Source organism: Pseudomonas sp. BNK-7 (assembly GCF_048072025.1).
Lineage (GTDB): Bacteria > Pseudomonadota > Gammaproteobacteria > Pseudomonadales > Pseudomonadaceae > Aquipseudomonas > Aquipseudomonas danubii.
This window is the reverse complement of record NZ_CP182252.1, coordinates 5,179,614-5,237,284: the sequence shown is the minus strand read 5'-3', so window position 1 is coordinate 5,237,284 and position 57,671 is coordinate 5,179,614. Positions and strand designations below refer to the sequence as shown.

Annotated in this window: 46 protein-coding genes and 1 tRNA gene (2 of these 47 cut by a window edge); 34 read left to right on the top strand and 13 right to left on the bottom strand. The window is 61.5% G+C overall.

Features of this window, described 5'->3' with window-relative positions; all coding sequences use genetic code 11:
• The 11 genes from ACMGF8_RS23680 to ACMGF8_RS23630 form a co-directional block, all read right to left on the bottom strand.
• A protein-coding gene (locus ACMGF8_RS23680; protein WP_102864934.1) for a hybrid sensor histidine kinase/response regulator crosses the window boundary here: on the bottom strand, positions 1 to 1,225 show its beginning. 1,316 nt of this gene lie to the left of the window's left edge; only the first 1,225 of its 2,541 coding nucleotides appear in the window; it begins with the start codon at positions 1,223 to 1,225; the stop codon falls past the left edge of the window.
• Positions 1,226 to 1,567: 342 nt separating this feature from the next.
• Positions 1,568 to 3,523 (bottom strand): acetoacetate--CoA ligase, encoded by a 1,956-nt coding sequence (locus tag ACMGF8_RS23675; RefSeq protein ID WP_416757355.1) that lies wholly within the window; start codon positions 3,521 to 3,523, stop codon positions 1,568 to 1,570.
• A gap of 169 nt (positions 3,524 to 3,692) precedes the next feature.
• Positions 3,693 to 4,466, bottom strand: coding sequence for a 3-hydroxybutyrate dehydrogenase (gene hbdH / locus ACMGF8_RS23670; RefSeq protein WP_102864936.1), 774 nt, complete (start codon positions 4,464 to 4,466; stop codon positions 3,693 to 3,695).
• 7 nt (positions 4,467 to 4,473) lie between these two features.
• Positions 4,474 to 5,865: a GntP family permease gene (locus tag ACMGF8_RS23665; protein ID WP_102864937.1), complete on the bottom strand. Its 1,392-nt coding sequence runs from the start codon at positions 5,863 to 5,865 to the stop codon at positions 4,474 to 4,476.
• Positions 5,866 to 6,185: 320 nt separating this feature from the next.
• Positions 6,186 to 7,604 (bottom strand): sigma-54 interaction domain-containing protein, encoded by a 1,419-nt coding sequence (locus ACMGF8_RS23660; RefSeq protein ID WP_102864938.1) that lies wholly within the window; start codon positions 7,602 to 7,604, stop codon positions 6,186 to 6,188.
• A gap of 233 nt (positions 7,605 to 7,837) precedes the next feature.
• Entirely contained in the window at positions 7,838 to 9,412 is a 1,575-nt protein-coding gene (locus ACMGF8_RS23655) for an ABC transporter ATP-binding protein (protein WP_416757352.1), read from the bottom strand.
• 14 nt (positions 9,413 to 9,426) lie between these two features.
• On the bottom strand, positions 9,427 to 10,449 hold the full coding sequence (locus ACMGF8_RS23650; protein ID WP_102881500.1) for an ABC transporter permease: 1,023 nt from the start codon (positions 10,447 to 10,449) through the stop codon (positions 9,427 to 9,429).
• Positions 10,449 to 11,513 carry a microcin C ABC transporter permease YejB gene (locus ACMGF8_RS23645; RefSeq protein WP_102864941.1) on the bottom strand — a complete coding sequence of 355 codons (1,065 nt, stop codon included), beginning with the start codon at positions 11,511 to 11,513 and terminating at the stop codon, positions 10,449 to 10,451. The genes ACMGF8_RS23650 and ACMGF8_RS23645 overlap by 1 nt, the downstream gene beginning before the upstream one ends.
• A complete protein-coding gene (locus tag ACMGF8_RS23640) occupies positions 11,513 to 13,375 on the bottom strand; it encodes an extracellular solute-binding protein (RefSeq protein WP_102864942.1) in 1,863 nt (620 codons plus the stop codon). Before ACMGF8_RS23640 ends, ACMGF8_RS23645 begins: the two co-directional genes overlap by 1 nt.
• Before the next feature lie 131 nt (positions 13,376 to 13,506).
• Positions 13,507 to 13,788 carry a peptidylprolyl isomerase gene (locus ACMGF8_RS23635; protein ID WP_007924449.1) on the bottom strand — a complete coding sequence of 94 codons (282 nt, stop codon included), beginning with the start codon at positions 13,786 to 13,788 and terminating at the stop codon, positions 13,507 to 13,509.
• Between the two features lie 212 nt (positions 13,789 to 14,000).
• Entirely contained in the window at positions 14,001 to 15,092 is a 1,092-nt protein-coding gene (locus ACMGF8_RS23630; protein ID WP_416757346.1) for a 3-deoxy-7-phosphoheptulonate synthase, read from the bottom strand.
• Positions 15,093 to 15,731: 639 nt separating this feature from the next.
• Between ACMGF8_RS23630 and ACMGF8_RS23625 the strand changes: the two genes are divergently transcribed.
• The 6 genes from ACMGF8_RS23625 (at position 15,732) to ACMGF8_RS23600 (ending at position 20,592) form a co-directional block, all read left to right on the top strand.
• Entirely contained in the window at positions 15,732 to 16,487 is a 756-nt protein-coding gene (locus tag ACMGF8_RS23625; RefSeq protein ID WP_416757344.1) for a carbon-nitrogen hydrolase family protein, read from the top strand.
• Entirely contained in the window at positions 16,487 to 16,921 is a 435-nt protein-coding gene (locus ACMGF8_RS23620) for a GNAT family N-acetyltransferase (protein WP_305949913.1), read from the top strand. The genes ACMGF8_RS23625 and ACMGF8_RS23620 overlap by 1 nt, the downstream gene beginning before the upstream one ends.
• A gap of 470 nt (positions 16,922 to 17,391) precedes the next feature.
• Positions 17,392 to 18,033, top strand: coding sequence for a UvrY/SirA/GacA family response regulator transcription factor (uvrY, locus tag ACMGF8_RS23615; protein WP_011061841.1), 642 nt, complete (start codon positions 17,392 to 17,394; stop codon positions 18,031 to 18,033).
• A 1-nt stretch (position 18,034) separates the two neighbouring features.
• Positions 18,035 to 19,858 (top strand): excinuclease ABC subunit UvrC, encoded by a 1,824-nt coding sequence (gene uvrC, locus ACMGF8_RS23610; protein WP_416760361.1) that lies wholly within the window; start codon positions 18,035 to 18,037, stop codon positions 19,856 to 19,858.
• A gap of 32 nt (positions 19,859 to 19,890) precedes the next feature.
• Entirely contained in the window at positions 19,891 to 20,451 is a 561-nt protein-coding gene (gene pgsA, locus ACMGF8_RS23605; protein WP_060839891.1) for a CDP-diacylglycerol--glycerol-3-phosphate 3-phosphatidyltransferase, read from the top strand.
• A gap of 65 nt (positions 20,452 to 20,516) precedes the next feature.
• A tRNA-Gly gene (locus ACMGF8_RS23600) sits at positions 20,517 to 20,592 on the top strand.
• A gap of 783 nt (positions 20,593 to 21,375) precedes the next feature.
• On the opposite strand, the gene ACMGF8_RS23595 is transcribed toward ACMGF8_RS23600, so the two are convergent.
• Entirely contained in the window at positions 21,376 to 21,549 is a 174-nt protein-coding gene (locus ACMGF8_RS23595; RefSeq protein WP_207166105.1) for a hypothetical protein, read from the bottom strand.
• 745 nt (positions 21,550 to 22,294) lie between these two features.
• On the opposite strand from ACMGF8_RS23595, the gene tssA reads away from it, so the two are divergent.
• The 23 genes from tssA (at position 22,295) to ACMGF8_RS23480 (ending at position 52,554) form a co-directional block, all read left to right on the top strand.
• Positions 22,295 to 23,851 carry a type VI secretion system protein TssA gene (tssA, locus tag ACMGF8_RS23590; protein WP_250330857.1) on the top strand — a complete coding sequence of 519 codons (1,557 nt, stop codon included), beginning with the start codon at positions 22,295 to 22,297 and terminating at the stop codon, positions 23,849 to 23,851.
• Between the two features lie 32 nt (positions 23,852 to 23,883).
• Positions 23,884 to 24,387, top strand: a complete 504-nt coding sequence (gene tssB, locus ACMGF8_RS23585) for a type VI secretion system contractile sheath small subunit (protein WP_102864948.1) — start codon at positions 23,884 to 23,886, stop codon at positions 24,385 to 24,387.
• A gap of 26 nt (positions 24,388 to 24,413) precedes the next feature.
• The gene (gene tssC, locus ACMGF8_RS23580) at positions 24,414 to 25,889 is read left to right on the top strand and encodes a type VI secretion system contractile sheath large subunit (protein WP_102864949.1); all 1,476 of its coding nucleotides are present in this window, start codon (positions 24,414 to 24,416) and stop codon (positions 25,887 to 25,889) included.
• A 14-nt stretch (positions 25,890 to 25,903) separates the two neighbouring features.
• On the top strand, positions 25,904 to 26,311 hold the full coding sequence (gene tssE, locus ACMGF8_RS23575; protein ID WP_102864950.1) for a type VI secretion system baseplate subunit TssE: 408 nt from the start codon (positions 25,904 to 25,906) through the stop codon (positions 26,309 to 26,311).
• Between the two features lie 196 nt (positions 26,312 to 26,507).
• Positions 26,508 to 28,295, top strand: a complete 1,788-nt coding sequence (gene tssF / locus ACMGF8_RS23570) for a type VI secretion system baseplate subunit TssF (protein ID WP_305949915.1) — start codon at positions 26,508 to 26,510, stop codon at positions 28,293 to 28,295.
• Entirely contained in the window at positions 28,259 to 29,266 is a 1,008-nt protein-coding gene (gene tssG / locus ACMGF8_RS23565) for a type VI secretion system baseplate subunit TssG (RefSeq protein WP_102864952.1), read from the top strand. The genes tssF and tssG overlap by 37 nt, the downstream gene beginning before the upstream one ends.
• A gap of 13 nt (positions 29,267 to 29,279) precedes the next feature.
• Positions 29,280 to 31,922: a type VI secretion system ATPase TssH gene (gene tssH, locus ACMGF8_RS23560; protein ID WP_416757337.1), complete on the top strand. Its 2,643-nt coding sequence runs from the start codon at positions 29,280 to 29,282 to the stop codon at positions 31,920 to 31,922.
• A gap of 10 nt (positions 31,923 to 31,932) precedes the next feature.
• A complete protein-coding gene (locus ACMGF8_RS23555) occupies positions 31,933 to 33,450 on the top strand; it encodes a sigma-54 interaction domain-containing protein (protein WP_416757335.1) in 1,518 nt (505 codons plus the stop codon).
• 92 nt (positions 33,451 to 33,542) lie between these two features.
• A complete protein-coding gene (locus tag ACMGF8_RS23550) occupies positions 33,543 to 33,683 on the top strand; it encodes a type VI secretion protein (RefSeq protein ID WP_102864953.1) in 141 nt (46 codons plus the stop codon).
• Positions 33,684 to 33,700: 17 nt separating this feature from the next.
• The gene (tagH, locus tag ACMGF8_RS23545; RefSeq protein WP_416757332.1) at positions 33,701 to 34,897 is read left to right on the top strand and encodes a type VI secretion system-associated FHA domain protein TagH; all 1,197 of its coding nucleotides are present in this window, start codon (positions 33,701 to 33,703) and stop codon (positions 34,895 to 34,897) included.
• A 5-nt stretch (positions 34,898 to 34,902) separates the two neighbouring features.
• Positions 34,903 to 35,406: a type VI secretion system lipoprotein TssJ gene (gene tssJ, locus ACMGF8_RS23540; RefSeq protein WP_102864955.1), complete on the top strand. Its 504-nt coding sequence runs from the start codon at positions 34,903 to 34,905 to the stop codon at positions 35,404 to 35,406.
• On the top strand, positions 35,406 to 36,737 hold the full coding sequence (gene tssK / locus ACMGF8_RS23535; protein ID WP_416757329.1) for a type VI secretion system baseplate subunit TssK: 1,332 nt from the start codon (positions 35,406 to 35,408) through the stop codon (positions 36,735 to 36,737). Before tssJ ends, tssK begins: the two co-directional genes overlap by 1 nt.
• A 5-nt stretch (positions 36,738 to 36,742) precedes the next feature.
• On the top strand, positions 36,743 to 37,612 hold the full coding sequence (icmH, locus tag ACMGF8_RS23530; protein ID WP_207166100.1) for a type IVB secretion system protein IcmH/DotU: 870 nt from the start codon (positions 36,743 to 36,745) through the stop codon (positions 37,610 to 37,612).
• Positions 37,613 to 37,626: 14 nt separating this feature from the next.
• On the top strand, positions 37,627 to 41,154 hold the full coding sequence (gene tssM / locus ACMGF8_RS23525; RefSeq protein WP_416757327.1) for a type VI secretion system membrane subunit TssM: 3,528 nt from the start codon (positions 37,627 to 37,629) through the stop codon (positions 41,152 to 41,154).
• On the top strand, positions 41,154 to 41,882 hold the full coding sequence (locus tag ACMGF8_RS23520; protein ID WP_102864959.1) for a PP2C family protein-serine/threonine phosphatase: 729 nt from the start codon (positions 41,154 to 41,156) through the stop codon (positions 41,880 to 41,882). Before tssM ends, ACMGF8_RS23520 begins: the two co-directional genes overlap by 1 nt.
• Positions 41,879 to 42,940 (top strand): serine/threonine-protein kinase, encoded by a 1,062-nt coding sequence (locus ACMGF8_RS23515; protein ID WP_207166098.1) that lies wholly within the window; start codon positions 41,879 to 41,881, stop codon positions 42,938 to 42,940. Before ACMGF8_RS23520 ends, ACMGF8_RS23515 begins: the two co-directional genes overlap by 4 nt.
• 76 nt (positions 42,941 to 43,016) lie before the next feature.
• Positions 43,017 to 45,530: a type VI secretion system Vgr family protein gene (locus ACMGF8_RS23510; protein ID WP_416757324.1), complete on the top strand. Its 2,514-nt coding sequence runs from the start codon at positions 43,017 to 43,019 to the stop codon at positions 45,528 to 45,530.
• 173 nt (positions 45,531 to 45,703) lie between these two features.
• The gene (locus tag ACMGF8_RS23505) at positions 45,704 to 46,198 is read left to right on the top strand and encodes a hypothetical protein (protein WP_207166096.1); all 495 of its coding nucleotides are present in this window, start codon (positions 45,704 to 45,706) and stop codon (positions 46,196 to 46,198) included.
• 171 nt (positions 46,199 to 46,369) lie between these two features.
• A complete protein-coding gene (locus ACMGF8_RS23500) occupies positions 46,370 to 46,870 on the top strand; it encodes a hypothetical protein (protein ID WP_207166095.1) in 501 nt (166 codons plus the stop codon).
• A complete protein-coding gene (locus ACMGF8_RS23495) occupies positions 46,867 to 49,035 on the top strand; it encodes an effector protein Tle3 domain-containing protein (protein WP_416757321.1) in 2,169 nt (722 codons plus the stop codon). The genes ACMGF8_RS23500 and ACMGF8_RS23495 overlap by 4 nt, the downstream gene beginning before the upstream one ends.
• Positions 49,035 to 50,630, top strand: coding sequence for a type VI lipase adapter Tla3 domain-containing protein (locus tag ACMGF8_RS23490; protein WP_416757319.1), 1,596 nt, complete (start codon positions 49,035 to 49,037; stop codon positions 50,628 to 50,630). The genes ACMGF8_RS23495 and ACMGF8_RS23490 overlap by 1 nt, the downstream gene beginning before the upstream one ends.
• A gap of 55 nt (positions 50,631 to 50,685) precedes the next feature.
• Positions 50,686 to 52,275 (top strand): type VI lipase adapter Tla3 domain-containing protein, encoded by a 1,590-nt coding sequence (locus tag ACMGF8_RS23485; RefSeq protein ID WP_416757317.1) that lies wholly within the window; start codon positions 50,686 to 50,688, stop codon positions 52,273 to 52,275.
• Between the two features lie 18 nt (positions 52,276 to 52,293).
• Positions 52,294 to 52,554: a PAAR domain-containing protein gene (locus ACMGF8_RS23480; protein WP_416757315.1), complete on the top strand. Its 261-nt coding sequence runs from the start codon at positions 52,294 to 52,296 to the stop codon at positions 52,552 to 52,554.
• A gap of 125 nt (positions 52,555 to 52,679) precedes the next feature.
• Here ACMGF8_RS23480 and ACMGF8_RS23475 read toward each other — a convergent pair whose 3' ends face one another.
• The gene (locus ACMGF8_RS23475) at positions 52,680 to 53,198 is read right to left on the bottom strand and encodes a DUF4265 domain-containing protein (RefSeq protein WP_102863561.1); all 519 of its coding nucleotides are present in this window, start codon (positions 53,196 to 53,198) and stop codon (positions 52,680 to 52,682) included.
• 301 nt (positions 53,199 to 53,499) lie between these two features.
• Here ACMGF8_RS23475 and ACMGF8_RS23470 point away from each other — a divergent pair, with 301 nt between their 5' ends.
• The 5 genes in view from ACMGF8_RS23470 to ACMGF8_RS23450 are tightly spaced (at most 53 nt apart) and all read left to right on the top strand, a layout consistent with a single transcriptional unit that may run on beyond the window.
• Complete coding sequence (locus tag ACMGF8_RS23470; RefSeq protein WP_416757313.1) at positions 53,500 to 54,573, top strand: glycosyltransferase; 1,074 nt, start codon at positions 53,500 to 53,502, stop codon at positions 54,571 to 54,573.
• Positions 54,574 to 54,626: 53 nt separating this feature from the next.
• A complete protein-coding gene (locus ACMGF8_RS23465) occupies positions 54,627 to 55,649 on the top strand; it encodes a hypothetical protein (RefSeq protein ID WP_416757311.1) in 1,023 nt (340 codons plus the stop codon).
• Complete coding sequence (locus ACMGF8_RS23460; RefSeq protein WP_207166090.1) at positions 55,646 to 56,380, top strand: hypothetical protein; 735 nt, start codon at positions 55,646 to 55,648, stop codon at positions 56,378 to 56,380. The genes ACMGF8_RS23465 and ACMGF8_RS23460 overlap by 4 nt, the downstream gene beginning before the upstream one ends.
• A complete protein-coding gene (locus tag ACMGF8_RS23455) occupies positions 56,377 to 57,471 on the top strand; it encodes a hypothetical protein (protein ID WP_416757309.1) in 1,095 nt (364 codons plus the stop codon). Before ACMGF8_RS23460 ends, ACMGF8_RS23455 begins: the two co-directional genes overlap by 4 nt.
• Before the next feature lie 51 nt (positions 57,472 to 57,522).
• Positions 57,523 to 57,671 carry the 5' end (the start) of a phosphatase PAP2 family protein gene (locus ACMGF8_RS23450; RefSeq protein ID WP_416757307.1) on the top strand. 475 nt of this gene lie beyond the right edge of the window, so only the first 149 of its 624 coding nucleotides appear in the window; it begins with the start codon at positions 57,523 to 57,525; its stop codon lies beyond the right edge, outside the window.

Genomic DNA, 57,671 nt, shown 5'->3' with positions numbered 1-57,671 from the left:
AGAAACCGTTGATGGCACCGTCGGCGCCATGGCGGGGCAGGTACTTCATCAGGGCATGGCGCGGGCGGCCGTCGCGGTGGGGCGAGTTGGCTTCGAAGCTGCAAGGCTTGCCCGCCAATGCGGCGGCAATGTTCTCGGCGCGGGTGGCGTAGATCTCGTCGCCCACCACTTCGCGGATGGTCTTGCCGTACAGCTCCTGCGGGGTCAGGCCGTACCAGTCCAGGTAAGCGCTGTTGTTCAGGCGAAAGCGCTCTTCGCGGTCGACGTAACCGATCAGCACTGGCATGGCGTTAATGATCAGTTGCAGTTCGGTCTGGCTCTGGCGCAGTGCTTGCTCCATCTGTTTGCGCTCGGTCAGGTCCAGGGCGGCGCCGAGAAAGCGCGTCGGCCGGCCGTGGTGATCCTTGTAGCAGCGACCCCGGGCGAACACCCAGCGCACCTGGCCGTCGGCCAGTTGCAGGCGGTATTCCTCGGCGTATTCGCTGCCCTGGGTGATGCAGTGCTTGATGCTCCGGGCCACCATGGCCCGGTCTTCCGGGTGCACGCCTTTGAGGTACTCACTGATGGGCAATTGTCGGGATAGCTGCGGGTTGACGCTGTGCAGCTGGGCAAAATGGGTATCGGCGATAAAGCGATCTTCGCCAATGTCCCAATCCCAGGTGCCCACCGCATCGGTGGCCGCCAGGGCCAGTTGCAGGCGCTCCTCGGTCTCGTGCTGGGCCCGCAGGCTGTCGTCGGAGCGCTGCTGCAGTTCGAGGGCGATGCGCCGGCGCTCGTTGGTCTCGATGGCGGTCACCAGGATTCCGGCAACGTCGCCGCGTTCATCGCGGATCGGGCTGTAGGTCAGGTCCAGCCACAGGTCGTGTGCAGTACCGTCGCTGCGTTGCAGGCTGAAGCGCTGCTCGCTGAAGCTGCGCACCTGGCCGTTGAGCACCGCGCGGTAGACCGGGTCGGTGAAGTCCATCAGCTCTGGCCAGATCAGGTGCGCCGGCTGGCCGAAGGCCTGGGGGTGCTTGTTGCCTGCCAGCAGGGCGAAGCCGTCGTTGTAGATCTGGGTCAGCTCGGAGCCCCACAGCAGCAACATCGGCATCGGCGAATGGATCACGATGTCCACGGCGGTGCGCAGGCTCTGGGGCCAGTGGCCGGATTCACCGAGGGCCGTGGCGGACCAGTCCAGACGGGCTATCAGGTGGGCGGCTTGGCTGCCGGAGTGGGGGGCATTCATGTCGGGTGTGTCCTGGGCGCAGCGGTGTTACGCGGCAAGGTCATGGCTCGCGTACTGGAAAAGTCGCATGGACATGCCGTGCATATTCAAACGGATGGAGTGTAGGTGTTTCTGGCGGGGTTATTTTCACCTGCTTTTGCGGCAGATGACCAGTCTAGAGGGGCTGAACGGTCCCTGTAGCCGCTGCCGCAGGCTGCGAACGCTCTGGGCGGCACTGCGTCGCAGGAAGCGCTGCTCTTGAGATCGCTGAAGGTCCTGCGGCCCTTTGCGCAGCCTCGCAGGCTCGGCAGCGGCTACAGGTCCTGCGTCGCGAAGGGCTGCGCCGACGGTGGTTGGCCGTCGTCAGTGGCGCAATTCCTCGCGGTCGCGGAACTGCTCCAGGGCTTCGGGGTTGGCCAGGGCGTCGGTATTCTTCACCGCCAGGCCATGCACCACATTGCGCACCGCCAACTCCACGATCTTGCCGCTGATGGTCCGGGGAATGTCGGTCACTGCGAGGATCTTCGCCGGCACATGGCGCGGCGTGGTGTTGCTGCGGATCACCTGGCGAATCCGCTCCTGCAACGGCTCATCGAGCACCACGCCATCCTGCAGGCGTACGAACAGCACCACCCGTACGTCATGCTCCCAGCTCTGGCCGATGGCCAGGCTTTCCAGCACCTGTTCCAGCTTCTCCACCTGGCGGTAGATTTCCGCGGTGCCAATCCGCACTCCACCCGGGTTGAGCACCGCATCCGAGCGTCCGTGAATCAGCCAGCCGCCATGGGGCAGCTGTTCGGCGTAGTCGCCCTGGGCCCAGACCCCGGGAAACAGGCTGAAATACGAGGCCTTGAGCTTGCTCTGGTCCGGGTCGTGCCACAGGCCTACGGGAATACTCGGAAAGTGCCGGGTGCACACCAGTTCGCCTTTTTCGCCGGTCACCGGCTGGCCCTGGTCGTTCCACACTTCGATGGCCATGCCCAGGCTCTTGCCCTGCATCTCGCCACGGCGCACCGGCTGGATCGGGTTGCCGGCGACGAAACAGGCGACGATGTCGGTGCCGCCGGACATCGAGGCCAGGCACAGGTCGTTTTTGATCTCGCGGTACACGTAGTCGTAGCTCTGTGGCGACAGCGGCGAGCCGGTGCAGAGCAGGGTCTTGAGGCTGTCCAGGCGGTGGCTGAGGCGCGGTCGGCTGCCGGCCTTTTCCAGGGCGGCCAGGTACTTGGGGCTGGTGCCGAAGACGCTGATGCCTTCGCTATCGATCAGGTCGATCAGGCGCTCGTTGGTGGGATGGAAGGGCGATCCGTCGTAGAGCACCAGGCTGGCGCCGGTGGCCAGGGCCGAGACCAGCCAGTTCCACATCATCCAGCCGCAGGTGGTGTAGTAGAACAGCCGCTCGCCGGGCCCCAGGTCGGTGTGCAGGCCGTGTTCCTTGAGGTGCTGCAGCAGCACCCCGCCAGTGCCGTGGACGATGCACTTGGGCACCCCGGTGGTGCCGCTGGAATAGAGGATGTACAGCGGATGGGCGAAGGGCACCGGGACGAATTCGGGTTCGCCGCCTGACTGATAGAAATCGTCCCAGAGGCTGATCCGGGCCTGGGTACGGTAGTCCTCGACCCGGGCTTGCTGACGGGCGTAGGGCACGATGAGCAATTGCTCCAGGGACGGCAGGCGCTCAAGGATCTCGTTGACCTTGGCGGTCTGGTCGATGTCCTTGCCGGCGTAGCGATAGCCGGCGCAGGTGATCAGCACCTTGGGTTCGATCTGGCCAAAACGGTCGATCACCCCCTGGGTGCCGAAATCCGGCGAACAGCTGGACCACACCGCGCCGAGGCTGGTGCTGGCCAGCATGCCCACCAGGGTCTGCCAGGTGTTGGGCAGGCAGGCGGCAACTCGGTCGCCGAGGCCGACCCCGGCAGCCCGCAGGCTGCGCTGCAGGCCGGCGACCTGGGCCGCCAGTTCGGCGTAGGTCAGTGGTTCGCGCTGGCCGTTCTCGTTGATCGCCACCACCGCCACGGTGTCGTCCCGGCGCTTGAGCAGGTGCTCGGCGAAGTTCAGCGTGGCCCCTGGAAACCATTGGGCGCTGGGCATTTGCGGGCCTTCGCGCAGCACGGATTCAGCGGGCTGGTGAAAGCTGACCTCGAAGAAGTCGACGATGGCCTGCCAGAAGCTTTCTCGCTGGTCGATGCTCCACTGGTGCAGGGCGGGAAAGTCGGACAGGTTGAGGTCGTGACGGTGATTGACCAGGCGCCGGAAGGCTTCCATGCGGGTCTTGCTGATGCGCTCGGCGCTGGGTTGCCAGAGTATTTCGGACATGGGATGCCTCTTGTTTTTCTTGCTTTGCACGCAAACCGATTCTAATGCCGGATGCTCTGTAGCCGCTGCCGCTGGCTGCGATCGGCTCTGCAGGAGACGTGCTCTTGAGGGCCTAGGAAGGCGCTGCGCGCCTTATCGCAGCCTATGGCAGCGGCTACAGGGCGCGGGGTTATTGCGCCAGCCAGCCGCCGTCGATGTTCCAGGCCGCACCGCGCACCTGGGCGCCGGCTTCGCTGCACAAAAATAGCACCAGCTCGCCCAGTTGCGACGGGGTGACGAACTCCAGGGACGGCTGCTTTTCCGCCAGCAGATCATGCTGGGCCTGTTGCGGGTCAGCCCCGGCCGCCACCCGGTCGTCGATCTGCTTCTGCACCAGCGGGGTCAGCACCCAGCCTGGGCAGATGGCATTGCAGGTGACGTTGCTGGTGGCGGTTTCCAGGCCCACCACCTTGGTCAGGCCGATCACCCCGTGTTTGGCCGCGACATAGGCGGCCTTGCCTACCGAACCCACCTGACCGTGCACCGAGGCAATGTTGACGATCCGTCCCCAGCCCTTGGCACGCATCCCCGGCAGCCCCAGGCGGGTGCTGTGGAACACTGAGGACAGGTTGATGGCGATGATCGAATCCCAGCGCTCCACGGGGAATTCCTCCACCGCCGCCACGTGCTGGATGCCGGCGTTGTTGACCAGGATGTCGACGCCGCCGAACTCCCGTTCGGCGTAGGCGAACAGCTCGGCGATCTGTGCCGGGTCGCTGACGTCCGCCGGGTGATGGCCGACCTGGCCGCCGAACTGTGCGACCTCGGCGATGGCCTTCGAGGCATCGCCGAAGCCGTTGAGAATCAGCTTGGCCCCGGCCTTGGCCAGGACCCGGGCGATGCCCAGGCCAATGCCGCTGGTGGAGCCGGTGACGAGGGCGGTCTTGCCAGAAAGAGTGGTCATGAATACCTCACACAATGCCGGTGGCGTAGAAAGTGGCGATGACGACGAAGACCGCCAGGGTCTTGATCAGGGTGATGCAGAAAATGTCCTTGTAGGCTTCGCGGTGGGTCAGCCCGGTGACCGCCAGCAGGGTGATCACCGCGCCGTTGTGGGGCAGGGTGTCCATGCCGCCGCTGGCCATGGAGGCCACCCGGTGCAGCACTTCCAGGGGAATGTTGGCGGCATGGGCGGCGCTGATGAAACTTTCGGACATGGCCGCCAGGGCGATGCTCATGCCCCCCGAAGCCGAGCCGGTGATGCCCGCCAGCAGGGTCACAGTAATGGCTTCGTTGACCAGTGGGTTGGGAATGTTTTTCAGCCAGTCCGCCAGCACCAGAAAGCCCGGCAGGGAGGCGATCACTGCACCGAAACCGTATTCCGAAGCGGTGTTCATGGCGGCCAGCAAGGCGCCGCTGACCGCGCTCTTGCTGCCCTCGGCGAGCTTGCTGCGAATCGCCGAGAAGCCGCACACCAGCACCATCAGGATGCCCACCAGCAAGGCCGCCTGCACCGCCCAGATGGCGGTGAGCTTGGCGATTTCGCTGGTCACCGGGGCGGCCATGCCCGGCAGGCTGAGGCTGTGGGTCTTGCCGTACCACTGGGGAATCCAGTGGGTGAACAGCAGGTTCATGATGCCCACCAGCAGCAGCGGCGACAGCGCCAGCCAGGGGTTGGGCAGTTTCAGGTCTTCGGCGGTTTCCGGCTCGTTGCGCAGCTCGGTGCCGTAGCCTTCACCGGCCTTCTGCGCCTTGTTGCGCTGGCGCTGCAGGAACAGCATGCCGGCGCAGAACACGAAAATGGTGCCGATCACGCCCAGCCAGGGCGCGGCCCAGGCGGTGGTGTTGAAGAAGGTGCTGGGGATGATGTTCTGGATCTGCGGGGTGCCGGGCAGGGCGTCCATGGTGAAGGAAAATGCACCCAGAGCGATGGTGGCCGGGATCAGGCGCTTGGGGATATTGCTCTGGCGGAACATCTCGGCGGCGAACGGGTAGACCGCGAACACCACCACGAACAGCGAAACCCCGCCGTAGGTCAGCAGGGCGCAGACCAAAACGATCACCAGTATCGCTTGGCGGGTGCCCAGTAGGCGGATCGCGGCGGCGACGATGGAGCGCGAGAAGCCCGACAGCTCGATCAGCTTGCCGAACACCGCGCCCAGCAGGAACACCGGGAAATACAGCTTGATGAAGCCGACCATCTTCTCCATGAACACCCCGGTAAAGGCGGGCGCCACGGCGGACGGATCGGTGAGCAGCACTGCGCCGAGGGCGGCAATGGGGGCAAAGAGGATGACGCTGTAGCCACGGTAGGCCGCCAGCATCAGCAGCGCCAGGGCTGCCAAGGCAATGATCACACTCATGGTGTGTCTCTCCAGGATTGTTATTGTTGTCGGGTGTTGCGTGTGGAGAGCGTTATAGCGAGAACTGTGCCAGTTAGTTAACTTATTGAAATATAAGAACTTTTTAAATATATCGACGGTGATTTATCCAGATATTCTCTGATTGGAGACAGTGAGGCGAGGGAGCTTGCTCCCGCTTTAGTGTGCAGCACTCCTCATGCCGGCCACCGGGTTGTGTCAGAAAGACCGCAATCACTGGGTTTGGCGCCGCTGCGCGGCCCAGCGGGAGCAAGCTCCCGCGCCACACAAGCGGTTGTCTCTGAATTGGGATTTTTGTCTCGTTATTGAGACTCGGCAATCCCCAGGGCCGCCATCTTCTTGTACAGCGTCGAGCGACCCAGCCCCAGGCGCCGGGCCGCTTCGTCCACCTTGCCGGCGCATTGCGCCAGGGTGGCGCTGATCAGTTGCCGCTCGAACCGTTCCCGGGCCGCGGCGAAGGTTTCCTGGCTCGGCGACTCGGCGGGCAGCGGGGCCGCATGGCGTTGCGCCGGGCTGAAGCTGCCGATTGCCGCGCGAATGTCCGCGGCAGTGAGTATCAGGTCGTCGCTGAGCAGCGCCGCGCGCTCCAGCACGTTGCGCAGTTCGCGGATGTTCCCCGGCCAGGCATGTTGCGCCAGCAGGGCCAGGGCTTCGCGATCCAGTTCATGCTGGCTGCGCAGTTCTTCGAGAATCCCTTCGCTCAGGGCCGGCAGGTCGTCCAGGCGTTCGCGCAGGGCCGGCACCTGGATCGGCAGCACGTTGAGCCGGTAGTACAGGTCGGCGCGGAACTCACCGCGCTTGATCGCCGCTTCCAGGTCGGTGGAAGTGGCGGCGATCACCCGCACATCGCTGTGGATCACTTCGTTGGAGCCCACTGGTTCGAACTCTTTTTCCTGCAGCACTCGCAGCAACTTGCTTTGCAGGGGCAGGGGCATGTCGCCGATTTCATCGAGGAACAGGGTGCCGCCCTGGGCGATCTGCAACTTGCCGGCGCGGCCCTTGCGGTCGGCGCCGGTGAAGGCGCCGGGGGCGGTGCCGAAGAACTCCGCCTCCAGCAGCGCCTCGGGAATCGCCGCGCTGTTGATGCTGACAAAGGGCTTGTGGGCCCGGGGCGAAGCAGCATGGATGGCCTGGGCCAGCAGCTCCTTGCCGGTGCCGGTTTCGCCTTGCAGCAGTACTGGGGATTCGGCGCTGGCGCTGCGTCGGGCCCGGCGTTTGACTTCCAGGCTGGCGGCGCTGGTGCCGATGAAATGGGCGAAGTTGTACTTGGTCTGCCGGGCCCGCAACAGAGAGCGGGTGGAGGCCAATTCTTCCTGCATGCTCAGGTAGCGCTTGAGCATCGGCGACAGGCTGCGCAGTTCGTCGAACAGGGCAAAGCCGATGGCGCCGATCACCGTGCCGGCAGCGTCGTGGATCGGCAGGCGCATCACCACCAGCGGTTCCTTGGGGGTGTCCTGCATGTCCAGCAGGATCGGGCGGCCGGTGCGTACCACCTCCCGCAGCAGGCTGCCGGGGATCACGCTTTCGCAGGGCTTGCCGATGGCGAAGGCCGCCGATTCCAGGCCGAAGCGCCGGGCGTAGCGCTCGTTCATCCAGACGATATTGGCGTCGCGGTCGACGATCACCGTGCCTTCGCTGGACTGCTCGATGATCTCGAACAGCGAGCGGATCGCCAGTTGGCGCACACGCTGGTAATCCTTGAGGCTTTCGCTGTCGTTCATGGCGGCATCCTGAATATGGGCGCGGCGATTATGCCGCAGTCTGCCCCGGTTGTTGCGCTGTAGCCGCTGCCGAGCCTGCGAGGCTGCGCAAAGGGCCGCAGGACCTTCGGCGGCCTTGAGGGCAGTGTCTGCTGCGCAGCCGTTCGCAGCCTGCGGCAGCGGCTACAGGATGCAGCATCTGTAGCCGCTGTCGAGCCTTGGCGAGGCTGCGAAAAAAGGACGTCGGCGGCGGGTCAGCCGGGGTGGGCGGCGGCCAGCAGTTCCTGGGTGTAGGGGTGTTGCGGGTTGGCGAATACTTCATGGCTGGCACCGCGCTCCACCACCTGGCCGTCCTTGATCACGATCATGTCGTGGGCCAGGGCCCGCACCACCGCCAAATCATGGCTGATGAACAGGTAGGTCAGGCCGTACTTTTCCTGCAACTGGCGCAGCAGGGCCACCACCTGTTTCTGCACGGTGCGGTCCAGGGCCGAGGTCGGTTCGTCCAGCAGGATCAGCGCCGGTTTGAGCACCAGGGCTCGGGCGATGGCGATGCGCTGGCGTTGGCCGCCGGAGAACTCGTGGGGGTAGCGGTGGCGGCTGTTGGGATCGAGGCCGACTTCCTCCAGGGCGCGGATCACCTGTTCGTCGCATTGGCGGGCGTCGTACTGGCTGTGCACTTCCAGGCCTTCGCTGATGATCTGCGCCACCGACATGCGCGGGCTGAGGCTGCCGAAGGGGTCCTGGAACACCACCTGCATCTGCTTGCGCCAGGGCCGCAGTTGCTTCTGGTCGAGGCCGTCCAGGGCCTGGCCCTGGAAGCGGATGCTGCCTTGGGAATCCAGCAGCCGCAGGATCGCCTGGCCCAGGGTGGACTTGCCCGAGCCGGACTCGCCGACGATGCCCAGGGTCTTGCCTTGCTCGACGCTGAGGCTGATGTCGTCCACTGCCCGCAGGTATTCCTTGCGCCGGAAGAGGCCGCCGCCTATCTGGAAGTCAACGCTGAGATTGTTCACCTCCAGCACGGTTTTGCGGCTGTCGCGGCACAACGGTCGCCCCTCGGGCTCGGCGTGCAGCAGTTCGCAGCTGTAGGGATGTTGCGGGGCGTTGAACAGGGTGTCGCAGGCGGCTTGTTCGACGATTTCCCCGGCCTTCATCACGCACACCCGCTGGGCGATGCGCCGCACCAGGTTGAGGTCGTGGCTGATCAGCAGAAGGGACATGCCCAGGCGCTGTTGCAGGGATTTGAGCAGCAGCAGGATCTTGCGCTGCACGGTCACGTCCAGGGCGGTGGTGGGTTCGTCGGCAATCAGCAGCTCCGGCTCGCAGGCCAGGGCCATGGCGATCATCACCCGCTGGCGCTGGCCGCCGGAAAGCTGGTGCGGGTAGGCCTTGAGTCGCTCCTTGGGTTTCTGGATGCCCACCAGTTCCAGCAGTTCGAGAATCCGCGCCTGGGCCTCCTTGCCCCCCAGTCCCCGGTGCAGGAGCAGGGTTTCGCCGATCTGCTTCTCTACGCTGTGCAGCGGGTTGAGGGAGGTCATGGGCTCTTGGAAGATCATGGCGATGCGGTTGCCCCGCAGTTTTTGCAGGGTTGCCGGATCGCAGCCCATCAGCTCCTGGCCGCGGTAACGCACGCTGCCGGAGCTGCTACAGCCGGTCTGCGGCAGCAGTTGCAGGATCGAGTGGGCGGTCACCGACTTGCCCGAGCCGGACTCGCCCACCAGGGCCAGGCATTCGCCGGGACGGATGTCCAGGCTCAGGTCGCGGACCACGGTCTGTTCGCCGAAGGTGACCTTGAGCTGGCGGATTTCGATAAGGTTGTCAGGCATTTCTACAGTCCGCTTCAAGATCGTGGATCAAAGGCATCGCGCAACGCTTCGCCGATAAACACCAGCAGCGAAAGGATCAGCGCCAGGGTGAAAAACGCCGTCAGCCCCAGCCATGGCGCCTGCAGGTTCTGCTTGCCCTGGCCGATCAACTCGCCCAGGGAAGCGCTGCCGGCGGGCATGCCGAAGCCGAGGAAGTCCAGGGCGGTGAGGGTCGAGATGGCGCCGGTGAGGATGAACGGCAGGTAGCTCAGGGTGGCGTTCATGGCATTGGGCAGGATGTGCCGCAGGATCACCTTGCGGTCGCTCAGGCCCAGGGCCCGAGCGGCCTTGACGTACTCCAGGTTGCGCCCACGGAGGAACTCGGCGCGTACCACGTCCACCAGGGCCAGCCAGGAGAACAGCGCCATGATTCCCAGCAGCCACCAGAAGTTCGGCTCGACGAAGCCCGAGAGGATGATCAGCAGGTAGAGCACCGGCAGCCCGGACCAGACTTCCAGCAGGCGCTGGCCCAAGAGGTCGACCCAGCCGCCGTAATAGCCTTGCAGGGCACCGGCGGCGATGCCGATCAGGGCGCTGATGGCGGTCAGCGCCAGGGCGAACAGGATCGACACTCGGGCGCCGTAGATCACCCGCGCGGCCACATCCCGGGCCTGGTCGTCGGTGCCCAGCCAGTTGACCTGGCTCGGCGGGCTGGGGGCCGGCTGGGTCAGGTCGTAGTTGGGCGTGTCTTCGCTGAAAGGGATCGGCGGGAACAGCAGCCAGCCACCGTCTTTGCGGATCAGTTGCTGCACGTAGTCGCTGCGATAGTCGGCCTGGAACGGCAGCTGGCCGCCGAATTCCTGCTCGGTGTAGCGCTTGAACACCGGGAAGTACAGCGAGCCCTGGTAACTGACCACCAGGGGTTTGTCGTTGGCGATCAGCTCGCCGCCCAGGGTCAGGATGAACAGGCCGATGAACAGCCACAGCGACCACCAGCCGCGGCGGTTTTTCTTGAACCGGTCCAAGCGTCGGCGGGCGACGGGAGAAAGCTTGAGCATCAGGCATTCCTCGCGGCGAAGTCGATACGCGGGTCGACCAGGGTGTAGCACAGGTCGCCGATGAGTTTTATCAGGAGGCCAAACAGGGTGAAGATGAACAGCGAACCGAACACCACCGGATAATCTCGCGACACCGCCGCTTCGTAGCTCATGCGCCCCAGGCCGTCGAGGGAGAAGATCACCTCGATCAGCAAGGAACCGGCGAAAAACACGCTGATAAAGGCCTGGGGAATCCCCGAGACCACCAGCAGCATGGCGTTGCGGAACACGTGGCCATAGAGCACGCGGCGCTCGCTCAGGCCCTTGGCCCGGGCGGTGACCACGTACTGGCGGGTGATCTCGTTGAGGAAGGAGTTCTTGGTGAGGATGGTCAGGGTGGCGAAGCCACCGATCACCAGGGAGCTGACCGGCAATACCAGGTGCCAGAAGTAGTCGGCGATCTTGCCCAGGGTGCTCAGTTGCTCGAAGTTGTCCGAGACCAGGCCGCGCACCGGGAACCAGTTCAGCGAAGTGCCGCCGGCGAACAGCACGATCAGGAACATGGCGAACAGAAAGGCCGGCATGGCGTAGCCGATGATGATCGCGGTGCTGCTCCAGATGTCGAAATGGCTGCCGTGGTGCACCGCCTTGCGAATCCCCAGGGGGATCGACACCAGGTAGGTGATCAGGGTCGCCCAGAGACCGAGGGAAATGGTCACCGGCATTTTCTCCAGGATCAGGTCGGTGACCGTGGCGCCGCGGAAGAAGCTCTTGCCGAAGTCCAGTTGGGCGTAGTTCTTGAGCATCAGCCACAGGCGTTCATGGGCCGGCTTGTCGAAGCCGTACTGTTTTTCGATGTCCTGGATCAGCTTGGGATCGAGCCCGCGGCTGGCCCGGGAGCCGCTGCTGCTCATGGCATCGGCGGAGCCGCCGACGCTGCCGCCACCACCAATGCCTTGCAGGCGGGCGATGGCTTGTTCCACCGGGCCGCCGGGGGCCGCCTGGACGATGACGAAGTTGACCAGGAGGATGATCAGCAGGGTCGGAATGATCAGCAGCAGGCGCCGCAGAATGTAGGCCAGCATCAGTGGCGTCCTCCGGGTTTGCCACGGCGGATCAGCTCGGCGGCCATCTGTTCATTGGTCAGCGCGGTGCTGCTGACTTCCCACCAGCTTTCGATGGCTTCGTCGTTGCTCGCCGGCACCTTGGGCCTGCCGAAGCGGTTCCACCACACCGTGGAGGTGCCTGGCGGGTAGTAGTTGGCGATCCAGTAGTAGTTCCACTGCAGCACCCGGTCCAGGGCGTGGGCGTAGCGCAGCATCTCCGGCTGGCTGGTGGCCTTCACCAGGCCGTTGAGCAGGCGGTCCACTGCCGGGTTCTTGAGCACCATGTAGTTGTTGGAACCCGGATCGTTGGCCGCCGCCGAACCGAAGTAGTTGTACAGCTCCATGCCCGGCGAAGTGGTCACCGGGTAGCCGGTGACGATCATGTCGTAATCCCGGGCCATCAGGCGGTTGACGTACTGCGAGGAGTCGATGCGACGGATGTTCAGGCTGATGCCGATCTGCGCCAGGTTGCGCTTGTAGGGCAGCAGCAGGCGCTCGATGGAACCTTGGGTGATGAGGAAGGTGAAACTCAGGGGCTCGCCTTCGGCGTTGACCAGTTTGTCGCCTTCGGCTTTCCAGCCGGCCTGTTCCAGCAGGGCCAGGGCTTGCAGTTGCTTGTCGCGGATCACGCCGCTGCCGTCGGTTTTTGGCGCTTGGAAAACCTGGGTGAAGACTTCGTCGGGGATCTGTCCGCGCAGGGGTTCGAGGATCTTCAGCTCCTCGGCGTCCGGCAGGCTGCGGGCGGCCAGGGGCGTGTTGGAGAAGAAGCTCTGCTGGCGGATGTAGAGGTTGCGCATCATCTGCCGGTTGCTCCATTCGAAGTCCCAGAGCAGGGCCAGGGCCTGACGCACCCGGCGGTCCTGGAACACCGGCCGGTCGAGGTTGAACACGTAGCCCTGGGCCGGTTGCGGCGCCGACTGGGCCAGGTGGGCCTTTTGCAGGCGACCGTCGTTCAGGGCTGGGCTGTCGTAGCCGATGGAATAGCCGGTGGCGGAGAACTCTCGGTTGTAGTCGTAGGCGCCGCCACGCAGCACCTGGCGGGCGACATCGATGTCGCCGAAGTACTCGACGCTGAAATGGTCGAAGTTGTACAAGCCGCGGCTCACCGGCAGGTCCTTGCCCCACCATTCGGGGTTGCGGGCGAAGGTGATGCTGTTGCCCGAATCCACTTTGGCCACGCGATAGGGGCCACTGCCCAGGGGGGCTTCGTAACCGCCGCCACCCGCGAAGTCGCGACTCTTCCACCAGTGTTCGGGGAACACCGGCAGGGTCGCGATATCCAGGGGCAGGGTGCGGTTTTCATTGCTTTTGAAGTCGAAGCGCACCACGCGTGGCGATTCCACGGTGACGCCTTTGACGTCCTCGAACTGGGTGCGGTAGCGCATGCTGCCCTGGGTCATCAGCAGGTCATAGCTGTAGCGCACGTCCTCGGCGGTGATCGCGGTGCCGTCGGCAAAGCGCGCCTTGGGGTTGAGGTAGAAGCGCAGCCACAGGCCGTCTTCCGCGCGTTCCATCTTTTCGGCCACTAGGCCGTAGACGGTGTAGGGCTCATCCAGGGAGCGTAGGGCCAGGGGCGAATAGACCAGGCCGTCGAGCTGGGAAACGCCGATACCTTTGTCTATATAAGGCAGCACGTGGTCGAAGCGCCCGATCTCGATGGCCGAGCGGCGCAGGGTTCCGCCCTTGGGGGCCTGGGGGTTGACGTAGTCGAAGTGGCTGAAGCCCTGGGGATACTTGGCCGGTTCGCCGTAGACGGTCATGGCGTGTTGCGGTGCCGCCTGGGCACCCGCGGCGCCCAGTAGCAGGACGGTGAAAAGCACAGTGGAGGAAAGCAGTCGCATTGTCAGCCTTAGGAGCCGGGTGATCGATGACCACGATTTGTACGCTAGCGGCGCGTGACTGGCCAGCCGCTTTCACAAACACAACGGCCCACCAGGAGGCGGGCCGTTGAGCAGACGCAGTCGCGAGGGGATCAGTCCTGGCGGCTGGTGACTTCCAGCAGGTGGTAACCGAACTGGGTTTTCACCGGACCTTGCACGACGTTCACGGGAGCGCTGAACACCACGGTGTCGAATTCCTTGACCATCTGGCCCGGGCCGAAGGAGCCCAGGTTGCCGCCGTCACGGCTGGACGGGCAGGTGGAGTTCTTTTTAGCGACTTCGGCGAAGTCGGCGCCGGCTTCGATCTCGGCTTTGAGTTCGTTGCACTTGGCTTCGCTGGCAACCAGGATGTGACGGGCAGTGGCTTTGGCCATGGATGTTGCTCCTTTCAAGAAAGTTGAGAGCCTACCGGATTCAGGTGGCTATTTCTTCTCAAAGTTCCTTCAAGGCGTTGCCGTCTGGCGCCTTCGCGGGCAGCCACGCTCTTGCGGGCGCGGCGGGTATTACAGAAGCCGGCTTGCTGGCGAAGAAGTCGCTGCTCTTGGGGACGTCTTCGCTGGCAAGCCAGTGCCTGCAGCAGGGGCGGTCAGGCGGGGACGGCAGCGACCTTGTGTGCGTGCTGCAGTTGCTGCGCGGCATTGCGCAGCAATTGCTCGGTCACGCTCCAGCCCAGGCAGCCGTCGGTCACGGAGACGCCGTAGCGCAGCTGGCCGCTCAGGGGCTGGCAGCCTTCGAACAGGTGGCTTTCCAGCATCACCCCCATCAGCGAAGTGTCGCCCTGCAGGCGTTGCTCCAGTACGTCGTTGAATACCGCCGGTTGGCGCAGTGGGTCCTTGCCGCTGTTGGCGTGGCTGCAGTCCACCATGATCCGCGCCGGTATCTTTAGCTTGTGCAGGTCGCGCTGGACCTGGGCCACGCTCTGGCGGTCGTAGTTCGGGCCGCTGTGGCCGCCCCGCAATACCAGATGAGTGTCGGGGTTGCCCGGAGTCTGGATGATCGCCGGATGGCCCTGGCTGTCGACGCCGAAATGGCGGTGGGGGTGGGCAGCCGAACGCATGGCATCACAGGCGATGGCGACGCCGCCGTCGGTGCCGTTCTTGAAGCCTACGGGCATCTCCAGGCCGCTGGCCATCTCGCGGTGGATCTGCGATTCGGTGGTGCGGGCGCCAATGGCGACCCAGCTCAACAGGTCGTCGAAGTAGCCGGCGGCCATGGGCTGCAGCAATTCGGTGGCAATCGGCAGGCCCAGGCGCAGCATTTCGCGCATCAGCTCCCGGGACAGGGTCAGGCCGCCGGCCATGTCGTCGCTGCCATCCAGGTCCGGGTCGTAGGCCAGGCCTTTCCACCCCACGGTGGTGCGGGGTTTTTCGACGTAGGCGCGCATCACCAAGAGCATCTGGTCGCTCACTTCTTCGGCCAGGCGGGCCAGGTTGGCGGCGTATTCCAGGGCTGATTGCGGGTCGTGGATGGAGCAGGGGCCGACTACCACCAGCAGGCGCTGGTCGCGGCCTTCGAGAATGGCGCGTACCGCCTGGCGGTGGGCGGCAACTTGCTGGCTCAGGGCCAGAGACAGCGGCAATTGCTGCTTGAGCTCCAGAGAGCTGGGCAGGCGCTGGGTCAGGGTTTCGTTGGCGCTGACGTGGGCGGACAGGGGCAGAGCGGATACGGACGAGTTCATGTTCGGTCTTCCTGGGCGGGCGGCGGGTGATGTCCCGCGCGCGGCCCTACTGGGGTGTTCGACAATTGGCCGTACTGGCCACAAGTGTGCAATTGCCACCGGTAGGTGACCGATCGGAGGCGGCAGGCTGTCCCGAGCGGAGGCTGCTAAATCGCCAGGTGGAGAACATGTCGTAGCGGTAATAGGTGGCGTAGTTCATGGGGAAAATCCTCGGTAAGTTCGGTATGTCGCTGAAAGTCGTGGTTGAAAACGTCGAGCCTGAAAAAACAAAACCCCCGGTCGGGAGGCCGACCGGGGGTTGAGAATTCTCTGGTAGGCGACCCGTTAAAGTGGGCGCCGGTTGGGTATCAGGCGCGCCAGTGGCTAAACCAATACCCAAAATAAAAGCTCGCCGGAGCACTGGTGCCGTTGACCCGAGCAGCCGCAACCGAACGCAGTGCGCTGGCGGTGTGGCGATGCAGGGAAAGGGTCTGGGACAACATGAGTTTCTCCGTGAAGTGGGGCGAGCTTACTCGAGGCCGGGGCCGCGATTCAATCAGTAATTTCTATGAGAGCTGATGCAATGAGCCATGGATTAAGCCGTGAAAGGATTTATGCCACACTCGCCGCTGCCTCTCGTTGTCTCGCCAAGGAATGTCCATGACCGTGCTGACCCTCGCTGCCGCCCAATCGGTGTCCATTGCTGGAGACTTGTCGGCGAATCTGGCCCGACATCAGCATTTGATGGGGTTGGCAGCGCAGCAGGGGGTGCAGTTGCTGGTGTTTCCTGAACTGTCCCTGACTGGCTATGAACCGCAGTTGGTCGCTGAACTGGCGCTGCCGCCCGACTCCCCGCGGCTGCAGCCACTGCGCAATCTGGCCCGCGAGTTGAAGCTGACGACGGTGGTGGGCATGCCGATTCGCTTGTCCGTCGATGGCCCGGTGCTGATTGGCGCACTGGTGCTGGGGGCGGACGGCTCGCTGGCGGTTTATAGCAAGCAGCATCTGCACCCTGGAGAGGAGCGATTTTTTGCTCCGGGTAGCGGTGGCGCGCCGTTGCAGTTGGGGAATGAGGTCCTGGCCTTGGCGGTATGCGCGGATTTCTGTCATGCCAGCCATGTGCAGGCTGCGGTGGACGCTGGCGCCGGCATCTACGCCGCCGGGGTGTTGATCAGTGAAGGCGGGTATGCCATCGACAGTGCTCTGTTGCAAGGATATGCCCGGGACCACGGGATACTGGTGCTGATGGCCAACCATGGCGGACCCAGCGGCGGCTGGTCCTGTGCCGGGCGCAGCGCAATCTGGAGCGCCCAGGGACAATTGCTGGGTGCTGTGGAAGGCGTCGGCGAAGCGCTGCTGATCGCCCGGCGCGATGGGGGGCAATGGCGGGTCGAAGCGCGGGCGGTTGCGGGTTGATGAGCGCCTTTCAATTGCGTCCGGCGGCTGAGGCGGATTTGGCCTTCGCCCGGGATCTGACTCGTTCCACGATGCTGCGCTATTACATTCGCAATGATCTGTTGTGGCTTGACGAGGCGTTTGATGTGGCGTGGAGCGGTCGCGAGAATCTTTTGATTTGCTCGGGGGCCGAGGTATTGGGGTTTGTCAGCTTGAGCAGGGACCTGCGCGCCGTCTACATCCGTGAGTTGCACGTACTGGAGGCGTGGCGGGGGCAGGGAGCCGGAGCCTGGACGCTGTTGCAGGTGATGGAAAAGGCCCGCTCGGAGCGGCGGGGCTTGTTGCGTCTGACTGTGTTCAAGGGCAACCCGGCACAGCGTCTATACGAGCGGGTGGGGTTGAAGGTGGTGGGTGAGGAGGAGTGCTTTTTGCGGATGGAATGCTCATGCGCCTAAGATTCTCTGGAAGGCTCCTGCGGCAATTGAGCGCAACCTTGTGGGTTCAATCCCGTTTGCTGTTCTTGCGGCCTGCCAGAGGTGGAAAGGTATGTGCGGGATCGAGCCTCTGCCAGTGGGAAAAGTGTTGAACCGATTTACCTTGAAGCTCGCGCCTGGCTTGGCTTGTGCGGCAATGCGAATACCGGGCATAGTTCAAAACCGTTCAAATTGCTTGAGGGTACTGTTCAAGGACGATCAGAGGGCAATCTTTCGTCTGACCAGGACCCTGGCGAGTTGTCGTAGATCCAGATTCTGCGCAAAAGCCCCTGATCGCCGAGCCCTGAAGCCAGAGCGTTTTCTTGCTTCAGGTTGGCGGCGTCTCTTATCGCTTGCCGATGTTTTTTATATAGCGCTTGTGATTAGGTTTGTACGTCGCTTTTTGCTAAGGTATCCGGCAACCTATAAAGACCAAATCGCGAGGTGTCTGCTTGATTAGGGTGCTAGTAGTCGATGACCATGATCTCGTTCGTACGGGCATTACACGAATGTTGGCTGACATCGATGGCCTGCAAGTAGTCGGGCAGGCGGAGTCAGGGGAAGAATCCCTGCTCAAGGCTCGGGAGTTGAAGCCCGATGTGGTCCTGATGGACGTAAAGATGCCCGGGATCGGCGGCCTTGAGGCCACGCGCAAATTGCTGCGCAGTCATCCGGATATCAAGGTCGTGGCGGTGACTGTCTGCGAGGAAGATCCTTTTCCGACGCGGTTGCTGCAGGCCGGTGCGGCGGGCTACCTGACCAAGGGTGCGGGCCTCAATGAAATGGTCCAGGCCATTCGCCTGGTTTTTGCCGGTCAGCGTTACATCAGCCCGCAGATTGCTCAGCAACTGGTGTTCAAATCGTTCCAGCCTTCCAGTGATTCCCCGTTCGATGCCTTGTCGGAGCGGGAAATTCAGATTGCGCTGATGATTGTCGGTTGCCAGAAGGTGCAGATCATCTCCGACAAGCTGTGTCTGTCGCCGAAAACCGTGAACACCTACCGCTATCGTATTTTCGAGAAGCTGTCGATCAGTAGTGATGTCGAGTTGACGCTACTGGCGGTTCGTCATGGCATGGTTGATGCCAGCCTCTGAAATGACTGACCTGTTTGATCCCAGTGCTTTTCTTTCTACCTGCAGTGGCCGTCCCGGCGTGTATCGCATGTTCGACAGCGATGCACGCCTGCTTTACGTGGGCAAAGCCAAGAATCTGAAAAACCGGCTGTCCAGCTATTTCCGCAAGACCGGCCAGGCACCGAAGACCGCAGCCCTGGTGGCGCGTATCGCGCAGATCGAAACCACCATTACCGCCAATGAGACCGAAGCGCTGCTGCTGGAGCAGACGCTGATCAAGGAGTGGCGGCCGCCCTACAACATTCTCTTGCGCGACGATAAGTCCTATCCCTATGTGTTTCTTTCGGATGGCGATTTTCCGCGTTTCAGCATTCATCGCGGGGCGAAGAAGCACAAGGGCAAATATTTCGGGCCATACCCCAGTGCCGGTGCCATTCGGGAAAGCCTCAGCCTGTTGCAGAAGACCTTCATGGTCCGCCAGTGCGAGGACAGCTATTACAAAAACCGCACGCGGCCCTGCCTGCAGTACCAGATCAAGCGCTGTAAGGCGCCTTGCGTCGGCCTAGTGGAGCCTGAGGTCTATGCCGACGACGTGCGCCACTCGGTCATGTTCCTGGAAGGTCGTAGTAACGCCTTGACCGACGAACTTTCCAGTGCCATGGAGGCGGCCGCCGGCACTCTGGATTTTGAAAAGGCCGCCGAGTTGCGGGACCAGATTTCCCTGCTGCGCCGAGTCCAGGACCAGCAAAGCATGGAAGGTGGCACCGGTGATGTGGATGTGGTCGCGGCCTTCGTTAACCCGGGTGGCGCCTGCGTGCACCTGATCAGCGTGCGTGGCGGTCGGGTGCTGGGTAGCAAGAACTTCTTTCCCCAGGTGGGCATCGAGGAAGATGTAGCGCAAGTCATGTCGGCCTTTCTGGGTCAGTATTTTGTCAGCAGTCCTGAGCGCGATCTGCCTGCGGAGTTGATCGTCAACGTGGTGCACGAAGACTTCCCGACGCTGGTCGCCGCCATTTACGAACTGCGGGGCCGCGAGCTGACCATCAGTCACCGGGTCCGTGGCACCCGTGCCCGCTGGCAGCAACTGGCGGTGACCAATGCCGAACAGGCTCTGAGTGCACGCTTGGCCAACCGCCAGCACGTAGCCGCGCGCTTTGAAGCCCTGGCTGAAGTTCTGAACCTGGACGAGCCACCGCAGCGCCTGGAGTGCTACGACATCAGCCACTCCAGCGGCGAGGCCACAGTGGCCTCCTGCGTGGTGTTCGGTCCGGAAGGGCCGCTGAAATCCGATTACCGCCGTTACAACATTGAGGGCGTCACCGCCGGAGACGACTATGCGGCCATGCATCAGGCTCTGACCCGGCGCTTCAGCAAGCTCAAGGAAGGCGAAGGCAAGCTGCCGGATATCCTTCTGGTGGATGGCGGCAAGGGGCAATTGTCCATGGCTCGCGACGTGCTCAATGAACTGGCGGTACCGGACCTGATCCTCCTCGGCGTAGCCAAGGGGGCGACCCGCAAGGCGGGTTTCGAGACCTTGTACCTGAATGACGCCGCCCACGAGTTCACCCTCAAAGGCGACTCACCGGCGTTACACCTGATTCAGCAAATCCGCGATGAGGCTCACCGCTTCGCGATCACCGGTCACCGTGCCCGACGAGGCAAAACCCGGCGTACCTCGACCCTGGAAGGGGTGGCGGGCGTTGGCCCGAAGCGTCGGCGGGACCTTCTTAAACATTTTGGTGGATTGCAAGAACTGTCTCGTGCCAGCATCGACGAGATAGCCAAAGCACCGGGAATCAGTAAAAAGCTCGCAGAGTTGATTTATGCAAACCTGCACAGCGAGTAGAATGCCCAATCACCTCGTAGCCAGTTGTGCCGATGAATATCCCTAATCTGATCACCGTTCTACGCGTCCTGCTCATCCCGATTTTCATATTGCTGTTCTATTTGCCCTATAGCTGGAGCTACATGGCGGCCAGTTCAGTCTTTGCCTTCGCGGCTGCCACTGACTGGTTGGATGGCTACCTGGCACGACGCCTGCAGCAGAGCACGCCGTTTGGCGCGTTCCTCGACCCTGTAGCCGACAAGCTGATGGTGGCGGTGGCCCTGGTGCTGCTGGTGCAAGAGCACGGCAACCTGTGGCTGACCTTGCCGGCAGCGGTGATCATCGGTCGCGAGATTGTTGTTTCGGCACTGCGCGAATGGATGGCCGAACTTGGCGCCCGGGCCCAGGTGGCAGTGTCCAATATGGGCAAATGGAAAACAGCAGCGCAGATGCTGGCGCTGGTGATCCTCCTGGCCAACCCTTCGGACTTCAGCTTCTGGGTCTTGGTGGGCTATGCCTTGCTGCTGGTAGCGGCGGGGCTAACCTTGTGGTCGATGCTGCAGTATCTGCGGGCCGCCTGGCCGCATCTTAAAATCGACAACGAGAAAAAATAAGTATTTTTGAATCAAGGGCTTGACGCGCATTCGGATTTCTATAGAATGCGCAACACCAAGACGATGCGGGAATAGCTCAGTTGGTAGAGCACGACCTTGCCAAGGTCGGGGTCGCGAGTTCGAGTCTCGTTTCCCGCTCCAAATATAGCGTTGTAGAATTCAGTCGATTTCTACTGCGATCGAAAAAAGGACCTCCGGGTCCTTTTTTCGTTTCTATGTTTTTCGCTCAAATCCAGCATCATCCAGTGCGTTTAAGTCCAGAATTGAGTACGTTTCAAACGCTCAAGTCTGGTCAAGTGCTGAACCGGTTTGTTGTCGGCGTATGTCGATGTAGGTTATCCCCGCCCATCAACTCAATCGGACCTTGCGTGGGAAATCGTCCCCCCCGCCGGATCGTCTTACCGAAGGTGCTGTAGTTCAGTCCTCTTTCCTAAACGTGATACCCCCTGAAAACACAGATTCTGCTCAATCCGATTCTGCGATAGCGTTCTCCTCATGCTTTGTAGTACGCGCGGCACCTCGAGTCCTCCGACATCGGTCATTTCCTACGGTGTGCCGATCTGGTCGGTATGTAAGTTGTAGCTTTGGCTGGAAAGGCCGAGGGCGTTTTCGATGCGCGGCTGATCAGATTGCCTCATGGCCAAGTTTTTCTCTGGCATAGCGGGTCATGCATTTACCGCAGTCGCCGATTTCGATAATCGTCGATCAGGCCGTGGATGCCTTCACCATCCAGGCCGAACTGCAAGGAAGCCGGTTGGTTGAGTAGGCTTTTCAGCTCGACATTAGGCTCTGTCCGAAAAGTTTCGAGACGAAGGTCAGGCAAGGCGAAAACGTTAGAGGAACGGCCGGGGTCGCGTTCGACTTTACGGGGTGTCAATGAGCATTCCGATCGGACTCGCGCACGAGACCGTTTTCAACGCAGCATCACCGAGTATCAAGGGTTTTCGTACAACGCATAGGGTTGTCCGAAATCAACTCGATACGGATCGCATACAGCTCGCAGATGGCTTCGCAACCCTTGAAGGCCAGCCCCTTGAAGTCGTGGCGAACGGCAGGGATGGACAGCACAAAATGTGCAGTGTCGACTGAAGCGAACATAGACTCATCCTTAAGCTTTAACCCGCACCTTGCCTGGCTCTGATGCAAGATGGCGCTCAAACTGGCAAAGCGTACGCAAACGCTAATATGAGACTGGTCTGTAAAGTCAGTTGAAACTTCTGAGTCTAAAAGCTGCCCTCAATTAAGAACGGTGATGTTTAGGCCTAGGGCTCCGCTCACCATTCAAACGCCATGACCAAACAACACATCAGGACCATCGAGGTTAAGCAATAACTGGCCCGTATCCGGTGCTACAACAACGCAAAGCCTGCACTCTCATAATGAATCGCCGAGCAGTTTCCATTTTTTTGGAAGCTGTTGTACCGCTATTTCAGGGAGTTACACCTTGAGCCGAGTGTTCCTCTTGTTGGACGCGACCTTGAAAGGAGGTTGTGTTTTAGTTTCTAAGTAAGTTTCTTATGTTGTTGATAAACATGAGCTAATTATATTTATCTCTCGGTGCGCCGTTAGCTGAATAAGGTTGTCTCGCCCCGTTTTTACTTTCTGATACAGCATGGTTAATGGAGGTATATATCTGTGGTAATGCATCGCGACGGCACTGCATGAGCGAAAAGGTCGGTAACAAAGGTCCTAGCGCGGAGTGCGCTTGTAGGAAAAATTGAAACGGTAAGGGAATTATTCTCGTAAGTTTAGGATTTTTCTTAAATTAATACTTATGGGTTAGGGGGTATATTTTTAAAGCACTAGCCATTTGTTCTGCGGCAAAGCTTTAAACAGGTCATGGATGAACTACTCAAATAAACTGTCTGCTCATTATCTTGAGATCGCCAAAGTCTCTATTTCCAAAGAGAGTTTTGCGGGCGCGGATGTTCGCTTTTCGAGTGAATACGAAGCCCTTGAAAACGAGTTGGCCAAAGCCCAGTCCATGCATGAAAGCGGTCAGATCGACTGGCTGAAAGTTCTTGAAAACAGTGAAAACCTGCTACGTGTGCAGTCCAAGGATCTGCGAGTGGCCGCCTGGCTCACTTGGGCGCTGTATCAGCGCGAGTCCTTCGCAGGATTGCTGGCGGGTTCCGGCCTCTTGCAGTACCTGTGTGAACAGCATTGGGTCGAGGTTCACCCCAATAAACTGCGTACCCGTGGTGCCGCCATCAGTTGGCTGGTGCCTCGACTGGAGCAGGCGTTAAGCGAAAACATCGCGATCAAGGAACAGTTACCGCTGTTTCGTCGACTGGTGCTGAATCTGGAAAAGCTTGATGCGGTACTGACCCAGCATCTTGGCGATGACGCTCCTTTGTTACTGCCCATCTGTCGGCGGCTGTCGAGCATGATCCAGCGTGCCGTCGAGCATCAGCCAGAGCTCGGCGCGGTCGGCACGGTGGTAGCACAGGTCAAGCAGGCAGCGACCCAGCTCTTCTCATCGGCCTCGTCGATCGATAACGAAAAGGATGCTCAGAGGGTCCTGCGTGCGCTGCAGGAGCATGCCCGACCTCTGTGCGCCTGGTGGCTCAAGCAGAAGGCTACCGACGTGCGCTCCCTGCGCCTGAACCGCACCATGCTGTGGTTGCCCATCGATACTGTCCCGGAGCGTAACGCTGAACAGGTCACGGCATTGCGAGGGCTGCCAGGGGACAAACTCAAGGCTTACCAGGAACGCTTTGCCGGTGGCCAGTTCGCTGATTTGTTGCTGGAACTTGAAGCCAGCCTGTCCAGGGCACCCTTTTGGTTCGACGGGCAGCGCATGGTCTGGGAGTGCTTGCAAGCGTTGAACGCCGACCAGGCCATGCGTGAAGTCGAATTTCACTTTGCGCTCTTGCTGCAGCGTCTGCCGGGAGTGGTTGAGTTGCGCTTTCACGACGGCACCCCCTTCGCCGATCCGGCCACTCGAAGCTGGATCAGCGCCCATGTCATGCCTCACCTATCCGCCACCAGCGCACCGCGTCAGGTCGACGCCAGCTCCAGCCAGCCGATTTGGGAGGAGGCCCTGGAAGAGGTCTTGCCGATCCTGCGCAAGGATGGCCTCAAGGCGGCGGTGCAAGTACTCAAGCCAGGCCTGCAGAGTGCGCGTGGCGGTCGCGTGAGGTTCTTCTGGCATTTCAGCCTGGCGCGGCTGTGTTTCATCGCCAAGAAGTACGAGCTGGCCAAGACCCAGCTGGAAACCCTTGATCAAGAATTGCAGAACTCAGGCTTGCACGCCTGGGAGCCGGATCTTGCGTTGGAAGTGCTGCACCTCCTGCATAGCTGCTGTGAGTTGTTGCCGCAGAACCACGCAGTGCGAGAACGCAAGGAAGAGATTTATCGCAGGCTGTGCCATCTCGACCTCGAGGTGGTACTCGAATAGGCCCACGGGCCGACAATCGCAAGGAAAGGACCATGGCCAAAGAAGGCTCTGTAGCCCCTAAGGAACGCATCAACGTCACCTTCAAACCCGCGACCGGCGGAGCTCAGGAGGAGATTGAGCTACCGCTGAAACTGCTGGCGATCGGCGATTACACCCAGCGTCCGGATGAACGCAAGGTGGAAGATCGCAAGCCGATCAGTATCGACAAAATGACTTTCGACGAAGTCTTGGCCAAGCAGGATCTGAGTCTGACGCTCAGCGTGCCTAACCGTCTTCAGGAGGACAGTGACGCTGATGAGCTGGCGGTCAGTCTGCGGGTCAGCTCGATGAAGGACTTCAACCCGGCCAGCTTGGTAGAGCAGGTGCCCGAGTTGAAAAAGCTGATGGAGCTGCGCGATGCCTTGGTGGCACTCAAGGGGCCTCTGGGTAATGCCCCTGCGTTTCGCAAAGCCATCGAAGGCGTTCTCGCCGACGACGAATCCCGCGTTCGCGTGCTCGGTGAGCTGGGCCTGAACGCCGCCGCCCCAGACGCCTGACCCATCAGACAAGGAAGCCACAACACATGACTACCCGTGCCGCGCAACACCAAAGCAACGAGAGCAGCGAGTACAGCATTCTCGACGGCATCATCGCCGAAACCCGTCTGACTCCGAACGACGAAGCCTACGATATCGCCAAGCGCGGAGTGTCAGCCTTCATCGAGGAGCTGCTCAAACCGCAGAACAGCGGCGAGCCGGTCAAGAAGGCCATGGTCGATCGCATGATCGCCGAGATCGATGCCAAGCTCAGCCAGCAGATGGATGAGATTCTCCACCACGAAGACTTTCAGTCGCTGGAGTCTGCCTGGCGGGGGCTGCAGTTACTGGTGGAGCGCACCAATTTCCGTGAAAACATCAAGATAGAAATCCTCAACGTCTCCAAGCAGGACCTGCTGGACGACTTCGAAGATTCGCCGGAAGTGATGCAGGCCGGCCTTTACAAACACATCTACACCGCGGAGTACGGCCAGTTTGGTGGCCAGCCAGTCGGCGCGATCATCGCCAACTACTTCATGTCGCCCAGTTCTCCCGACGTGAAGTTGATGCAGTACGTCTCCAGCGTTGCCTGCATGTCACATGCGCCGTTCATTGCCGCCGCAGGCCCGAACTTCTTTGGTCTGGAAAGCTTCACCGGCCTGCCGGACCTGAAGGATCTGAAGGATCATTTCGAAGGCCCGCAATTTGCCAAGTGGCAGAGCTTCCGGCAGTCGGAGGACTCTCGCTACATCGCCCTGACCTTGCCGCGGTTCCTGCTGCGCAATCCCTATGATCCGGAAGAAAACCCGGTCAAGTCCTTCGTCTACAAGGAAACCGTTGCCAACAACCACGAGCACTACCTGTGGGGCAATACCGCATATGCGTTCGGCACCAAGTTGACCGACAGCTTCGCCAAGTTCCGCTGGTGCCCGAACATCATCGGTCCGCAGAGCGGTGGCGCGGTGGAAGACTTGCCGCTGCACCATTTCGAAAGCATGGGTGAAATCGAAACCAAGATCCCGACTGAAGTGCTGGTTTCAGATCGTCGTGAGTACGAACTGGCGGAGGAGGGCTTCATCTCCCTGACCATGCGCAAGGGCAGTGACAACGCCGCGTTCTTCTCTGCCAACTCGGTACAGAAGCCGAAGTTCTTTGGCATCAGCGCTGAAGGCAAGACCGCGGAGCTGAACTACAAGCTTGGCACCCAACTGCCCTACATGATGATCGTCAACCGCCTGGCTCACTACCTGAAGGTGCTGCAGCGTGAACAGCTCGGCTCATGGAAGGAGCGTACCGATCTTGAGCTGGAGCTCAATAAATGGATCCGTCAGTACGTGGCTGACCAGGAAAACCCCAGTGCCGAAGTCCGTGGCCGTCGTCCGCTGCGCGCTGCGCAGATCATCGTCAGCGATGTGGAGGGCGAGCCGGGCTGGTATCGCGTGAGCCTGAACGTGCGCCCGCACTTCAAGTACATGGGGGCCGACTTCACGCTTTCTCTGGTTGGCAAACTGGATAAAGAGTAACCGGGAGCCAGGTCATGAGCGGATACGGCAGCCTGTTTGAACGCCTGAGCGCAGAGGCCGACCAGCGTGCCGGCTGGAGCCGCGAGGTAGGCGCGATGGCATCGGTGGCTGCCCATCTGGGCAAGATGCTCAGCACCCGTGCGGGGAGCGTGCAAACGCTTTCCGACTACGGGTTGCCCGATCTCAACGACATGCGCTTGAGCTTGCACGATGCCCTGAGCCAGGCCCGTTTGGCCATCGAACACTTCATCGAAGCCTACGAGCCGCGGCTCAGTCAGGTGCGTGTCGTTTCTCTGCCGCGTGATCATGACCCGCTCAAGCTGGCGTTCAGCATTGAAGGCTTGCTTGAGGTGGAAGGGATCAAGCGTCAGGTCAGTTTTTCCGCGTGCCTGGATGGCAGCGGGCAAGTCAAGGTCAGTTAAGGAGACGACGATGACAGCACACCACGCAGTCTGCGCCAGCCGGGTTGTTGGCTACCCAGGCCACGACCTTTGTTGGCTATCCGGTACGCGTCGCGAACACGGCAGGGATCTTTGGAGAGTGGGGTAACGCGGCGCGGCTACTGGCAACGCGTTCCACCGCAGTGATCCATGACTCTTACTACCAGGCACTGAGCCCATGTCCTTTAACCACTACTACCAAAGTGAGCTGACCGCGCTGCGCCAGCTGGGCCGTCGTTTCGCCGAGCGCAGTCCGGCCTTGGCACCTTTTCTGGGGGAGGCCGGACGAGACCCGGATGTAGAGCGCCTGCTCGAAGGGTTTGCGTTTCTGACGGGACGTCTGCGCCAGAAGCTCGACGACGAACTGCCCGAGCTGAGCCACTCGCTGATGCACCTGCTGTGGCCGAACTACATGCGGCCATTGCCAGCGTTCAGCATCTTGCAGTTCGACCCCCTACAGCAGTCCGGACCCGCCCAGCACATACCGCGAGATACGCCGGTAGAGAGCAAGCCCATTGATGATGTCTGCTGCCGATTTCGCACCTGCTATCCGACCGATGTGCTGCCTCTGGACCTGACGGCATTGAGTTACTCGGTCAAGGGTGACGGTGCACTGTTGAGCCTGCGTCTGGAAATGAGTTGCGACGGTCATATTGGTGAGCTGAACCTGGAGCGTCTGCGCTTGCACCTGGCCGGTGAGCGCTACATCAGTCAGATGCTTTACCTCAGCCTGCTGCGCAACCTTGAGGGCATCGAGCTGGTGCCGTTGGGGGTGGACGGCGAGCCGCTGGCCGGAGTCAACGGCGTTGGGATGTCCTTCAAGATACCGGGCAATCGTGTACAGCCTGTGGGCTTTGCCGAAGAAGAGGCCTTGATCCCGTACCCGCTGAATACCTTCCGCGGGTATCGCTATTTGCAGGAGTATTTTGCGCTCCAGGATAAGTTCCTGTTTGTCGATCTCAGTGGTCTGGATCTGCTGCAGAGGTTGGCGCAAGACATCCTTCAGCGCATGCACGGTTTGGAGTTGCGCTTCGATATTCGCAACAGTGGGGTGCAACGTCTGCGTCCGACACTGGACAACGTGAAGCTCTACTGCACGCCTATCGTCAACCTGTTCAAGCACGATGCCTTGCCGATTCGTCTCGACGGCAAGCAGGACGAGTACCTGCTGCTACCGGCCAAGTACGAACTGGAACATTGCGGCGTGTTTTCCATTGAAAGCGTCACCGGCTGGAAGCCGGGAGGCCTGGGTTATCAGGCGTATGTACCCTTCGAGTCGTTCGAGCATGATCCGAGTTTCGACGTGCCCCACAGCCGTCCGCACTACAGCATTCGCCAGCGCTCATCGTTGCTGCACGACGGCCTCGATACCTACCTGAGCTTCGGCATCCGTCACACCGAGGCTCAGGAAACCCTGTCGATCGAGCTGATGTGCACCAACCAGAACCTGCCGCGTCGGCTCAAGCTCGGCGACATCAACCAGTTGTGCGAGGAAACCCCGGAGTTTCTCAGCTTCCGCAACATCACACCGGTCACGTCGAGCTACGCACCACCGCTGAACCGCGATTTTCTGTGGAAGCTCATCAGCAACATGTCGCTCAACTATCTGTCGCTGGCCAACGTCGATGCGTTGAAGGTGATCCTCGAAACCTACGATTTGCCACGCTACTACGACCAGCACCTGGAGAAGGTCAGCAAGCGTTTGCTGGGCGGGCTCAAGTCGATACGTCACGAGCACGTCGACCGCCTGCACCGAGGTTTGCCGCTGCGTGGATTACGCACCGAGCTGAGTATCGATCCCCAAGGCTATATCGGTGAAGGCGACCTGTTCGTTTTCGCATCGGTTCTTAACGAGTTTTTTGCTCTTTACGCCAGTCTCAATTCCTACCATGAGCTGCGGGTAAAAAGTACACAGGGAGAGGTGTACAAATGGGCGCCACGCATGGGGCTGCAGCCCCTGCTTTAAGCAGACTGAGCACGGTAATACGAGAGTATTCGCTGTTTCAGGCCGTACTGTTGGTCGTCGATCGCTTGCGTGATGCCCATCCGTACCTGAGTGAAGAGGAACTCTACGATCAGCTGGAGTTCCAGGCCAATCCGAGCCTGGGTTTCCCTGGCAGCGATGTTGATCGCGTGGAGTTTTTTGAAGAGCGCGGCCAGATGCGTGCACGTTTGCGTTTCAACCTGATCGGGTTGTTCGGCGCGGGCTCGCCCTTGCCGGCCTTCTATGGCGAGCAGGCCCTGGGCGATGGCGAGGAGGGCAACCCGACACGCAACTTCCTCGATCTGTTCCATCACCGCCTGCAACGCCTGATGCTGCCGATCTGGAGTAAATACCGCTATCGCGCCAGCTTCAAGAGTGGTGCCCTGGACCCGTTTTCAGCGCATTTGTTTGCCTTGATCGGCCTGGGTGGCGAAGAGATCCGCAAGGCCAAGGAACTGAACTGGAAACGCTTGCTGCCATACCTGGGATTGCTCAGCTTGCGCGCCCATTCGGCGGCGCTGATCGAGGCGGTGCTGCGCTACTACTTCAAGCACGCAGACCTGGTGATCGAGCAGTGCATCGAGCGCCGGGTAGAGATTCTCGACGAGCAGCGCAATTGCCTGGGGCAGGCCAACAGCCTGCTCGCCGAGGACCTGGTACTGGGCGAGCGGGTGCGCGACCGCAGCGGCAAGTTCCGCATTCATATCAGCCAGCTCGACTGGCAACGCTTCCACGAGTTCCTGCCGATCGGATTCGGTTACCAGCCCTTGTGCGCGCTGGTGCGGTTCACCCTGCGCGATCCACTGGACTACGACATTCGCCTGGTGCTGCGCCAGGAGGAAATCCGCGAACTGTGCATCGGTGAACAGAACACCTGTCGTCTGGGGTGGACCAGTTGGCTCGGTCATGAAAAGGCCGACGGCGTGGTGACCCTGGGCAGCAAAATTCATTAAGGACAGATGACCCATGATCAACCTAGACCTGCAACAACTTATCCAGGCACTGGACGCTGAAACCCGCCGCGACCTGGAGCGTTCCGCTGAGCGCTGCGTCGCCCGTGGCGGCAACAAGGTGCTGGTCGAAGACCTGCTGCTGGGTTTGCTGGAGCGTCCCCAAGGTCTGCTTGCCCGGGCGTTGCAGGACGCGCAAGTCGAGGCCGGCGAGTTGATTGAGGCACTGCAATCGCAAGTCGGCGATAGCGGCTCGCGCAGCCCGGTGTTCGCTCCGGAACTGGTGCAGTGGCTGCAGGACGCATTACTGGTGGCCAATCTTGAACTGGGTCAAAGCCAGGTCGAGCAGGCGGCCTTGATTCTGGCCTTGCTGCGCAACCCGATGCGTTATGCCGGCAGTCGCTACCAGCCGTTGCTGGCGAAACTGGACATCGAACGCCTGAAGGATTTTGCTCTGTCACAGCAGCAACGAACCTCCGGCGGCGGGCCGGCGGCAGCGGGGGAGTCGCTGTTGCAGCGTTTCACTCATAACCTCACCCAACAGGCGCGAGACGGCCAACTCGACCCGGTGCTGTGCCGCGACGATGCGATCCGGCAGATGGTCGACATCCTCGCCCGTCGCCGCAAGAACAACCCGATTGTGGTCGGTGAGGCTGGTGTCGGTAAAACCGCGGTCGTTGAAGGTCTGGCCTCGCGTATCGCCGCCGGAGAAGTACCGCCCGTGCTCAAGGACATTGAGCTGCTCTCGCTGGACATGGGGCTGCTGCAAGCGGGCGCCAGCGTCAAAGGTGAATTCGAACGGCGCCTCAAAGGGGTGATTGACGAGGTCAAAGCCTCGCCCAAACCGATCATCCTGTTCATCGATGAGGCTCATACCCTGATCGGCGCGGGCGGCAATGCCGGAGGCTCCGATGCGGCCAACCTGCTCAAGCCGGCCCTGGCCCGCGGTGAGCTGCGTACCATTGCGGCCACCACCTGGAGCGAATACAAAAAATACTTCGAGAAAGATCCGGCCCTGGCCCGGCGTTTCCAACCCGTGCAATTGCACGAACCCACCGTTGCCGAGGCGGTGACCATTCTGCGAGGCCTGGCCCAGGTCTATGAGAAGAGCCACGGTATCTACCTGCGTGATGACGCCGTGGTGGCCGCCGCCGAGCTCTCGGCCCGCTACCTCGCCGGGCGCCAATTGCCGGACAAGGCTGTCGATGTCCTAGACACCGCCTGTGCCCGGGTTCGCATCAGCCTTGCAGCGGCGCCTGAGCGTCTGGAGCGTCTGCGTGGCGAGTGTGCTGAGGGACGGCGTCAGTGCCAGGCTCTGCGGCGCGACGCCGAAGCCGGACTGAAGATCGACCACGAGGTCCTGGACAGCCTGGAAGCGCGGCTGGCCGATGCCGCGGAGCAACAGCAGGCCCTGGAAACACTCTGGCATGAGCAACGCACATTGGCCGAGCGCCTGCTGCAGTTACGTGTGCAATTGGCCAGGGCCCGCGACGCCAGCCCTCTGCGCTCGACACAGGACAGCGAAGGCTCGCCGGATGCCGGCCGGGAGACTGATGGGCAAGCCGGGCCTGGCGTGGTGGAGCTGGAGTCGGCACTCAACGACACCCATCGCGCCCTGAGCGATGCGCAAACCCGGGAGCGGCTGGTGAGCTTCGAGGTGTGTCCACGCCTGGTGGCTGAAGTCATCAGCGCCTGGACCGGCGTACCGCTGGCGCAACTGGCCCGTGAGCACAACGCCAAGGTGGCGAGTTTCGCCACTGACCTGAGTACCCGTATTCGCGGTCAGGACCAGGCGGTACAGGTTCTGGATCGTTCGATGCGTGCCGTGGCCGCAGGCCTGAATAAACCAGACGCACCAGTCGGCGTATTTCTCCTGGTGGGCCCCAGCGGTGTGGGCAAGACCGAAACCGCCCTGGCCCTGGCAGACCTGCTGTATGGCGGTGAGCGTTTCATCACCACCATCAACATGTCCGAGTTCCAGGAGAAACACACCGTTTCACGCTTGATTGGCGCTCCGCCGGGTTATGTCGGCTATGGCGAAGGCGGCATGCTCACCGAAGCGGTGCGGCAAAAACCCTACTCCGTGGTGCTGCTCGATGAAGTCGAGAAAGCCGATCCGGATGTGCTCAACCTGTTCTATCAGATCTTCGACAAGGGTGTGGCCAACGATGGCGAAGGGCGCGAGATCGATTTTCGCAACACGCTGATACTGATGACCTCGAACCTGGGCAGCGAGCGGATCAGCGCGCTGTGCGAGAACGGCGAGCGCCCGAGTGTCGACACCCTGGAGCAGACGATCCGTCCGGTATTGAGCAAGCATTTCAAACCGGCGCTGCTGGCACGTATGCGCGTGGTGCCTTACTACCCGGTGAGTGGCCCGGTGCTGCGTGAACTGATCGAAATCAAGTTGGCGCGACTGGGTGAGCGGCTGAACGCTCGGCAGCTGGAGTTCAGCCACTGCCAGGCGTTGGTCGATCACTTGGCCGAACGCTGTACTCAGAGCGAAAGCGGTGCACGCCTGATCGACTACTTGCTCGACCTGCACGTCCTGCCGTTGGTGGCCGACCGTCTGCTGGCGGCCATGGCCACTGGCGAGAACCTCAAACGTGTGTACGCAACGCTCGACAGCAGCGGTGGCGTGGCCTGCGAGTTCGCCTGAGGTGGGCATCATGTTCACTCGTGTGCCGCAGCCGCTGGCCTATGCAGAGGCACTGCTGGCGCAATTCTCCGCTTTGTCCCGGGCGACGGAAGGCGCTGTGCTGCTTGAAGACTTTGTGCGAGGCGCAGCACAGCTCAGTGGCTGTGAACTGAGTCAGCTGTATCTGCTCGATGCCACCCATAGCTGCCTGCAACTGCGCGCCGAATGCCTCGGTGGCCTTTTGCAACCGCGGGAAGTGATCAACCTGCCGAGCGATTACAGCGGTGAGCAACTGCTGCAGTTTGCCCTGTGCCAGAACCGGGTGGTGAGCCTGGTGGGTCTGAACCACAGCCTCCACGACACCAGCTTCCTGCCCGTGCACGGCGCTGCGTGGCAGTCACTGTTATGCGTACCGCTGGTCAACGCGCGCAAGGCTGTCGAAGGCTTGCTGTTGTGTGCCAGCCCGCAACAGCAAGACCTGCAAGCCTTTGCCCAGTCGTTGGGCCAACTGGGGGCGTTTGTCCTTGGACAATGGGCGTTGCTCCAGCGTTTGCGCCTGCCTGCGGGCGAGCCTGCGCCGCTTCTGCCCCCCGAGGTCATCACCAGTGGTTATGGCCTGATCGGCACCAGTCCGGCGATGCGCCAGGCCTATCAGTTGATCAGCAAGGTCCTGCACAGCCCTTACACCGTGTTGCTGCGTGGCGAAACCGGTACCGGCAAGGAAGTGGTGGCGCGTGCCATTCATGATTACGGCCCGCGTCGTTCCCAGGCGTTTGTGGTGCAGAACTGCGCGGCGTTTCCGGAAAACCTGCTGGAAAGCGAGTTGTTCGGTTATCGCAAGGGGGCGTTCACGGGCGCTGACCGCGATCGCCCCGGACTGTTTGATGCGGCCAATGGCGGCACTTTGTTGCTGGACGAAATCGGCGACATGCCGCTGTCCCTGCAAGCCAAATTGCTTCGGGTACTGCAGGACGGCGAGATCCGCCCGTTGGGCTCCAACGACACGCACACCATCGACGTGCGGATCATCGCCGCCACCCACCGCGATCTGGCGGCGCTGGTGGGCGAGGGCAAGTTCCGTGAGGACCTGTATTACCGCCTGGCTCAGTTCCCGATCGAGTTGCCGGCGTTGCGACAGCGTGAAGGCGACATTCTCGACCTGGCCCGGCATTTTGCCGACAAGGCCTGTGCCTTCCTGCAAAAGGACCCGGTGAGCTGGTCGCCGACGGCCCTCAATCATCTGTCCGGTTACGCCTTTCCAGGCAACGTGCGCGAGCTCAAGGGGCTGGTGGAGCGTGCAGTGCTGCTCTGTGAAGACGGTGAACTGATGGCCGAGCATTTCTCCCTGAACGTTGAAGTCATGCCCGAAGAGTCGGGTCTGAACCTGCGCGAGCAGTTGGAAAAAGTCGAACGCCATCTGTTGCTCGATTGCCTGCGCAAGAACGACGGCAATCAGACCCTGGCGGCCCGGGAGCTGGGATTGCCCCGTCGCACGCTGCTGTACCGCCTGGGGCGCCTGAACATCAATCTTGATGACTTTGTGGTCTAGCGAGGCATGCAGCCTTGGCTGGTTTTTCGTACTTCTGGGCGCGCCTGCAAGGGAGGGCGTCTTGTGCACTGTCTACCTATGGAGACCTTCTGATGTCTGTTCGTCACTGGCAAGCCGTCCTCTTGACCCTGGTTGTTGTGGTCGGCCTCGGCGCCTGCAGCGGCAACTACAAATTCAACGATGACACCTATCGCCCGCTGGGTGATCCGCAGGCGGTCAATCGCGGCAAGTGAGCGCAAGGAGCAGCATCATGGAACTGGTTTTTGAAGTGCTCAATGCCAAGCAATTCGTGCCGGCGGACGTGAGCAGCAAAACTTTCAGGCGGGCGGGTGGCACCATCGGCCGGGGAGAGGATTGCGAGTGGCAGATTCCGGATAGCAACCGTCATCTGTCCAACCATCATGCGCTGGTCAGCTACCGCGATGGCCAGTTTTTCCTCACCGATACCAGCAGCAACGGTATTCAGGACCGTGGCAGTGGCGCGCGCCTGCGCAAGGGCCAAGCCCAGCGTATCGAGCAGGGCAGTGTCTACCTGCTGGGGGATTTCGAGATCCGTGCACGCCTGGTGCAAGCCCCGGATGCCTTCGCCGTTGAAGCCGGTCGTCCACAATCGGCCGGCAGCATCATTCCGGATAACGCATTCATTGACCTCGACCCGCTCAACGCATTGGACCAGCAGGAACACAGTGGGGCAGAGCTAGACGAGCTGAGCGCGCTTGATGTGCCACACCAGGAGCCTGGACAGCGAGCTGACTATGCCCGCATCGATAGGGAATGCCTGTTGGTCCCGGAACTGGTGGCCCCCCCCGAGCCGCAGGCGCTACCCGAGCCCAAGGCGCCGGCTTGCCAAAGCGAGGCTTTCTGGGCGCGTTTTGGCGCGGTCCTGGGGGTGGATCTGCAGACGCTCGATCACGATCAGCGCGAGGCCCTGGCAATCAATGTCGCGGGGCTGTTCAAGCAGAGCATGGGGGGCTTGCAGCAGAGCTTGCGAACCCGCAGCGAGCTGAAAAACGAGCTGCGCCTGGCCCTCACCACGGCCCAGGGCAACAGTCAGAACCCGCTCAAGTTCGCCGTGGATTGCGAAGCGCTACTGGGCATCCTGCTGCTGGACCACAAGCCTGGGCAACTGTCTGCCGAGCAGGCGATTTCCCGCGCTTTTCGCGACCTGCAGGCGCACCAGGTGGCGCTGCTCAGCGCCAGCCGCGCAGCAGTGCGTAGCACCCTCGAACACTTTTCGCCGCAACAGCTGACGCTACGTTTCGAGCGCGATGGCCAGCAACCGTTGCTGGCGACTTCCGGTAGCCGCTGGCGAGCGTACCGCCGCTATCACCAGGCGCTGTGTCAGGACGACGATTGGAACGAGCGCCTGCTGGCGCGGGATTTTGCTCAGGCCTATGAAGAGCAGATCCGCCTGATCTCCACCCTCCACCTCGATGATCAAGGATGACCTGCATGTCTCGCCGTACCCACCCATTACTCAAGGCCCTGACGCTGCTCATGGCCTTGGCGCTGTTGACCGGCTGCGCATCGATGTCGCCGTATTCGACCCTGACCAAGCTGAACCTGAAGCTCAGTGCCAGCGACCGGCTCAACCCCGACCTCAATGGGCGTGCGTCGCCGATCGTGGTGCGGTTGATGGAACTCAAGCATCCCGTCGCGTTCGAGAACGCCGACTTTTTCAGTCTCTACGAGCGCGCCAGGGAGTCCCTGGCACCGGATCTGGTGGCCAGTGAAGAGCTGGAGTTGCGCCCGGGGGAAAGCCTCGAATTCAAGTTGCGGGTCGAGGACGGGAGCCGTTTCGTCGGCGTGCTTGCGGCTTATCGTGATTTGCCGGAAAGCCAGTGGCGTTATGTGGTGCAGCTCACCCCGCAGGAGGTGACCGAGGTCGGCCTGATCCTCGACCAGTCCGGCATCCGCAACAGCAACGATGTGTCCACCCAAGCGGATGACAATTGATGAACGTGCATAAAATCATTTGGCAGGAAGGCATGTTGCTGCGGCCTCAGCATTTCCAGCACAACGACCGTTACTACGATTACCAGATGAAAACCCGTACCCAGCTGCTGGGTAGTTACAGTTGGGGATTTCTGGCGCTGGAGATCGATCTGCAGTTCCTCAACATGGGCAAGCTGGTGATCAGCCGGGCCTCCGGTATCTTGCCGGACGGCAGCCTGTTCGAGCTGGGGGACGATACCGAGCCACTGGCCCTGGATGTACCGCCCAACACGGGGAGCACGCCGGTCTACCTGGCTTTGCCGCTGGTCACGGGCAACCACATCGAAGCGCGGCGCGCAGAGCAATCCGATGTGCTGGCGCGCTACATCGTCTACGAGGCGGAAATCGCCGACTCCAACGCCGGTGATGATTCCAGCAGCCAGCTCAGCTGTGCCCGTCCGGACTTCCGTCTGCTATTGGGCGAGCAGCAGAGCGGGCAGGCCTATGTGAAGTTGAAAGTCTGTGAAGTGCTGGATGCCACCTCCGATGGCGTGATCAGCCTCGATCCGGATTTCGTGCCGACCTTCCTGCACACCCATGCCAGCACCTATCTGCTTTCGTGCCTGAAAGAGATCATCAGCATGCTCAGTCATCGGGGGGAAACCATCGCCGAGCGGATTCGCTCCAACGGCAAGGTCGGTGGTGCCGAGGTGGGCGACTTCATGATGCTGCAACTGATCAACCGCACCGAACTGCTGTTGCGCCATTACCTGGATCTTGAACATGTCCATCCGGAGGAGCTCTATCGCTCGCTGCTGGTCATGCTCGGGGAGCTGGCGACTTTCGCCAGTGACAGCAAGCGTCCACGGCTGGACAGCCGCTATCAGCACAGCGACCAGGGGGCGAGCTTTCGCAAACTGATGGACGCCATTCGCCAGGTGCTGTCGATGGTGCTTGAGCAGCACGCCATCGAACTGGTGCTGCAGGCCCGTCAGTACGGGGTGCTGGTGTCGCCGCTGCATGATCACAAGCTGCTGGAGTCGGCCTCGTTCGTGCTTGCGGCCAGTGCCAACTGCGACTCTGAAGAACTGCGTCATCGCTTGCCGTCGCACCTCAAGGTCGGACCGGTGGAGAGCATTCGGCAACTGGTCAACCTGCATCTGCCGGGGATCAAGGTCCGGCCCTTGCCGGTGGCGCCGCGACAGATCGCATTCCACTCCAACAAGACCTATTTCATCCTCGACCTCAGTCCCGAGGACTTGGCGCAACTGGAGCGTTCGGGCGGTTTCGCCTTCCACGTCTCCGGTGAGTTCGCCGAGCTTGAACTGAAATTCTGGGCCATCAGGAACTGAACGACATGATCAAGGATCTGGAACACCCTCAGGACGATAAAACCGTTTTGCTTGACCGCCTTGGGCATGGCCCGGAGCGCAACCCGCTGACCGACTTCGCCGATCCCCCCCGTTTCGAGCAGTTAGAAGAACGGATGATCTATGCCGCACGCCTGGGCCCTGCGCAATCCTTCAGCGTCAGCCTCAACCCGCTCGTGGCGGCGGCGTCCGACCTGCTGTCGGAAGTGGTTCGCCTCAAGCACAGCACGTCTGCCGAAGACTTGCGTGCACTCAATACGCGCCTGAGTGCCGGCCTCAGGCAGTTCGACACGCGAGCCCTGCAGGACGGTGCGCAGAGCAGCCAGGTGATGGCCGCCCGCTATGTGCTGTGCACCGTGGTCGACGAGGCGGTGGTGAGCACCTCTTGGGGCAATGAAAGCCAGTGGTCGCAAATGAGTCTGCTCAGCAGCTTTCACAACGAAACCTTCGGCGGCGAAAAGTTCTTCCAACTGCTGGATCGGCTGTCGAAGAACCCGGTCAAGCATCTGCCGATGCTGGAGCTGATGTACCTGTGCCTGTCGTTGGGGTTCGAGGGCAAGTACCGGGTCATTCCCCGCGGCGTGCTCGAGCTTGAGGGGATTCGCGACGCCTTGTACCGGCAGATCCGCCAGCTGCGGGGCGATGTGCCTCGTGAGCTGTCGCCACATTGGGAAGGGCTCGGCGATCAGCGTCGCAGCCTGGTGCGCATTGTGCCGGGGTGGATGGTTGCGCTGTTCACCGTGGTTTGCCTGCTGGTGATGTACTCGGGGTTTGCCTGGGTGCTGGGCCAGCAGCGCGAAAGCCTGTTGCAGACGTATCAACCGCTTGACCCGGTGGTGGTCCAGCCCCAGCAGTAAGACAGGGACGTGTGATGAAAAACTTCTTCAATAAAGCCGGCGCCTTGCTGCGTCAGACCTGGGTCTGGACGCTGCTGTTGGTGCTGAGTGTGGCATCGCTGGTGTGGTTCGTCGGGCCACTACTGGCCGTCAACGACAACAAGTTCTGGGCCAGCGCAACCTCGCGCCTGCTGACCATCAGCGCGTTGTTCCTGATCTGGGGGCTGGCGATGGTCTTTGTCAGCTGGCGCGCCGGTGTCCGCAAGAAAGCCGTCTTGGACAGCGAGGCCGGGCAGCAGCGCATGCAGCGCGACGAGTTGATCGACCAGGAGCACAAAGAGCTCCATGAGCGCTTCAAGGACGCGCTGCGCACCCTAAAGACCTCAAGCCTGTACCGCGGTCGCAGCGAGCGTTGGCGCAGTGACCTGCCCTGGTACCTGCTGCTCGGTCCACAAGGCAGCGGCAAGACCAGCCTGCTGGACTTTTCGGGCCTGGAGTTTCCGCTCAACAAAATGGGCCGCAAGCTGACCCGCGACACCAGCGGCACCCGTCACTGCGACTGGTACTTCGCCGAGCATGGCGTGCTGATCGACACGGCCGGCCGCTACCTGAGCCAAGGCGCCGCCGACGTCGACGCCAGTGCCTGGAACACCTTGCTGGGTCTGTTGCGCAAGCGTCGTCGTGGCCGCCCGCTCAATGGTGTGCTGGTGACGGTTCCGGTAGCGGCACTGCTGAGCGCCGACGAGCAGGAACTGGAGACCCTGGCGCAGCAGGTGCGTATGCGCTTGCAGGATGTTCATCAGAAATTGCATGTCGATGTCCCGGTCTACCTGGTGCTCAGCAAGGCCGACCAACTGGCGGGGTTTGACGAGTTCTTTGATCACATGAGCCGTGAGGAAAGCGATCAGGTACTCGGCGCCAGCTTTGGCAAGGAACAAAGCGGCACCGATGTGGCAGTTCTTCGCCAGGAGTTCGAGGAGTTGCTGCGGCGCTTGAACAGCCAGGTGATCATGCGCATGCACCAGGAGCGAGACACCCAGCGGCGTGGGCGCATTCTCGACTTCCCACACCAATTGGGACAGATCGGAGAGCGCTTGTGCCTGTTCGTCGACATGGCATTCACCGGCAACCGCTATCAGCGCCCCAGCCAGCTGCGGGGCTTTTACCTGACCAGTGCGCCGCACCTGATCGAACAGCTCGATCAAGATACGGCCAGTATCGGCGCGACCCTGGGCATGTCGGCTGCCGTCCTGCCGACCCTGCGCGGCGGTCGCTCGCGCTTTATTCATCACCTGTTGAGCCGGGTGATTTTTCCCGAGGCCGACTTGGCCGGCCTGGACCAACGCGAGCGCCGACGCATTCACTGGGGCCAGCGTGCCCTGTACGTGGGCGCCCTGGCGGCCCTGGCGGTGTTTGGCATGCTGTGGGCGGGGAGCTTCTCGGCCAACCACGGGCGCCTGGAGCAACTGCGTTCACTGGCGCAGAGCTGGAGTGAGCAACGCGCGGCCTTGAGTGCGCGGGATGACGCGCAGGCCCTGCTCAAACCTCTAGACACTCGTTATGCGGCCACCCAGGTCTTTGCGCCCGGGGGCGAGGTGCCGCTGCATGAGCGGGTTGGGCTGTATCAAGGCGATGCCAGCCGTCCGGTGCTCTTGCGTGCCTATGAGCGTGAGTTGCAGGAGCAACTGTTGCCAAGGGTTGCGCAGATGCTCGAAGGGCAGGTTCGCGCCAACATGCGCGATCGCGAACGCCTGCTCAACAGCTTGCGCGCGTATCTGATGCTGAACCTGCAGGATCGCCGTGATCCGCCCTTGCTCAAGGACTGGGTGGCGCGAGAATGGTCGAGCCGCTACGCCGGCAACAGCGCCTTGCAGAACGGTCTGAATGGGCACTTCGAACGCCTGCTCCAATTGCCATTCAGTTATCCGCTCAACGAGGCTCTGGTGAGCCAGGCCCGTCAGGTGTTGCGCAGCGAATCGTTGGCCAACGTGGTCTACCGAGTGCTGCGCGAGCAGGCTCGCAGCTTGCCGCAATACCGTCTGAGCCAGCACCTGGGGCCACAAGGCAATCTGTTTGTCGGCACTGACTATGTGATCCCGGGTTTTTATACCCAGCAGGGTTATCAGCAGTATTTTTCGATCCAGGGCACGGCGCTGGTCACCGATATCCTGCGTGACAACTGGGTGCTGGGCGAAGGTTCGGGAATCAGTGGCATGGATCTGCGTCGGCTGATGGTCGAGCTGGAGCAACTGTACTTTCGCGACTATGCCAACCACTGGAGCGAAGCCCTGGGCCGGGTCAGCCTGCCGCCGTTCAACGATGCCGGCGATGGGGCCGAACAACTGGCCAGTCTGACCGCGGCCAACTCGCCGCTCTTGCAGTTGCTGGTGGAGATCCGTGAGAACACCCGCTTCCAGAGCGTGCTCGAGGCTGCCGACGAGACGGCGCAGGCTGGCAAGACCGGGGATGCAGCTCCGGCTGCGCAGGGCGAGGGGCTGGCCGCTGTCGCAGGTAAGGCCCGCCAGGCCCTGGCCAAGAGCCTGCCGGATACGGCGAAGAAGGCGCTGCAACGTCGCTTCGACCCGCTGCACCGCTTGCTGGACGACAACAACGGCCCAGCGGCGGACCTGACCCCGGCGTTGCTGGCAATCAACGACCTGCAGCTGCAGCTGTCCAGCCTGGCGCGGGCCAGCCAGCCTGATCAGGCTGCGTTTGAAATGGCCAAGGCGCGCATGAGCGGCCAGCGCGATGCCCTGAGTAGCCTGCGCAATGCCTCGGTGCGCCTGCCGCGTCCGGTGAGCCTGTGGTTCAACTCGCTGGCCGAGGACGCCTGGCGCCTGGTGCTCAATGATTCGTACCAGTACCTCAACCAGCGATACCAGAGCGAGCTGTACAGTTTCTACGGTAAGGCGATCCGCAAGCGCTATCCGTTCAATGCCCATAGCACCAGCGATGTGGCCGTCAACGATTTTCGCGAGTTCTTCAAGGCTCAGGGCATCGCCGAGCGCTTCTTCGACACCTACATACGACCTTTCGTCAGTGGTGATCCGGGTAGCTACCGCTTGCGCAGCATCGACGGCCAAAGCCTGCCGATCAACAAGGCGTACCTTGAGCAGATGGTCGCCGCGCAAGTGATTCGCCAGGGATTCTTCGCCGAGAACCCGGCCGAGCCCCAGGTGCAGTTCAGGCTTGAGCCCTACACCCTCGACCCGGCGGTGAGTCGGGCCGAGTTCCGTTTTGGCAACCGGCAACTGGAATACCGGCACGGCCCTATTGTGCCGATGTCCTTCAAGTGGCCCACCGATGCTGAAGAAGGGCGTGCCAGCCTGGTGTTGGACAAGATGGTCGGCCGGCCCATCGGTATCGAGAAGAACACCGGGCCCTGGTCGTTGTTCCGTCTGCTCGACCTGATGCAGACCGAGTACCTGACCGGTCGTGATGTGCTGGTACTCAAGGCCGAGCTGGGTGGCTTGCGTGCCAACTATCTGCTGCTGAGTCAGCGCACGCCGAACCCGTTCGACATGGGCGTGCTGCGCTCATTCCGTATGCCGGCGCAGCTCTGATGTCGGGTGCCGGCACTTGGCGCAGCGCCGCACGGACCGACCCGGGCAAGGTGCGGCTGCGCAATGAAGATGCCTTTCTCGATTGCCCGGAGCAGGGGCTCTGGGTGGTCGCCGATGGCATGGGCGGCCACCAGTGCGGAGATGTTGCCAGCCAGCTGATTGTCGCCAGCCTGGCGGAGTTGTCGCTGCGTGACAGTTTCGAGGGGCGGCTCAATGACTTGCGCCAATGCCTGCACTGGCTCAACCGGCGCCTTGGCCAGGAGTTGACGGTCAGTGTGGGGCGCCAAGACAGCATAGTTGGCAGCACCGTGGTGGCGTTGTTGCTGCAAGGCAACCGCGCGGCCTGTATCTGGGCGGGCGACAGCCGCTGTTATCTGTGGCGTGGGCAGTGCCTGTATCAACTGTCCAAGGATCACTCGCTGAGGCAGCAATTGGTGGACGAGCAACGGATGAGTCCGGAACAGGCCAGTGCTCATCCCGATGCCAATGCCCTGACTCGCGCGGTGGGCGCCAGCGAGCGGTTGGCCCTGGATGTGCTGGAGTTCGAGGTCCATGCGGGCGATGTTTTTCTGCTGTGCAGCGATGGTCTTTACCAAGGACTTAGCGGAGATGCCTTAGGCCGGGCGCTGAGCCTTGCGTCGCCACGGATCGCCCTGGAGCGACTGTTTGAAGGGGCATTGCGCGGCGCCGCCAGAGACAACCTGACGGCCGTGGTGATCCGCCAATGACGGATATGAAGCCCGATATGCAGCGCATCCTGGCCGGTGAGGCTGAGGCCGGCGACCTGACCTATTTCGCCTTCGTCAAACCCCCACCTGCTGCGCCTGCCGTGGCGCGTCCCAGGGGCAAGGGCCGCAGCCGGGCGCGAAAGCGTGGCAAAGCCAAAGCTGCGCAAATTGCGCCGGTAGGCACGCTGCCGCGATTGCTGGCGGGTCGCTATCGTCTTGAACGGCTGCTCGGTGCTGGAGGCATGGGCACGGTTTATCGCGCGCGCGACCTGCTGCATGAACAGTTCGGCGACCCCGATCCCTACATCGCCCTCAAGGTGTTGGGCGAGGAGTTTTCCGAGTCGCCGGATGCGAGCCTGGTGCTGTATAGCGAGTTCGCCCTGACGCGCCGCTTGCGCCATCCGAACATCGTGCGTTTGCACAGCTTTGAAGTGGATGCCCAATGTCACTGTGCGTTCATCACCATGGAGCTGATGCGCGGGCTGACGCTGGACAAGCTGCTCTGCGAGCACCCGACGGGCCTGCCGTGGACAGCCTTGCAGGAGGTGGCCGTGCCGCTGCTTGACGCCCTGGCTTACAGCCACGGGCGCGGCGTGCTGCATGGGGATCTGAAACCGAGCAACGTGATGCTCGGTGAAGAGGGCGTGCGCCTGTTCGACTTCGGCCTGGGTCAGGCCGAGGCGGGTGTCTTGCCTGGCCTGCCTCACTTGAGCCGCAGTCGCTTCAATGCCTGGACGCCGGGCTACGCTGCCCCCGAATTGCTGGAGGGCGGTGTCTTGTCGGCCGCTGCCGACCTGTATGCCGTGGCTTGCGTGATCTTTGAACTGGCCTCTGGCAAGCATCCCTTCCGAGGCTTGCCGTCGACCCAGGCGCGTGATCAGCGACTGGAGCTTACCCTGCAGGCGCCCAAGCATCTTCCGGGGCATTGCTGGCCCGCCCTGCGAGCGGCGTTGGCCTTCAATGTGGAGGAGCGTAGCGACGGCCTTCAGGCACTGCGTGAGGCGCTGGGCGCGCAACCGTCCTGGATATCGCGCTGGATGTCGCGATGCAGAAGATAGCCCGTGAGCGGGGAGGGTTGCGGTCTTTTTCGTCGGGCTCGGAAGGCCAATGGTTATCTAAGTGGAGATGGGTGTCATGCGTCAAAGGGATTTGCAGTTCACGTTTTCCGTGCTGACCGCACAGGTAGCGTTCGAGGTCGTCGAGTTCACCCTGGAAGAAGCCTTGTCCGAGCCTTTTCGCCTGACGCTCGAACTGGCCAGCGACAACGGTGCCATCGATTTTGGCCAGATCCTCGACCAGCCGGCCTTGCTGACGATCTGGAAAGGCGGCCTGCAGGTGCGGCATGTGCACGGCTTGGTCAGCAGCTTCACCCAGGGTAAAACCGGCTTTCGCCGCACCCGTTACCGCCTGCTGGTGGAGCCGCAACTAGCTCGGCTGGCCCTGAGCTCCGACTGGCGTATTTTTCAGCAGAAGACGGTGCCCGAGATCCTCAAGTCGGTGTTGGACGAGCACGGCGTTCTTGATTACCAGCCCTACATCCACACCCCGCATGCGCCACGTGAATACTGCGTCCAGGCCGGAGACACCGACCTCTATCTGTTCGACCGCCTGTCCACCGAGGAAGGCCTGTTCTATTTCTTCAAGCACGATGCCAACGCCCACACCCTGGTCCAGGGTGACAAGTTGTACGTCCAGGAGCGCATCCCGGGCGGGCCGGTGCTGTACAGCACCCAGCCGGCCGGGGATGCCCCGCAACCGGTGCTGTACGCCTTCAGCTACACGGAAAACGTGCGTACCGCCGAGCAGACGCAGCGTGACTACAGCTTCAAGCGCCCGGCCTTCGACCAGCAGCAGCGCATGCTCGGCGATGACCTTGAGCATCAGGCCCAGCACTATGAGCGCTACGATTACCCGGGCCGCTACAAGAGCAGCACCGTCGGCCAACCCTTCACCCAAAACCGCCTGCTGGGCCATCGTCGCGATGCCCGGGTGGCGACGGTGGAAGGGGATGATCCGCGGCTGATTCCGGGGTTTTCCTTCCAACTGACCGGGCACCCGCGGGGCGACTTCAACCGCTGGTGGCGCTCGGTGCGCATCATCCACAAAGGGATACAGCACGCCAGCCAGCAAGAAGAGGCTGCCGGTGCCGAGATGGGCGTGAGTTACGACTTCAGCGCCCAGATCATTGCCGAGGACTGCGAATGGCGGCCGATGCCACTGCCCAAGCCGGTCATTGACGGGCCGCAGATAGCCACGGTGGTGGGCCCGGAAGGCGAGGAGATCCACACTGATGAATATGGCCGGGTAAAAATTCAGTTCCCTTGGGACCGCGAGGGCAAGCACAACGGCTTCAGCTCCTGCTGGGTGCGGGTCTCGCAGAACTGGGCGGGGGCGCAGTGGGGCCATATGGCAATCCCGCGCATTGGCCAGGAAGTCATAGTCGATTATCTGGATGGCGACTGTGACCAGCCGATCATTACCGGACGCACCTACAGGGCCAGCCATAGGCCGCCCTACCGCCTGCCGGATCACAAGACGCTCAACACCCTCAAGAGCAAGGAACACAAGGGCAGCCGGGCCAACGAACTGCGCATCGATGACACCACCCAGCAAATCAGTGCGGCCTTGATGAGCGACCACGGCAGCAGCGCCTTGCACCTGGGGTACCTGACCCATCCCCGGCCCGAAGGGGGCGCACCCCGTGGCGAGGGTTTTGAACTGCGCACCGACGAGCACGGCGCCTTGCGCGCGGCCAAAGGGCTGCTGCTCAGCACCGAAGCGCAACTGCAGGCCAATGCCGGGCAACTGCAGCGTGGCGTGGCCATCCAGGTGCTGGAGGCCGCGCTGCAACTGGCCAAGGGGCTGGGCGACTATGCGCAAGACCATCAAGGCGTCGGACACGACACCCAACCACAGCAAACCCTCAGCGAAGCGGTGCGCGACCTGGGGCATGGCGCCAACGACGAGTCGCAGCAGAGCAACGGCGGCAACCCGGCCATCGCCCTGAGTGGCCAGGCGGGTATTGCCGCGGTGTCTCCCCAAAGCATCACCCTGGCGGCGGGCGAGCATATCGACAGCATCGCCCAGCAGAATCAGCAGCTCACCTCGGGGCAGAAATTCGTGGTCAACGCCGGTAGCGATCTGGGCCTGTTCGCCCAGAGCGGCGAGATGCGCCACATCACCCACCAGGGGCCGATGTTGCTGCAGGCGCAACAGAACAGCATTCGCCTGGAAGCGGATCAGAGCGTGGAAGTCAGCGCGGGCCAGCAGCACGTGCTGGTGTCTGCCAAGGAGCACATCACCCTGATGTGCGGCGGGGCCTACCTGACGCTCAAGGGCGGCAATATCGAGCTGGGCATGCCGGGGGAGTTCACGGTCAAGGCGGCCAAGCACAGCCTCGTGGGCGGGGCCAGTCTTGCGGCGCAGTTGCCGAACTTCAACGTGGGCGATACCCAGCGGCGCTTCATGCTCAAACAGATCGATGGTCAGTCGGCCATGCCCAACGTGCCCTACACGATCACCCTGGCCAATGGCGAAATCGTCGAAGGCGTGACCGATGCGCAAGGCGCAACGCAGCTACTGCAGAAAGATGCCATGAGTATTGCCAAGGTGTGCATGAAGCGTTCGAGCAAGCAAAGCGGTTCCTGATAGGAGACCAGTACATGTATGAGGTGCAGCCGAGGAAGAGGCTCAAGGACTACAACATCAAGCAGCAAGGAGACATTGTGCGTGATTACTACCGAGGTCTGGATTCTGGAAACACTCAGCTCCTGACGAAGCTCAAGCCTGTATTGAGCAACTTTCCGGCGGGGTACTGAAGCATGAAGGGCCTGCTGTTTGCTGTGTCCTGTGGGGTTCTGCTGATGCCATGGCCAACATGGGCCGTGTCCAAACGTCCTCCGGAAACTCCAGTGACGATCAATTCCGGTCGTCCAATAGCGGACCTTCGACCTCTGTTGGCGGACACCAACAACCTGGAGATCACCCATGTGCTTCTCTGCCGTCGGACCGCCAGCAAGTGTTACGAAACGCTCTGGGATATTGATCTTCCTGATGGCTGGATTCAGCCGCAAATAGAGTTGTTGGGCGACTACCCCGGTGCTTTGGTCAGAACGCAGAACCGCAAAGCGCTACAGCCGGGGGGTAGTTACAACCTCAATATTCATTTCAAGGAGCGCGGTCGTTGGCATAAACAAACAGTATCCAGCACCTTTTTGGAGTTTTGTCTGATAGACGAAGGGGAGGGGGTAAAAGTCCAGGAATCGGCGCTTTGCCTGGCTCGAAGAAATGCCGAAGAGCGGCAATCACTGCCCTGAATCGATGGGGTGTAGCCCGTAATCTGGATGCTTGCTGTTCATGCCTCAATGAGGATAAGCACGATCAAAGATGAGCTGCAGATGAGGGCTGCCGACGTCGCCCAAAGGGGCAACTGAGTCCTTGGCAAAAATCGAATTCACATTGAAAAAACTGCGTCAGGGTACCAAGTCATGAAGTCTGATATATCGCCTTTATTCCTGTTGATCGCCCTGATCGCAACCTCTGTCCAGGCCGTTTCCAGAATGCCGCCAGCGACCCCAGTCTTGATCAGGGATAACCAGCCTGTCGTTGATCTGCGTCTCCTGTTGGCTGAAACCAACAATCTAGAAATTACGCATGTGCTTCTCTGCCGCCTTGGCGCTCAGCGTTGCGATGAAACGATATGGGACATTGCGCTCCCCGCTGGTTGGCAGCGGCCGGATCTCACCTTGTTTGGCAACTACCCGGGAGCAACCGTAAGGGTTCTCAGACATGAGGCTTTACAACCAGGAGGCAGTTACAACCTGTTCATTCATTTCAACGAGCGGAGCCGACTGCACCAGCAGACGGTCGACAACACCGTTACCGAGTTTTGCCTGGAAGAAAAATCTGACGCCTTGCGCGTCCTGACCCGCGCAGATTGTCGGGCTCGAAGGATCGCAGCGCAACATCAAGGAGGACCTGCACAATGAATGACGCCGTTCGGATGAGGACCATTTGCACCGCTGAAGCGATCACCCTGCCAGGCGGTGGCGACGTCCACCTGATCGCGCCGCCGCCCAAGCCCTGCGTGACCATCGTGGTGCACGGTGTCAACGACCTGGCCGGTTGCTACGAGCGCATCGAGCGCGGCCTGTGCGAGGGGCTCAACGAGCGCCTGGACATGTCGCCGACCTTGCCCAATGGCGTGAGCAACCCGGGCTTTCTGCGTCCGGCCAGCTACAGCCTGCCCGAGGACGATGACGGCAAGGCCCGCAACCCCGACGCGGTGTACTACCGGCGCAAGTTCGCCGCGGCGGCCAACGGCGCCGACACCCGCAGCGTGGTCATACCGTTCTACTGGGGCTTTCGCGAGGAAGAGCGGCACATCATCAAGGACGCTCCCCACGGCGAGTGGATGGATCGCAACAGAAACCGCCTGGACAAGGCGGGCACCAAGGAAGGCGGACAATTCGCCAATGCCACCACCAACCTTCCGGACATGTGGGGCGAGGGCTTCAACGGTTATCCATTCGGCATCGTCCCGCTCAACTTGATCGGTGGAACGCGAACTCACCCGTTGTTTGCCGCCGCGGGGCGTCGTTACATGGTGCTGGCGGCGATGCGTCTGGCAATGCTGATCAAGATCATCCGCAAGCGCTACCCGAACGACACGGTGAATCTGGTGGGCCACAGCCAGGGCACCTTGCTCGGGTTGTTGGCCCATGCTTTTCTCAAGGATCAGGACGAGCGACCGGCTGATGGCTTCATCATGCTCAACTCGCCTTACAGTCTGTTCCAGCCCAATACTGAAAAGACCCAGAAGTGGCTCGAACAACAAACCACGCCGGCGCGTATTGCCACCCTCAAGGGCATTCTCCAGTTCATCGCCCAGAAACCGAATCCGGTTCCGGCCCTGTCCAGCGTCGCGCTGAAAAACTGCCAGGGCTATGGCGCCATTGGTGGGCCGGGTTGGAGCGGCGGTCCTGCGTCGCACAGCACAATCGATGGGCAGCGCGTCTCATTCAATGAACGTGACAACCGTGGCTGCACTTACCTTTACTTCACTCCTCAGGACCAAACCGTGGGCCTGGGCAACGTCCAGGGTATCGGTTGGCAGGGCGTCGGCGACACCGTGGATGGCCTGCCGGCGCGAACGCAGCTGCCGCTGAGTTTCCATCAGCGGATCTTTACCTTGCGCAAGCGCAACAACGAAAAGGAAGCCGTCGGCAAACAGGTTCCCCCCTACATCTACCCACTGCTGCTTGAGGGGGAGGCAACCTGGGAGGACACCGGTTTAGGGCTGCTGGATCGCAGCGCAAGGGCCAATCTCAAACCGGGGGCACGGGTGATGTTGACGGCTCCACAATTGCCCATACCGGCAGAAACCGATTTCGCCACTGATGGCGTCATGACTGCGCCTGGTGAGGATTCGGACAGTGGCGTGTACCAGATAATGGACACACTGGACCCCATCGATGCCGCTATTGGCCTGAGCAATGACAAATCGCTGCGTATCAAGTCGGCCTGGCGCCCGAAGGACACGCAATACGCCCGTCAGGAGACGATGGAGGAGGCCATTGCCTTCAAGCATGGCCGTGATGTCGCGAGCGTTAAAAAGGCCCGCGACGAGATCTACGAGGTGTCCCAGCACGCTCACGTGTTTGCGGTACGGGCGATGGGTGATGGCCAGGTCCTGGTGACGCGTGGAGAGACTCCCTATGAGGCTCGTTTGCGCCTGCAAAGGGAGGCGTATCAAGAGCCGCAGTCGTTTCACTCGGGGATTCCTAACAACCCGGAGCACAGTCGACGAGTACTGGCCTATGACGTGGCGATTGGAGCAGGTGAGAGCGTGGATGATGTGACGTTCTATGCGTATTTGTGTCGGGTGGCGGATTGGCGGTTGGATTGGAAGAGGACTGATGAGGTCATAACTGGTCAAGATGATCAGGCTCCTGATCAACCAGATGAAGCGATTGAAACGTTTTATCTACAAGAGCAAGCCACTAACCGAAAATTAATCGATGCCACGATTGAATATCGAACTACAGGGACGCTACCTAGTTTGGTCGGGGACACTATGCCCTCTTTAGTAGGGGCCCAGACATGGGGCGAAGAAAAACTTGGCAAACCCATCCGCTTTGGGGGTAAAGCCTGATGCGCAGCTTATTCCTGTGTTTATTGATTGCCAGCTTGCTAGTGGCCAGTCATCAGTCTGAAGCGGACGAAATCTCATTGATAACAGTTCGCTGTTTTGCCAGCCCTGCTACGGCCGTTACTGCCAATATCCCTGTCAAGGAGGCGGCTTCAATGCCCACCAATACTCGCTACCGCGCCCCAACCATGTCGCCTCGCCTTGAAACCCTGGATGTGCTCAGCATTGGCGTGAGTCTGGATGTTTTTCGCCAGGGAGATATCTGGAAAACTTTGCAAGAGCAGAATGCGAGAGAGCCGGAGGCTCTGCATGTCGGCAGTATCCTGCCCATGGACCCGAAGAAATACCCGGTGACTGCCGATGATAAAAATATGGCTTATACAAAACGCAAAGCCGATGCATTGGAACTGGGATTACGCAATTTTTTAGAAAAGTGGCCAATTCCCACCATTACGGTTGTCCGTGGTTGGAGTCCTCAAACACCGAACCTGCGGTTCAGGCCTGAAAGAACCCAAGTAATGCTCACCAGTATGGTGAATAGTTACCGGACAGACTCGGGCTTACATTGGCATCGCATCCAAAATGTTCAGGATGGAATTGTCTGCAACGACACTCCTGAAGCATTGGTAGAAAACCTGTTCCGACTTTTCGAGCACAACCCTGATCTTCCTGCTGTTCTGGTTTATAGCGTTGAAGGCATCAATATGGCTGGCGCTCTATCAAGCAAGGACATTTCCTTAAAATCGCTTGGGGCTGTCGCGGGCCCACGCCAACCTGACAAACTCACCGACGCCATGGTCGCCTTAGTCGTCGGTCGCCCCGAACGTGTCGAATGGCTGCGCTATTACGCACCCTTCACCAAGGTCAACAAGAACAAGATCGATCCTGAATTCACCGGTTGGGGCTGGCGTAAACCGGCGGTGGAGTTCCAACCTTCGGAGTTCATCCCGCAACCCTGGACCGAGCGCGCTTTTGAACAATGGGACGCCTTGCCAGTGCTGGCCAGGATTCATCGCCCGGTCACGGTTTCCCTGCAGCGCCCGGACAACGGCGAGCGCCTCAAGCGCGAAGCCTTGACCACGCAACTGGCCGCTGGCTGGAAAAAAGCCACTGATGCCGTTGCACCAGCACCGGCCCGGGTGTTCTACGACGGCGGCCTGAACAGCACGCCACTGGCCGAGTTGCTGCCCGCGTTGACGGCTGCCCGCAGCTCGTTGGATTTGCTCGACTCCCGCGAGGGCTACGACCTGACCCAGCGTTTGGGCGATACCGGCGCCGCCTCGCCGTTCGTGGGTATCGCGCTGGCGACCATGGCCAGTTACCAGAATGCCGATACCAGCGTGGTGATGCCCATGCGTCGACAGGACCAGGTTACGATCATCAGCGTGACTTCGCCGACACCCGGTAAAAAACCTCTCGACAACAAGTTCGGCGTCAACCTGATGCCTCAAACCGCCAGCCATGACGACGGCGCCTCGGTAAAGCCCGCGCCGGCTGCTCCTGCCGCATCGCGGATGTCGGTTGTGGAAGAGGACTACACGCTGGAAGAGTTTCTGGCTGAGTTGAGGCCCAAGGACAATTGGATGGATGATCTCTAGCGCTGGCTGATCAAGCTGCGCTGAAGACCCAGGTCAAAGGGAGAGGGCTGTTTCGATGCATCGCATAATGTTGCTGATTGGCTGCTTGTCGTTACTCAGTCAGGGTGTTCAAGCCGCCGAACTGCCCCTGACTTCTGGTCGTTGCTTTGCTAGTCCGGCCACGCTCGTGACGGCCTATACCTCAGACAGGAAGGCTTCCACCATGACTGTTGAACCTCGTTACCGTGCACCGACTACTTCCCCGCGATTGGACACCCTGGATGTGCTCAGCATCGGTGTGAGTCTGGATGTCTTTCGCCAAGGAGATATCTGGAAAACTTTGCAAGAGCAGAATGCGAGAGAACCAGAGGCTCTGCACGTTGGCAGCATCTTGCCGATGGACCCGAAGAAGTATCCGGTGACGGCCGATGACAAGGATTTGGCTTATGCAAAACGCAAAGCTGATGCGCTGGAGCTGGGATTGCGTAACTTTCTGGAAAAATGGCCGGTACCCACCATCACGGTGGTCCGTGGTTGGAATTCCAATACGCCGAACTTGCGCTTGCGACCTGAAAGAACTCAGGAAATGCTCACCAGTATGGTGAACAGCTACCGGACGGATGCGGGCTTACATTGGCATCGCATTCGCAATGTGCAGAACGGCGTGGTCTGCAATGACACTCCAGAAGCTTTGCTAGAAAGTTTGTTTCGGCTTTTTGAACACAACCCTGACTTGCCTGCTGTGCTGATCTACAACGTGGAAGGCTTCAACATGGCCTTGGCATTAACTACGAAAGGCAAAGACAACAAGCCTGTAGGTGTAGGAACCGGCCCACGACAATCAGGTGAACTTACCGACACTATGGTCGCCTTAGTCGTCGGTCGCCCCGAACGTGTCGAATGGCTGCGCTATTACGCCCCCTTCACCAAGGTCAACCAGAACAAGATCGATCCCGAATTCACCGGTTGGGGCTGGCGTAAACCGGCGGTGGAGTTCCAACCTTCGGAGTTCATCCCGCAACCCTGGACCGAGCGCGCTTTTGAACAGTGGGACGCCTTGCCAGTGCTGGCCAGGATTCATCGCCCGGTCACGGTTTCCCTGCAGCGCCCGGACAACGGCGAGCGCCTCAAACGCGAAGCCTTGACCGCTCAACTGGCCACTGGTTGGAGCAAAGCCACTGATGCCGTTACACCTTCACCGGCCCGGGTGTTCTACGACGGCGGTCTGAACAGCACACCTCTGGCCGAGTTGCTGCCCGCGTTGACGGCTGCCCGCAGCTCGCTGGATTTGCTCGACTCCCGCGAGGGCTACGACCTGACCCAGCGTTTGGGCGATACCGGCGCCGCATCGCCGTTTGTGGGCATCGCGCTGGCGACCATGGCCAGTTACCAGAATGCCGACACCAGCGTGGTCATGCCTCTGCGCCGCAAGGATCAAGCGACCCTTATCACCATCACCTCGCCGACACCCGGGCAAAAGCCCGTTGGCAACAAATTTGGCATCAACCTGATGCCTCAAACCGCCAGCAGTGATGACGGAGCCTCGGTAAACCCTGCGCCGGCTGCTCCTGCGGCATCGCGGATGCCGGTTGTGGAAGAGGACTACACGCTGGAAGAGTTTCTGGCCGAGTTGAGGCCCAAGGACAATTGGATGGATGACCTTTAAGGTCGCTAAGGAGTGGGCATGGAGATTATTCGACTTGGGGACAGTACCAGTCATGGCGGTACTGTGATTGAGGCATTCGGCCAGACCGACTTGAACGGGAAACCCATGGCGGGTGTCGGGCACAAGGTTGTGTGCCCTCTGTGCAAAGGGGTGTTTCCTATTGCAGAAGGCAGTGCCCTGTTGGATGTCGGTGGTATTGCGGTGGCCCTTGACGGTATGAAAACCGCGTGTGGTGCCAGCCTGATCGCGAGCGGTCCCAATGCAAGCGCGGCGCGTTAGCCGGGTATCGGCGTCGAAGTGTTCAAGAGCGCAGGGGGGCTGGCGCTGATCGATGAGCCACGGTCACGGCTTCTCAGACCGTGCCATGGAGTGCCGTGGCGCTTGCCTTCTACTGAGCTGGCCGCTCAATGGGTCATGCGTGGTAACGATGCCAGGGATGAGCATTGCGATTGTCGTGCGAAGTCGATCCCGTGATGCTGCAGGCAGGCGTCTTCATAGGCGATCTGGTCATCGTCTGCGATCGAGCAAAGGTAGGCGTCTATAGGTTCGAAGCGGCACTCTGGCGCTATATCAACCGAGAAGAGCGACAGGCTATGAGTCACTGAACAGTGGGCACCCAACTGTTGCAGTGTCTTGATGATGTTGGCTTTGTCCTGTGCATTTTCAGCGAAGACTCTGAGGGTGGAGTGGCCTCCTTGTTGAATAACGACGGTAGCGATCAGCTCGTTGTTTTCCTGTCGCGTATCAATCAGGTCGCCTTTGCTGAGTCCATAAATGTAATAGGGCGTGTTGTCGACGATGTAGGTCGTTTCGCCTTGTTTGATGCCCCAAAGGGATTCGGCAGCGCAGGGTGGGTAACCGTCATCGTCCTGTTTCAGGAGGATGGTGATCTTGTGAAAGACTTCTGGGTGATGCTGTTTCATGCCCATGGGCTCCGCCCGCTCGAACGTGTCCGACAGTAGTGATAGCTGATTCGCGCCGAAGAATACCTAATCCAATCCCTTCATCAGGACAGATTTCAGCGACTATGTGGGGGGCACTTCAATGGTGCTCCTGAAGAATCCGGGGTCTTGAATCGCAGCGGGGTCAAGCGACTGCGTTGGCCATCACAGGGGGGCGCACTTGGCGTTTGAATAATCTCGGGAATAATGCTGTGATTGCGCCCGTCGCGCCCCCGGGTGGCCGCGCTTTTTTCAGAGATTCAGTGAAATGGATAGCCAAGCAATGACAACCAGGACGTCGCAGCTGCCTCCCGGCAGCGACAGGCGCGAGCGCCTGGAAGGTATCGCAGCCCATGCCGCGCTGGTGTTGGAGACCAACAACCTGCGTGGCGGCAAGGATGCACGGGAGGCCTTGAACAGCCTCAAGCGGCTGATCGCACGCCTTGCCCGGCAGAGTCTGCCTCCGCAGAGTTTTGCCCAGTGGGTCATCACCCACGATGGCCTCGATCCTGTGGCGCGCCAGGCCCTGTGTGCACTGGCCGGACGGGAACTGGACTTTGTCGAGATCGATACCCTCACCGGTTACTACGATGCCAAGAATGTCGGTTTCGACGCGGTCGACCAGGGGCGCTGCCAGTACGTGGTCTTTGCCGATGCCGATTGCATTCCCTGTAGCCATTGGCTGGAGCAGTTGCTCGTGCCTTTCGCCGAGGACGACGCGCCGTTGGCGGTTGCCGGGCGTACCAGTTATGCGCCCAGCGTCGCCGGCAGTGCCCTGACCGCCATCGACTTCATGTACTTCCCCAGCCCCTTGCGCCGCGGCGCCACGCGTAACTTCTACGCCAACAACGTGGCCTTTCGCTGTGACACCTTCGAGCAATATCGCTATGAGCCGCTCGATGGCATCTATCGCGCCCATTGCCAGGTCATGGGCCTGCGCCTGCAAGCGGCGGGCGTGGCGGTGGTCTATGCGCCAGGCGCCCATACCGAGCATCGACTGCCCGACAGCCAGGGCGAAGTGCTCAAGCTGCGCTGGCTCAGGGGCGGTGACAGCGTCGGCCTGACCCCCTATCTGGTCCGCGCCTATATGCCGGGCTGGCTGCAGTGGCTTGGGCGCAGTGGTCCGATCGGCCCGCTGTGCGTGATGCTCGGGCGCCTCGGCTACAGCCTGCGGGCCCTCAACCATCAGGACTTGCCGCCCTTGCGTGGGCTCCGACGTCTTGGGGCGACGCTGGTGGTCATCGGCATGTCGTTGCTCGACACCGCTGGCGCTGTGGTGCGAGGCATGGGCATCCGTGTCGGGCGCCGCAGCGCCGGTCACAGTGAAGCCTTGTCGTATCACCGCAACCTGGATTGATCCCCGTCGTGCCGTATCGTCGCACGCCGCCTGCGTGCCCACAGGACTCCCCCATGAAAACATCTTCGCTCGCTTCATTCGGCTACTCCCTGGCCTGCCTGGCACTGTTGGCATTGAGCGGCCAGGCCAATGCCGCGCCTTCCGAGTTCAGTGGTCGCGGGGTGTTTCACTTCGCCTCGGACAGTGGCTGCGCGACCGTCACCCGCAGCACCGACCGCGACTGCAACCGGATTGCCCTGGATGTGGCAGATGCCCGGGCCAGCGTCGACCCGCAAACCCACGCCATCGTGATTGGCGCTGACGACCACCATGACAGCAAGACGGTGATCGGCGACGTGCTGCTGCACGGCAGTGGCATCGCCGCCGATGGCCAGCGCGTGCCGCTGAGCCTGCAGGTGCTGTTGCGGCGCTCGGGCACGAAGTGGAAGTCCGACACCTATGTGCACTCGCCCGTGCGCGGCAAGTTCAGCGACATCGTCCTCGACCCCTATCAGATCAGCGTCCGCGAAAGCACCGGCGAGCGTGTGCTGTTCACCGCCGAGCAGGCGCGCAAGGTCCTGGCGCAGCCGTCAATCGCCGCGCGAGTGGCCAGTTACTTCGTGGTCGTGCGTCCCAGCGATGCCCAGAGCCCGGCGGCCGACGACATCACCATCGGCCTGGGTGTCGGGCGGCTGTCCAAGTCAGTGATGCGTGCCAGTTTCAGCGCCACGCAACCGGGCACTGGCGAGCTGGATGCGTTGCTGGCAACGGGCACCTGGAACCTTAACCTGCAGGCCCTGAGCGGCCAGATTCCGTTGTGGGTGGTTCAGCGCCAACTGTTCGTGTTCGGCCTTGAGGACAGTCCTCTGCTCAAGGAGGTGCGCCAACGCGGCCTGAACAAGCGCGACACCCTGGAATTGGGCGCGGTCAACGGCAAGGGCTACCTGCGTTACAACGGCCATGAACAACCCTTTGCCAATGCCGGGGCGTCCGGAACGGCCTTTATGCGTGACAGCTTTATCGGCCTGATCCTGGCCTGGCACCGCAGCCAGCAGGTGGCCACGGCATCCGCCACTGCCCCGCAGTCCGCGCAATGAGTGGGGGTGAAGCGGTCGCCACCGAGGCGGACTTCAGCTGCCTGAGCATGCCTCAGGCCCAGGGCCTGGGGGCGGTGCAGGCGCGCCTGGTGGATCGCATCAAGCGCGCTGCGCTGCGGCGCCTGCACCGTAGCCCCCGCGGGGAGCGCTTGTTGTTGCGCATGTACCTGGCCGGCGAAGACGCCACCGAGCGCACACTGCTGGAAGACTTGCTCCCCCAGTCACCGCCCTGGCTCGAGCGTCAGGTGCAACAGCACCTGGCCGATGAGCGTCGCCATGTGACGCTGTTTGCCGACGCTTTGCGCGGCCTGGGCGACGACGGCTCGGTGCGCCTGGAGCCGGACTGGCTCAGCCGGCGCAAGATCCGCCGCTGGCAGCGCCTGGCCCATCGCTATGCGGCACATTTCGAGCATGGCCTGCTGGTGCCGGCCTACGCCACCGGGCTCTGTGCCGAGCAGATGGCCCAGCGGGTATTGAGCCGCCACTGTGTGGTGATAGGCACCGGGCATGAGCTGTATCCGTTGCTGTCGCGGGTCCTGGCCGACGAGAAGGCCCACGTGCGCTTGTGCGAGAACACCTTGCGCCGCATTGTCGCGCCCCATGAGTCGGTACACCTGGACCTGTTGCTCAAGGACATTCGCGCAGTGGATGCCAGTTTCGGCGTGACCGGTGCCCTGGCCATGTACGTCGCCGGTTGGTTCCTGGGCGGTGTGGGCAGCGCGGCCCGATGAATAAACGGATTCTTTACCTGGCGACCGCCGATGCCCGTGGCCACCTGATGCGCGCGCAATTGCTGGTGCATGCCCTGCGCGAGGCGGGAGCCCAGGTCGAGGTGCTGACGACCTCGGAGCAGGGGCAGCACTTTCTGCAACGTTTCGGCATCGAGGCCGAGCTGCTGTCCAGGCACTATGCGGTGCAGTTCGACAGCGAGCAGAACATGCTGCGCCACGCCACCAATCGCAATGTCGCCCATTACCTGTTTCGTCCCGGGCGGATGCTGCGGGACATTCTCCATCTGGGGCGCAGGCTGCGCAGTGTGGATCTGGTGATCAACGACTCCTTCCATCCGGCGCTGCTGTACATGGGCATGCTGCCGGGATGGCGACGCAAGGTCGTGCACGTGTACGGCGCGAGCCTCAAGGTGGCATTGCTGAACAATTTCGCGGGCATGTGGCCGCGGCAGTTCGGGCGGTTGTTCGGCTGGATTGTCGACCGTCAGATCAACGCGGCGCGAGCCCGCATCGAGCATGATTTCGCCTATGAAGTGGACGACACCCAGGCGCCGTTGCTGTATCGCCTGCCGACTCCGGTGGCCCTGGCGGCGGTGATGCCGGAACCTGCGGCCCCCGGGGCTGCGGTGTACCTCAATCCGCATTTCAGCGAGCCCAGCCTGGCCGATGCCTTGGGTGCGGGCCTGGAGGACGCCGGCCTGGACGCGCATCGGGTGGGCGAGGGCTATGCCGGGCGCCATGGCTGGCTCGGGGTCGACCCGCACTGGGCCAGCCGCGCCGCCCAGGCCCGGCTGATAGTGTCAGCGCCGGGCATGGCGGCACTGTCCATCGCTCGGGTCTATCAGCGGCCGATCCTCCTGGTGCTCAGCGATCAGCCCGAACAGACCAGCAACGCGGCGCGTGCCGCCCAGCTACAGCTGCTGCATCGGGTGGTGACCTGGCGCGGCGACGCCGCGGACTTTCGCCGCCAGGTGACTCCGGCGGCGCAGCAACTGACTGCAGCGGCGGGGACCGAGTCGACAGCGGCTGCCGGTCGGGCGCGGGCCCAGGGGCGGATCGACGCCTGGGTCAGCCGCCTGCTCAGCCTGTGAACGCGCCGCTGTGGGCCGTGATCCACTCTTGCACCCACTAAGCGAGCAGCCATGAGCAATCCCTTGCCCAGCCCGACCCCGAGAGCCAACTATCGACAGACGCTGGTTGCGCTGCTGGGACTGTTGCTGGGCCTGAGCATTTTCATCGGCGTGCAGCGACTGATCACGCCGCGCTACACCTGGGTCACGCCGCTGGATGA

Bases quoted from the DNA above. Each gene is read 5' to 3' on its own strand.
- tssG (WP_102864952.1), top strand. From the start codon at position 28,259: ATGGGCGCCACGCATGGGGCTGCAGCCCCTGCTTTAAGCAGACTGAGC.
- tssC (WP_102864949.1), top strand. From the start codon at position 24,414: ATGACTACCCGTGCCGCGCAACACCAAAGCAACGAGAGCAGCGAGTAC.
- tssH (WP_416757337.1), top strand. From the start codon at position 29,280: ATGATCAACCTAGACCTGCAACAACTTATCCAGGCACTGGACGCTGAA.
- tssJ (WP_102864955.1), top strand. From the start codon at position 34,903: ATGTCTCGCCGTACCCACCCATTACTCAAGGCCCTGACGCTGCTCATG.
- tssB (WP_102864948.1), top strand. From the start codon at position 23,884: ATGGCCAAAGAAGGCTCTGTAGCCCCTAAGGAACGCATCAACGTCACC.
- ACMGF8_RS23520 (WP_102864959.1), top strand. From the start codon at position 41,154: ATGTCGGGTGCCGGCACTTGGCGCAGCGCCGCACGGACCGACCCGGGC.
- ACMGF8_RS23665 (WP_102864937.1), bottom strand. From the start codon at position 5,865: ATGAGTGTGATCATTGCCTTGGCAGCCCTGGCGCTGCTGATGCTGGCG.
- ACMGF8_RS23550 (WP_102864953.1), top strand. From the start codon at position 33,543: ATGTCTGTTCGTCACTGGCAAGCCGTCCTCTTGACCCTGGTTGTTGTG.
- ACMGF8_RS23510 (WP_416757324.1), top strand. From the start codon at position 43,017: ATGCGTCAAAGGGATTTGCAGTTCACGTTTTCCGTGCTGACCGCACAG.
- ACMGF8_RS23470 (WP_416757313.1), top strand. From the start codon at position 53,500: ATGACAACCAGGACGTCGCAGCTGCCTCCCGGCAGCGACAGGCGCGAG.
- ACMGF8_RS23620 (WP_305949913.1), top strand. From the start codon at position 16,487: ATGAGCGCCTTTCAATTGCGTCCGGCGGCTGAGGCGGATTTGGCCTTC.
- ACMGF8_RS23640 (WP_102864942.1), bottom strand. From the start codon at position 13,375: ATGCGACTGCTTTCCTCCACTGTGCTTTTCACCGTCCTGCTACTGGGC.
- ACMGF8_RS23675 (WP_416757355.1), bottom strand. From the start codon at position 3,523: ATGTCCGAAATACTCTGGCAACCCAGCGCCGAGCGCATCAGCAAGACC.
- ACMGF8_RS23595 (WP_207166105.1), bottom strand. From the start codon at position 21,549: ATGTTCGCTTCAGTCGACACTGCACATTTTGTGCTGTCCATCCCTGCC.
- ACMGF8_RS23485 (WP_416757317.1), top strand. From the start codon at position 50,686: ATGCATCGCATAATGTTGCTGATTGGCTGCTTGTCGTTACTCAGTCAG.
- tagH (WP_416757332.1), top strand. From the start codon at position 33,701: ATGGAACTGGTTTTTGAAGTGCTCAATGCCAAGCAATTCGTGCCGGCG.
- ACMGF8_RS23500 (WP_207166095.1), top strand. From the start codon at position 46,370: ATGAAGTCTGATATATCGCCTTTATTCCTGTTGATCGCCCTGATCGCA.
- ACMGF8_RS23655 (WP_416757352.1), bottom strand. From the start codon at position 9,412: ATGCCTGACAACCTTATCGAAATCCGCCAGCTCAAGGTCACCTTCGGC.
- ACMGF8_RS23490 (WP_416757319.1), top strand. From the start codon at position 49,035: ATGCGCAGCTTATTCCTGTGTTTATTGATTGCCAGCTTGCTAGTGGCC.
- tssA (WP_250330857.1), top strand. From the start codon at position 22,295: ATGAACTACTCAAATAAACTGTCTGCTCATTATCTTGAGATCGCCAAA.
- tssM (WP_416757327.1), top strand. From the start codon at position 37,627: ATGAAAAACTTCTTCAATAAAGCCGGCGCCTTGCTGCGTCAGACCTGG.
- ACMGF8_RS23625 (WP_416757344.1), top strand. From the start codon at position 15,732: ATGACCGTGCTGACCCTCGCTGCCGCCCAATCGGTGTCCATTGCTGGA.
- icmH (WP_207166100.1), top strand. From the start codon at position 36,743: ATGATCAAGGATCTGGAACACCCTCAGGACGATAAAACCGTTTTGCTT.
- ACMGF8_RS23505 (WP_207166096.1), top strand. From the start codon at position 45,704: ATGAAGGGCCTGCTGTTTGCTGTGTCCTGTGGGGTTCTGCTGATGCCA.
- ACMGF8_RS23480 (WP_416757315.1), top strand. From the start codon at position 52,294: ATGGAGATTATTCGACTTGGGGACAGTACCAGTCATGGCGGTACTGTG.
- ACMGF8_RS23645 (WP_102864941.1), bottom strand. From the start codon at position 11,513: ATGCTGGCCTACATTCTGCGGCGCCTGCTGCTGATCATTCCGACCCTG.
- tssF (WP_305949915.1), top strand. From the start codon at position 26,508: ATGTCCTTTAACCACTACTACCAAAGTGAGCTGACCGCGCTGCGCCAG.
- tssE (WP_102864950.1), top strand. From the start codon at position 25,904: ATGAGCGGATACGGCAGCCTGTTTGAACGCCTGAGCGCAGAGGCCGAC.
- ACMGF8_RS23515 (WP_207166098.1), top strand. From the start codon at position 41,879: ATGACGGATATGAAGCCCGATATGCAGCGCATCCTGGCCGGTGAGGCT.
- ACMGF8_RS23650 (WP_102881500.1), bottom strand. From the start codon at position 10,449: ATGCTCAAGCTTTCTCCCGTCGCCCGCCGACGCTTGGACCGGTTCAAG.
- ACMGF8_RS23465 (WP_416757311.1), top strand. From the start codon at position 54,627: ATGAAAACATCTTCGCTCGCTTCATTCGGCTACTCCCTGGCCTGCCTG.
- ACMGF8_RS23495 (WP_416757321.1), top strand. From the start codon at position 46,867: ATGAATGACGCCGTTCGGATGAGGACCATTTGCACCGCTGAAGCGATC.
- ACMGF8_RS23660 (WP_102864938.1), bottom strand. From the start codon at position 7,604: ATGAACGACAGCGAAAGCCTCAAGGATTACCAGCGTGTGCGCCAACTG.
- tssK (WP_416757329.1), top strand. From the start codon at position 35,406: ATGAACGTGCATAAAATCATTTGGCAGGAAGGCATGTTGCTGCGGCCT.
- ACMGF8_RS23460 (WP_207166090.1), top strand. From the start codon at position 55,646: ATGAGTGGGGGTGAAGCGGTCGCCACCGAGGCGGACTTCAGCTGCCTG.
- uvrC (WP_416760361.1), top strand. From the start codon at position 18,035: ATGACTGACCTGTTTGATCCCAGTGCTTTTCTTTCTACCTGCAGTGGC.
- hbdH (WP_102864936.1), bottom strand. From the start codon at position 4,466: ATGACCACTCTTTCTGGCAAGACCGCCCTCGTCACCGGCTCCACCAGC.
- ACMGF8_RS23475 (WP_102863561.1), bottom strand. From the start codon at position 53,198: ATGAAACAGCATCACCCAGAAGTCTTTCACAAGATCACCATCCTCCTG.
- ACMGF8_RS23555 (WP_416757335.1), top strand. From the start codon at position 31,933: ATGTTCACTCGTGTGCCGCAGCCGCTGGCCTATGCAGAGGCACTGCTG.
- ACMGF8_RS23455 (WP_416757309.1), top strand. From the start codon at position 56,377: ATGAATAAACGGATTCTTTACCTGGCGACCGCCGATGCCCGTGGCCAC.
- ACMGF8_RS23630 (WP_416757346.1), bottom strand. From the start codon at position 15,092: ATGAACTCGTCCGTATCCGCTCTGCCCCTGTCCGCCCACGTCAGCGCC.
- ACMGF8_RS23635 (WP_007924449.1), bottom strand. From the start codon at position 13,788: ATGGCCAAAGCCACTGCCCGTCACATCCTGGTTGCCAGCGAAGCCAAG.
- pgsA (WP_060839891.1), top strand. From the start codon at position 19,891: ATGAATATCCCTAATCTGATCACCGTTCTACGCGTCCTGCTCATCCCG.